Below are 57,671 nucleotides of genomic sequence, written 5' to 3'. Positions count from 1 at the left end.
AAGGTAAATTTAGACATGATACTTTGCAATGTTTTGTATTGAACGGCGCTCTCCATATCAAATCCAACTTTCCTCTTTCTATTTTCCATCCTCTGAAAAATACAGGATTGGTATAGCTCCCAGATCCTTTTTCCGTCAATGCTTGCGTCACCTTCATTGAAAACATCAAATCTTTCTAAAAACTCTAAATCTTCCGTCGAAAAAATAAATTCACCATTTTCAAGATAAATAGGTAGTTCGATGGGCACAAAGACAGATTCATTTTGCTGATCTATGATTTTGAATTCTTTGTCAACTATCTCATAATTGAGCTTCTGGATTCCAGGATTCAAAAAAGAGTTTTGGAAATTATCAGCCCAGCCAGGATTATCATTGAATTTGTCTCGGCGCTCAAAGACCAACTCATATAAGCGTTTAAAATTCTTGTCCTTTAAAATGCTCTCATATTCTTCCTGAGAAATTTTGTCGCGGGTTACTTTGAACCGATCATCATTTTTATAAAGCAATTTTGGATCATCGACTCTAAATAGATAAACCTCACAATCTTTCTTTGATGCGTTGCGATTTACCCGTCCGGCAAGCTGCTCATCGCTGTCCATCAAGGATATATTTTTAAAACCTAAATCCATATCAATATCAACCCCGGCCTCCACTACCTGGGTGGTAATCAATAAGATATTTCGATTTCTATTAACGTCATTCTTTAAGAAAGTTATTATTTTTCTTCTTTGCGGTTCTAAAATTGTTCCAGAAAGCACGAATATCTCATCAAAACTATGATCGATCCGATCAATGATATTTTTAAATTCTGATGCTGACTTTTTATATATAAATTCCACAATGGTATGTATGCCATTGTAGGTCTGGGCATAAAGATCAGATTTGCTCGTTACAAACTGTGCCAGGTCATCCAATTGTAAATCCCTACGTTCGAAGAGTTCAAAATTGAATTTGACTCGCTCTGCAAAATTCGGGTTGGTAATATATGCTCGCGCGTTTGGAAGCAATTCAACAAATTCTGGCTTAGCGATTCCTGGTATAATCAAATCGCTGATTTTAGGCAAGGTTGCGGACATCAGAATGAATCGAATATTGAAAGGCACGGCATATTGACTAATGAAATACAACATTTTATCCCAAATCTTAGGATTATAAGTTTGGAGCTCGTCAATAATGACTATGGAATTGGCTAAGCGATGCAGATGGTAATTTGCCTCCTTCTTGTTGCTTTTAAGTATTTCAAAGAATTTTACATGCGAAAGGACGGTTAAAGGGTAAAGAGCGAAAAGATTATCAATAAAATCTTTTTTGGCCGATCCGTATTCTCCATCCTTCCTCTCTTCTTCGTTAATCCCTTTACTGTGAAGCCCTGCCTTAGAATGAAGCTCGACCAATTCGTTGTCCTCCAGCAACAACGTTTCATTAAGTGCATTATAGGTTTGTGTTATTAGTGTGGCAAAGGGGAATACGTAATAGACTTTGTTCAGTTCCGGATTAGCCTCCATTAATTCAGTAAGGGCAATCATGGAAAGATTGGTTTTACCTCCACCGGTTGGAGCTTCGATGTAAAATAGATACTTATGGGAGCACTTCCGAATTGTTTGAATCAGTTCGACGGCCATTTCCCGCCTCAGTTTGTTCAGGTTCTCTCTGGATTTTTCTCTTAAATTATCCTCGTTGAATTCAAAGTTTTCAATGTTTGAGAATGTACTTCGGTTGTGGCGGTGCGTGCTTCTCAAATTGAGAATAATTTGTTTAACCCGTTCACGATTATTGAAAACACCAAAGTCAGAAGTTTTTTCTTCACTCATGTACTCATGTGTAGCGAGATAATCCGATGCTGTTAATAAAGAAAAATTGAGTTTGATAAGAGCGAAAAGGGAGAAGTGTATAGGCAGGTTTTCACACCTCTCGAAAAAGCTCCTTTTGAATTCCTGAGGCAATTTCTCCTGTAAGCTAGGGTGAATATCAAATTGATATAAATGCAAGTAATTTTTCATTGCATTCACCTCATCCCCAAATCCAATATCTCCATCAATCGGCTTTGATAAGTATGAAGCGTGATGTTTAAAAATGGGATACGACAACAGGATGATAATAAAATGCATTTTCCACCCATCTTTCCCTTTAAGAGACATTGACATCGAATCCTGTAAATGCTTGACAATGAAAAGGTAAGCACCCAGAGCGGAATGTTTTGTTTCAAGCGGATTGTTTATAATTATCTTAAATAATGGATTGTTCATTTTACTGGAACTCGCCTGAAAGTCTTCATTAACTTTCCCAAAGTCATGAAAATGAATTGTTCTTACTACCGCATTCTTGATAAAGGATGCAATCTGATGTTTATTGGCGGTTTCAAAATTAGATTCCTCGACCAATTTGTTAACCAGCTGATCGACCACCGGATCCAATCTGTGGGCCAGTGTAAGTTCTTTGAAGTAGCGATTTACCAAAGTAATGTGCTCTTCGAGAGATTCTGAGACGCGTCCTGGTGATGTGTGCGCAAGATATTTTCCAGCATCTTTCAACCATTCCTTCAAATTTGGAATAGTTGAAAGAATCTCCTTTACTGAATTAAGAGAGCTGGACATAGCAATGAAGATCGGACAGAAAATATAAGTCGTTCAATGGTGTATCCGATTTCAACGGAAAGTTCGAAAGGGCAAAATCACGCATTTCATATTGAAATAATTCAGTATTAATTCCGATAGGCAGACGTTCAAAATACATAAATGTTTCGGGTGAGAAGACAATCTCATAAGGATTGTAATTATTAAAAAAATTGTCCTCAATAACCTTATCCTTCAATACTACATTGCGTTTATTAACCAGCGTATTGACCTCAAATCTACCAGAATCCTCTTTTTTCAACTCAAACTCGTGCTCTTGAAAAGTAGATTCTCCGTTTGCATCAAGCCACCAAGCTTGAAACTCGTTTTTACCCAGATATGGGATATATTCCGCCTTACCACCTTTCAGATTACTAAAAAGCTTTTGATGATCAGCATTCCCCAAATCGAGAAGCAAGTAGCATCGGTAAGTCGGCTTAATAAGCATCATCTCCTCGATCAGCAAATTCCCATCTGCATTTGCATAGCCAACAGTATTGGTGTATTTCACAGTTGTCTTCTGGAAATTACCACGTTCATGTGCCAGCGGTTCGATGCCTACTGGTAAATCTTGAAGCCTTTGATAATATTCTGGAAGCTCGCCCTTACTTTTATACCCTTTTAAACCAATAATTGCGCCAAGGATACCGAGCAGCGCTGGTTTATGAAGCATGTTGTAGGACAGCAATATTCCGTCATTATAATCTGGCTTTTTGAAGAATCCGAAATCAGCCGTGAGGTCAAACGAAATTAGCTTGTTGTCGTTTGCCATAATTAATTCATTTCTAGTTTCTTAGCATCACTCGGAGCGTTTGATACCTTTGTCACAGCATCGTCATAATACAGTTCAATCCTCTCAATTTCAGCAGCAACGCTAGATCGTGAGAGAATTGCGGATACTTTGCCCAAGTCAATTTCACGGTTTTCATTTACTGTTATCAGTTCGACAAATGAGGGAAGTACAAGCTTTGAACCCTCTTTTAGTTGCACCCAAAGTAGCAGTTCGTTTTCAGTTCCAGACTTAGCAGCCGAATCGTAAAAGGTTGCTCCTGAATGTAGGGATTCCTTCAATTTCGGAATATCGTCAGAATTCAAACCGTCGCTTCCAACCTGCTTGGCCATATCTTCTAAATTTCGGGGATTAACCGAAAAATGGTGAACATAATGTCCTTCTTTCAATTTAAACTGTGTACCAAGTGTAGTTTGCATGGAATCGGCACTTTTATCGTTAGAGTTTCGAAAAGGCGATGATATCTGTTCCGAATAGATAATACTTTCCGGAAACCGGTTTACTCCATGTGTTACCTGAACGGTTCCATGAAGTGACAAATTAGCCCCTTCACTGGCAAACGTTCCTCCGAAAAGCCTTACGTCAATACAATCTAACAATTTTTCCAAAATCACCTTCCTTGCCTTTGAGCCGTCCTTTTTGTCGACTTTGGGAAACTCGCCAAAATATTTAACATAAGTCTGGTCAAGGTCACGGGGCTGCATTGCGTCACTTAAACTTTTAAAATAGAATACTTTTTCATTTGGAAAATTTTTAACAATATAATTTCGGACTGAGTATTTTAGAGCTTTATCCGTTGCGTAAACAGTTCCGTCAGGCAAAGTGCGCGGCTGATGTGTAAAATCTGCATTATAATTTGAATTGATCGATTTGATAATCACACAGCCAAATACGCGGTTTTTGAATGAATTGCTCATGGTTATTAAGTTATACTAGGTGAAAGGTTTATTCTTGGCTGGATTTCTCTTGGTCTTCGGTAACGCTTTCATTTGAGTTATCTGCTGACAAAGCATTTTTTGAAAAGATACCGGCCAAGATTGTAGGTATAATATCTCGAACCGCATCAGTTTCATATTCTAAAACCTCAGCAAATGGTATTCTAAAATTATTTGAGAATGTCTTATGCTTGTATGTGTCAAACATTCTTACTATTGCCTTGTTTAGTTCTTTGGAATTTACTTTTTTCAGAAAAGATTCCAAACGTTGGTAGCTGGTATCTGAACTTTGACTTTTCTTCATTAGATAAGCTATTACTTGTCCTACCGTAAAAGCGTATTGGTCATCCGTTTCAATTGAGATTTCTCCTTTTGTGAGTTGCTGTATAAACGCTCTGTGTTCTTTCAGTTTGCTAGCCATTGTTTGAGGTTGGTTATTTTTTAAATCGAATTTTTCGGAAAGACTGAACCAAATATTTAACTTCTGATGAATGGAATGGTACTGAGAATGGGTGTTGTTTTTGAATTCATCCAATCGCATATCTTCCACGATACTAGATTGTAAAATATCGTCAAACATCAATTTGCTCACCGCCTGCCGCTTAGATTTGAAAATAAAATCGTAAAATGCCCGCCGATATTTCATCACCTGCAGATACGTCACATCTGATTTGCAATAGGCCGAATCAATGTCTTCAAAGTATTTATGCTGAAAGTCACCCTTCTTTGTCTTGACAATAAGTGCGTTATTCAGAATATTGACCAAGATAATGTATTGAAAATCAAATACATTACTAACAGTTGGTGAGTATTTGCAACTGAACAAATCATCTACTTTCCAAGGCCTCCCATTTTCATCTGTAAGTTTGTACTCAAATTTTGACACGAAATCAAAATCCTTAATCTCACCCATTTGATAGAAAAGCAGATAGTAATTTCCTAAATCCGATTTGTGTTTGTCATGAAGCTTCTCAATGATCTCCTTGTAACCTATTTTACCACCTTCGCCAGCATTTTCCTTAAAAAGGGCTATTGACTCTTCTATCAGTTCTTCATGATTAATAAAAATAGGAAGCGGGCGTGGAAAAATATTACGCCCCATTAAGTCCTGAAACTCATAAAGCGATCTGGCGTCCTTTGCCGATATACGCCCGGATATGTCAAAGCTTGCGGACTGATGGCTCAAAAATATTTTTTTTGTTGGAAATCCATTGAAAAAGTCACTGGTGCCGTAAGTTTCCTCACAAACCACTTTGTTGTAGTCACTGGTATTGAAAAGCTTATCCGATAAATATTTAGAATTCGCTGCCTGATATTTTTCTAGGGGTTCATCAAGATAAAAAATGACATATTCCGCATCCTTCATTTCGGAAAAAGCCGGAATCTTGTCAAGCCAGGCATGCATTTTCTCTTCACTGTTTAATGTATATTTAAAAACTTCAATCCGCTGTTTATCTGATTCGTTCTCCAATAAATCCTGACCTTTTGAAAAATATGTATTGATGCGATCATAAACCTGTGATTTGCCACTGGAGGCGTTCGTAAGATATTTCTCTCCGTTTACCAGATTTTCACGCTTCATCGCCACGCAATAAGGAGAGCAGCTATGGATCGCCTTTGTCGGTAAGTCGAAACATTTATTTGTATTTACACACCACGACAATTGCGATAGTGCAACAAAGTTGTTCAAAGAATCTAGCTCTTCGGGAAGCAGATTTTTATTCTTGGTATAAACCGACGTAACCAGTGAATCATCATTTAACAAAATGGTGTCTAAATCAGACTGTATACGTAGAAGAATGTGCAATCCATCCTTTGGTTTCAGCCCTAAGGCCTTAAAGTCCGGGCCCAAGGAGTTTACGAATTGGGTGATTTCTTTTATCATGTTTCTGTTTTCTATTTTTTGCTGGGATGGCAAACTGTTTTCAAAGCTGAATTAAATGTTGTACACCACCTCACAACACCCACACCCCAGCGTACTCGAATACTTCCCAATCCCACTCGCCAACGCCACCTCCAATATCTGCCTTGGCGCAGTAAGCTCGAATTCAAAATTGTGAAAACCAATCACTTTGGTCTGTTTGCTTTCCTTACCTTCCTTCACCAGCATGCCGCGTTGCTTGATGTTCTGATCGGGTAATAATTTGAATTTAACCAGTCGCTGCGCAACTTCCGCGTTCATGATCAATCCCCCATTTTCCTGAACACTCCTGTACTTGTCCACCACATTATGGGCCAGCAGCATCGCGAATTTATCATCATCCGGCGCTAAGTATTGATCCATGTTTTCCACTTTCTCGGCAATCACCATGGGCGAAAGTGTCCGAAGTCTGAGTGTGGGCTGATTACCTTCCGGAATGTCAACGGGTAAGGTTTCAACGCGCTCCACAACGAAATCCGCTTGATAATCCCGGTTGTACAGACTAAGCTTTTGACTTTGGAAAAGACCAACAATAAAATCCTCTGCCGCCTGGTCCATATAAAAAGATACGATTAGCGAAATTTCGTCGGAACGTAAACGCATATACGAATCACCTGGTTTGGGTTTTTCGATCTTTGGAATGATTAGGGACGAAAATGTGAAGTGTTTAAAAGATTTATTTCCGTTGGGAACCATGTAGCCCTTTCGATGCAGAAAGGCCGCATACTCCGAATCGGCATCATGTAATAATTTATAGATCCACGCCTGAAGAGGATATTGGTAGTTGAACAACAGTTGTTGTCTATCTCTGAACGGTTTTAAAGCAAGTTTGAAACGCATGATTGGGGGGAGCGGTTACGTTCCGTATGTTATCACTTTTTTGCTAATATATTAAATTATTGGTGGTCTTATTATTTATCGGTAATCGTCTTCATGCGGCATAATTGCAGTATTACAAACAACCTCACAGTCTTCTCAGTGAAATTGAAAGAAGCTAGCTTAGAAAATTATTACCAAATCCAAGGCATCATCTGCCGTTTTGTTAATAAAGTTACTATGAAACCCCATAAGAGTTTAATGTGCGAGTGTCTGTAAAGCCGTTAAAGAATGTTGGCTGGTATGCGATCCGCTAATATCTGAGCAATAGTTGGCGGGCAACATGCAGGGGAAGTAGCTTTGTGAGGTTCATTCTCTCAGCCACATTTTTCAAATAATCGTTAGAGCCTCTAACCCGCGTTTTGGTATCACTTTGCACCTCATATGATTTAGAAGATCGGATATCTTGGCAAGATCAAAGAAGATCAGATCATGAACGTTACTCTTTGAATAGTGCCACAAAATCTCCGCTACCTTGTCCGGCACCTTCAATGATTCCGCTTTAGGTTTTTACCAATTTAGTAATACAAACGGTCATTCTGAAATCCGACCATTTCAATCTAAATACATCCGAAACCCGCATGCCAGCAAAATAAGGAAACAGGTCGGAGGTTTCGCGTATAATTTTCAGCTGTGGGCAACTCTATTTTTTTCGCTCCCCCGCCTCGTCGGCCGTTAGGCCAATTTTCGAACTAGCCTGGAAATTTATAGCAATCTGGCAGTGTACCGCTGCCCTTACCCGTTCCCAAGGACCTTATCCAACGCCTCATCTGCATCCTTATTGATAAATGCAGATTGGTAACCAATTGTTGTCAAGATACTGGAATGCCGATAAAGCTTCTGAAGCATCTGGATATTGACTTTATCGCCCGCTTCGGTGGCGAACGAATGCCTGGCAATATGCATAGTCAGTTTTTTTGTGATTCCTGCAGCTGTTGCCACGTCTTTTTGAAGCCACTTATCAATTGCACTGGTTTTGAAAGCAATTGTTCGCTCTGTGATAAACTGATCAGAAGAATCAACCTCCTTCAGTTCTGGGAAAACGAAATCGTTGTTTTTCTTTTTTAACGGTTTGTACTGTTCAAGTATTCTCTCCGCCCTTTCCGGGATCTTCAGTGAACCGACTTTATCATTTTTGCCCATCACGTACACTAGCCGACCATTTTGGAAGTCACTCCAGCGCAGTCGGAGCAGATCCGATATGCGCATTCCTGCGAAATAATAGGAGACTAACCAAAGGTTCCGGCAATGGTTGGCTCTTTCTGGAAGTTCTATTTCTTCCAGCTTTTTAATCTCTTCTGCATTAAGACCTATTTTCCCGGTCTCAGGGAATTTGATGATCACTTTTCCTTTTCCAAAGGGGGTTTGCTCCGGCTTGATAGCCTCCTCGCGTTTAGCCAAACTAAAGACTGAACGTATCATCGATAAATGATTCACCGCAGAACGCTCGGATAATTTTAGAGAATTCGTTACATGTGCTTTGAAGGACTCCAGTAGATAGACGGTGATCTCCTGAAATGACACATCTTGTTTGAGAAAAGCCCTGAAATGTTTTACCCTTGGCTTATCAGCGGTGTATTGATTGTACTTGCCGGATTCTTTTAACAAAGACAGATACTTTTCGGCATATTCAAAAAACATCGGTGTACGCGCCTTCTTGCTGCTCCTTTTTATGAAACTGGCGGTAACGGCCTCCTTTTCAGATTCGAGTGTTATTGCCTTATCGCTTAACTCAGCTATTTTTTTGGCAATGAGATTATTAAGCCTGGTGGAATTGGGGTGGCTTTTACGGATACGCCCTTTATCCGAATCCCAGAGTTCCTCGGGAACACTGTAGTCCAGTAACATAAAGTACGATTTGCGATCCTTCGTGATCCGAAGCGCAATGGGATATGTCCCGTCCTTCTTTTTGTTGCGTTTGAGTACTGCTTTTATCGTTGCCATGACCTAAAATTACTAAGAAAATTGGACAACAATTGGACAACATTTGCCTTTTTTATATCATTTCATATGATTTCACATGAATACAAAAATAGTGTAACTGACTTATTTTCAATATAATATATATTTTTGACGTATATAGGAAAGCATTAAAAAAGGACTGAAAATCCTTGTGTCGGCGGTTCGGTTCCGTCCATCACCACTGAAAAACATTTTTGTTTTCGCATTTTCAGCCGGTAAATGGCCTGCTCAGCTTTTAATCGATGATTTTAATCGTAGCGGATACCTTCCCCCTAAAATGAAAAGAAGCCTGTCTTGGTAAAAATGATATGTCAAGAACAGGCAATCGGAGAATTTTGCCTGCTTCCCTGAATTGATGTGTCAGTATTTTATCGGCTGGACTGGGTTCCAGATTGGAAGAAGGAGTACTACAACGGCTCCGTTATACGAATAGCTCCTAAGTTTGAATCGCATTGTTTGGTAATGGGAAAAAGGTCGCAGTCTTCTTAAATCATTGGTCAGACGTTTATAAAATACCGTTTCGTTTAACTTTTGTCGAGAGAAGGTCATTCGGCCAAAAGGCGGAGGCGCTAAACCACTAAGCCCTTTCATAAGATTATATGGCAGCCGTTATACAGAGTTTCCTTTTCTTAGTCCGAGTTACCTTTGTGAATCAAACCAGAAAGGTATTGGATGGGTAGTTACCAGGTGCTGACTATTGATTGGCAGGAAAGAAGCTGGTTTGGAAAGGCATAAAGAAACCGCACTTAATTTCTGATAGATCGCCTTAACCATATCTTGTTTACCATGAAAAATTTGAGGAATATGGTTTGGATTGTGTAAATCTGAAAGCCGGGACTACATAGTAGCTTTCAAAGGCCGGGCTAACTTCCGAATATCCTTCTATCTGTTATGCGGTCCCGGTGGTTTTCTAAAAATTCACAAAAGGACCTGATCTGCGCGATCTGGTGGGCAAAATCCAATGAATGGTCGTAGTCTTCCTGATAAACTCCTATAAAATCGGTAATGATATAGCGCAAACTCCTGATCCCTTTTGCGCGTAAGGCTGGCAGGTAAAAATTCTGATGGCTCATCGCGTAGCATCCTGGCACATAATTATTGGTAGTTTTGATATCGACGGCGAGTGTCTTGCCTAAAACGTCTACGTAGCCATATAGCAGAACATCGTCGAGCTGGTATTCGCAATAAACCTGGGTTTTCAGCATAGGTCTGGGCAGCAATGCCCGAACCTTTTCCAATATTTGGTAGTCGTACAATTCTTCATCAATCCCCTTAATGACAGCCTCTTCAAATGACGCGCCTTTGCGCTGAGCTTCCGTTTGCGGGACGGGTACCCGGTTAACCCTGTTAAGCAACTCATCTTCATTAATATATCCTTTTTCAAAACGGTCAAAAACGTTGAGTAACGTGGGATAAAGCTTGTACTTAACGGCGTTAGTTGGCATAGTTAAGGGTGTTAGATTTTACTTTGGTTTCCTAAAACGGAAAGTTAGGAACAAAGAAAGCAAGCTGAACTTATCATTGGGCGTATCGCTGTAAGTCGTACTTTCCTCAGGATTGATCAATCTTTGGCCCGAAGTAGCATCGAGTTTATCTGTCCGTACAAAGTAAAAACGATAGTCGAGGCCGATCTTCCAATGTGGTAACAGCTCATAGTCCAGGGAAGTGCCGAGAGGCAGCACGCCTTCTCTGGTCTTTTTGATTCCGGTTGGCCCTTTTGCAGGTCCCCACCGTAAAAATAACGGGTTTCTTGCACTCAACTGGCTATTTGTAAATCTGACCAGCTGATCATTGTCGATATCGAATGCGTTTGCACTGAACCAGATCTGACCGCAGCCTGCGTAAACATAGAAATTGACAGGCCCTGGTTCAAGGCGGTTGAACTGTTCCGTGAGGTTCCATTTAAAAAGGCATTCAAGCGTATTGTATTCATTAATAAAATAGGAGTTGAAGAAAGAGGTCGCCTGCCCCCCGATCTTACCTGCAGTGTAATCCAGGTTCAAAGAAAAATGTTTACTGAAAGCCCGCCCGATACTTATTCCGGTTGTTCCCCGCATATCCTGCTCATTCAGTTCTCCAAAAAACTGGGTCAACCCACTACGGACGGAGAAAGAGAAGCATAACTTTTCTTTCCTGAGATAGCTCTTTTTTGCGCTGATACCATTGGTTGAGAATTTTCGCCACGATGGCTGAGCATTCAGGCAAATGGGGCCCAGGGAAAAGGCAATGAAGAAGACGACCGCGCGCATAGCAAAGGATTGATTAAAGAATTGTTCAACTGCTATTTAGACGTGCGATTTCGCTCCTGGTAACTCAGGTCCGTCAAATTGGGGGTTTTAGGAACGAGATAACCGTAATTATCTGTTAGTTTTGTTTAGAATTGCATTTATCTGGAGAAAAAAATGAGCGTAGTACCGTATAAAGACAAGGAAGGAAGCAAGAGGGAACAGGTAGCCGAAATGTTTGATAATATTTCGCCAAAATATGATTTGCTCAATCATCTTTTAAGTGGCGGGGTGGATATCTACTGGCGGAAAAGGGCGATTAAACTCCTGAGAAAGCAGCAACCAAAAGTCATTCTCGACATTGCCACAGGCACGGGCGACTTTGCAATCGAAGCGCTTGCTCTTAAGCCTGAAAAAATCATTGGCGTTGATATTTCAGAAGGAATGCTGGCCGTCGGGCGTGAAAAAATAGCCAGGATCGGGAAGCAGGATGTGATCAGCCTGCAAAGCGGCGACTCGGAAAGTTTGTCTTTTGCAAACAATTATTTTGACGCGATCATCGTTTCGTTTGGAGTACGTAATTTCCAGAATTTACTGGCTGGGCTGACCGAGATGAACCGCGTAATGAAGCCAGGAGGAAATTGTGTGGTAGTGGAGTTTTCCAAACCCCGCAGCTTTCCATTTAAACAACTGTATAATTTTTATTTCAAATACATATTACCAGTCATTGGAAATGCCGTCTCAAAGGATAATTCGGCATATACATATCTGCCTGAATCTGTTCAGGCATTTCCCGATGGCGAGGCTTTTCTTGAAATTTATAAAAAAGCAGGTTTCATAAATACCAAATGCATACCACTTACCTTCGGGATCTGTTCAATTTACATCGGTCAAAAGTAATATTTGGCGTTATGCTGTTGCTCACAACAGCCCAGGAATTACAGGCGCAGGGCATCGGATACAGAAGAAAGCACCTCGAATATTACGACGACAAACCTATACATTACGGTATCCTTTTTGCGGTTCCTTTTACAAGGTTCAATATCAAGCATAGCAAAGATTTTATTCCGAAGGATTCGGCTTTCGTGATCCAATCCCCCACGAACGCTGCGTTCAGGATGGGTTTTATTGTAAATGCCTTTCTGACCGACCATTTTGACCTGCGCACGACTCCTTCCGTTTCATTGTACGAACGCAACGTAAAATTCAGCTATCCCAATGGTACTGACAGGATTGAGAAACGCGAATCGACCTGGATCGAGGTGCCCGTTTTACTTAAATACAAGTCTCTGAGAAGGGTAAATTCGCGGATGTATATGCTGGCAGGTGCGACATTCGGGATCGAAACGAATGTTAAAAGAAGCAGGGGAGGAAGCGGCGGTGGCCGATTGGATACCAAGTCAAGCGATGTTTCTATTGATTTCGGCGTTGGTTACGAACAATTCTTCGAGTTCTTCAAATTCGCCCCGGAACTGCGTTTTTCGCAAGGGTTGACCAATATGTTTCAGCCTACCAAGAATTCGGTAGGGGTCGGAATTCAGAAAATGACAACACACACAGTTACGTTGTATTTAAACTTTGAATAATTGGAAGTTGATCCTCAGGACGTTGTAAATTATTTTATTTTTTTTGCCTGAAATGTTTGCAGAGATAAATTTCGTCCCACATATTTGCACTCCCAAACGACGGGAAAGGGGAGTTTAGCTCAGTTGGTTCAGAGCATCTGCCTTACAAGCAGAGGGTCGGGGGTTCGAATCCCTCAACTCCCACAATGAAAATCAAGCACTTACGAGATAAAACTTGTAGGTGCTTTTTTATTTGCACAAATATTAATTGTTGTCCGCTACTTTTTTAAAAGACAACAACATTTATATCGCCCAATCTAATTTTCTGTCATGGAACCGACACCATCCCCGGGTATCCGGCTCTTTGGCAATTAACTTGACTTTGGGATCGTCGTCCCTGTTTATACCCGGAAAAAAGTTGCTTCGCCAAATTGTTTCCAGAAGGAATTCAAGTCGAAGGAATCCCCTTTTCTACATAAGGATTTCTCACACTAGTGCGCCGTTTGATAAATGAAATTTTACGCTCACACAATAGTATTTATGTTTGTGTTGGTTGTACTAATTATTGTCTTATCAGTAATTAGTGTAAAAGTATCTCCGTTCCCACCATTTAAAATACGTATGCAGGTCTTTTGCCTTGCATAATCATCTCCCGAAACGGGGATAAGTTCATCTCACGTTCTTCATAGCTTTTCCTTTTTGGTCATCTGTCCAGCGGGAATTCCGTGCATTTCGCGCGCGGTTGCGGTTGTTTAATTCATTTTTTATTCACCGAGGATCAGAGCGCTCCTGGCCTCTGACCTGCTAACTACCAGTCTATGAAGAAAAACCTACCTTCTCTAATTCTCCCACTTTTGCTGGCCTCAAGTGTCTCGCATGCCCAAAGCAGACATTGGGAAGAAATCAAACCTTCGAAATCATTAAACTCAGAAATTCAATCCAAATTTCAGAGAATCTTAAAGGATACCTCATACAATCTGGGCTCAACGGATATACCCTCGCCCAGGTCAGGGGCCTGCAGCTGGCAGGACGCGACCGGGAACCTACTGGTTTTCTCAGGGATTGGTTACGACGGTAATGGCAACTGGGGTTTGCTGGATGATCTCTGGAAATATGATCCGGGTACGAATGACTGGCAGCGACTAAAAGGAAAAGGTGAAATCTTTTCGCCGGATTTAGACAATCCCGATTCCCCATCCTCCCGCCGCAATGCAGCCTGCTGGCGCGATAAGCAAGGAAATCTCTGGCTGATGGGTGGCAAGCAGCTTAATGATACTGACTATTTCAATGACTTGTGGAAGTACAACCCAGCAAATAATACCTGGAAGCGCATTTCGGGTAAGACCGAAATCAACCTGAATGCAGTTTGGGGCGATAGCAAAGGTGTTGCCAGCGCAGACATTTATCCCGGAAGCCGTGCAGGCGCTTCAACCTGGACAGATCAGGATGGTCATTTATGGCTTTTGGAGGATTTAGCAGGGATTACCGTAGAGGCTCTGAGGATCTATTTAACGATCTATGGATGTATGAGCCGGAAGGGCAAGTCTGGACGTGGGTTGCAGGCAACGACATTGCCAACCATAAGGGGATATTTCCCTCGAAGGAAGGGGGTGCCCGACCCTGTCCCTCGGCCCGTTCGAACGCTGCTGCGTGGTATGATGAAAGGGCTCATAAGCTCTGGCTATACGGAGGAACCGGGATCGACACGACAGGAAAGGATTCCGGCGCACTTTCAGATCTTTGGTTCTTTGACATAGCAACTGCCAAGTGGCAATGGGCAGGTGGCAGTACCAATCTGTTCGGCAGGGCCGATGGAATCAGAGACCATTTATCGTACCCAGGTCACCGCACTCGAGCCATTACCTGGACAGACGAACTGGGCAACTTCTATTTATATGGCGGACAGAACAAGATTACAGACGAAGAGGTAGATATTGATCCGTACATCTGGCAGTTTAACCCAAGGTCGGTCCAATGGCATAGGGTAATTGCTCAAAACGCACCGGACGCCATTAGCGAGGGAAATGCACTCACGGATTTTTCCGGGAATATATTCCTTTTCGGCGGCAGGAAATTCAACCGCGTAACAACGCAAAGCTATCCAACTAATCAAGTCTGGAAAATCAAACTGAACTGAGCCATGAAATCACTGTTAATGGCGTGCATGCTGCTCCTATTGAATGCAGTAACGCTCTTCGCGCAAAAGCCGAACATGATACCTCCGTCTCCCGGTGCGGCAAGCTTTTCAAAGTACGGGGATATCCCTGTGAATTTGAGTACCGGAACTGTGTCCGTAAAAATCCCGATCTATTCGGCAAGGGAAGGTAATCTCGAATGGCCGGTGACTATTGACTATCAGTATAGCGGGTATCGGCCATCCGAGGAATCCAGCTGGGTCGGACGGGGTTGGTCGCTGCCGGTGGGCGTGATCACCCGAACCGTCCATGGCGGCAGGGATGAGGGTGGTTCGGGTTATGATGGCTATTTAATCACCGGTCCAACAGTCAAAACGGCTCTTGAAAACCGGGAGAACGATCTGGCAGTGGATTATAATTTTTTGACCCAAATCGCCAATGGAATTAAAGATGGGGAACCTGATATGTTTAATTTCTCGTTCGGCGGGATTGGTGGAAAATTCTTCTTCGGAACTGACGGAAAAATTTATAACACGACAGGCCAGGCCTTGGATATTCAGTACGAAATGTCTTTTCCGCTTGATCCTGGCTCAGGCCACAATTTCATCGGCAATACTTTCACCAAGTGGATCATCCGAACAGAAGACGGGACTAAATACATTTTTAGAAATGCTGAATACAGTTGGTCACTGGTTTCCGGCGAGGCTTTCGATAAATTCAAAAAAGCGATTTCCGCCTGGCATTTGTCAGAAATCATTGGTACCCACGGAGAAAGCATCCGGTTTACTTACACTGCGCCGACAGACAACTTTAAGAGAATTCAGGCCAGTTTCTCGCAACGGAAAGTTTTGCAGCTTCCGGATTTGGGCTCTCCTCCCAATTTCTTCATCAATGAAGAGAACAATGTTGTTGTTAAAAATTATTCCGAAGAAATAGCTCTCACAAAAATCCAGGGTAGCAATTGGGAGCTGCAATTCAATTCAACGCAGCAAAACAAGCAGGTTGATGGTGAAACCAGTTATTATCAAAGGCTCAGCCAAATTGTACTGAAGGACATCAGTAATCCGGCCAACCCGGTTCAGATCAAGACCTTTGATTTTACTTATGATCCGGTTGATCCGGAAAATCTCGCAAAGTTTCAGGAAAAAAACGGGGCAGCCGAAGCGAAGCCTTATACTTTTGACTATTATGGCAGCGCAAATACAGGGTTAACCAGGAGCATTGACAACTGGGGTTACTACAACGGTGTCGACAATGGCAACAATTTAATTGCCGAGTTTGGGGCGGACAGGCAGCCTTATCTGACCGGAACGCTGATGGGTGCTATGACGGCGATCCACTACCCAACCCAGGGTTACACCACCCTGGAATATGAGTTAAATACCCTCAGTTACGTCCAGTCCCTGGAATACACGACCACAAAGGTGACTTATGATCATTATGGGTTCGTCTGGCGCAAGACGTCCAATGGCCTTGACCTGATCCAGTCGCAACCGTTTTCATTGCCCGAGACCAGGGCTTTCGAATCCACATATAGTTTCGACTATGTGCCTCAAAACGCTCCCTGTAAACCATTGACACAAACGGGCTCCCTTGCCGCCGGGTCTTACACCGCCGCGAACTTCACGCCGCACCCTTGCATTGTTGCTGATATGCCTGTCAACGGCGAGATTGATATCCACATCAAAGTGAAAAAGATTGTGACGTTAATCAAAGGTGATGTGGGCGGCCTCAGGATTAAAAAGGTTTCGAATTACACGGGAGTGGGAGCACTGGCTACTGTCAAGGAGTATTTCTACGATAACTTCGCTGACGGGAGCCGATCGAGCGGGTCACTGGCGGATTCCATCAATACTTCAAGTGTCATTAAGAAGGTTTACCTGGATAATTCTGCATCCTCGGCTCAAATATGGAAGTCCGAACCCATTAACAGTATGAGTCTTACGCCGCTGATCTATTTTAATGTGGAAGAAAGGACGCAGGATAACAGACAACGGCATGCATTCACCTCCTTTGATTCTTATACAGACTATTATGGGATCATGATGGCAGGAGGCGGTTCCAGAATGTTCGGACCTATCGCAAGCTATGAATTCGCAAGAGGACTGCCTTCGGTGACCACTCATTATCGTACCGATCTGTCCAATAAAGCATACGAGTCCTTCAAAACCTATCCGGATATGGCAGAAGTCGTTGTCAATTCTTCACCAGCCATATATGCCGAGCACATTGCTTCTTACAATTCGCCGGGAGGGACTGTTTATGGCAACCCCGACAATAAAGAATATTACGTAAAAGGATACAGGGCCGTCGCCGGATGGGTCAGAAACAAAACCGAAGTGACCAAAGATTACGGAGCAAACGCTTCCTCTTCGCCGGTTATCGTGACAACCCATTTGGAGTATGCCAATCCAGAGCACCGGCAGCTTACCAAACAGCGGATTGGCCAAAGTGACGGCACCATTGAAGAGACAACATTTAAATATCCTATCGATTTTAAGAATACGCCGGGGAAGGCCGCATTCATTCAGTCCATGATCGATTCCAACATGGTTGCCTACCCATTGGAACAGACAACCGTTCTTGAAAAAGCGCCCAATGATAAAAAGGTAATCGAGGCTACTGTCACCACCTATAGATCATTTACAGGTAACCCGCGGAAGGCATTCCTGATCATGCCTTATAAACAATTCGGCTTCAAAGGGCTAAATGGTTCAATCGGGGTTAATTTTCAATATTACGCAGGCACAACCGACGAGACTGCGTCTGCTTCTTACCGGGAAAACATCAGGTACACCCATTACGATACGCAGGGAAACCCGCTGAGCCTGCTTTTTAAAGGGGTTGATAAGCTTTCTTATCTCTGGTCACACAACGGTCAGAAGCCGGTTGCCGAAATACAAAATGCCGACAATGCCGCTGTAAGCTCGGCCCTAGCCGGAACGAGTTTCGCGCAAATGGCAGCATTGACTGATCCTATAGCTATCAAAAACAAACTGGAGGATGTTCGCAACGGGCTTCCGGGTGCTCTGGTTTCCGCCTACGTTTATAACCCTTTGATTGGCGCAACCAGGGCCATTGACCCAGCGGCTAAAAACCTGGTTTACGAATATGATCCCCTTTCCAGGTTAAAGGCCATCAAGGACAACAGCGGTAATGTCCGTGCATCCTATTGCTACAACTACGCTGGACAGATCGTTGCCTGCGACTTGATTTCTGCAACCGGTGCCGTTTCTCCTCCACCGCTCACTCTGATCGGTCAGGTGGCACTCCCGGTTACACTTGTAAATTTTAACGCGATCAAGGAAAATAATTCTGCACTGCTATCCTGGAATACCACCGAGGAAACCAACAGCGAGCGTTTTGACATTGAGCGTAGCATTAACGGCAAGCAATGGGTGCGCATAGGGAGCGTAGATGCAAAGGGCGAAAGTAAAGGCCTGCAATATTATGCATTCCGGGACGGGAGTCCGGTATCGGGTGACAATTTATACCGCCTCAAAATGGTCGACCGCATGGACGGCAATTACGCCTACAGCAGGATCGAAAGCCTGCATTTCGATATGGAAACTTCCTTATTTCCCAACCCCTTGCAGCAAGGCGACAAGTTGAACCTGGAATCTTCGCAGTTCGAAAAAATAAGCCATCTGAAAATTTACGACGTACAGGGAAAAATGGTGCAGAAAGTGGACAGACCTGACCGGCAAATCAATATCGATCTACTTCCGGCAGGGGCTTACATTATTCAGATTACCGGTACCAACGGGGCTGTCACCACCCACCGTATTGTCAAACAATAACCACCCACACTTACCCTGGAAATTATGAAACATCATTTGATCTGCATTTTTTGGCTCGCCAGTGCCGTAGCATCAATTGCCCAGACGGCCAGCGAGAACTTTGTCCTTTCGAGGACTTTCAAGCAAACTGGCGCGTCAGTCAATGATATCAGCAAGGTCGACATTCAGGTCCAATATCTGGACGGGTTGGGGAGGCCTTCACAAACTGTTTCTGTAGGTCAGAGCACCGCAGGGACCGACCTGATTGTGCCTATCGAATATGATGCATACGGGCGTCAACCCAAAAACTATCTGCCCTATGTCGGCGGAGGCAATGGTGCTTTTCAGCAAAATGCCATTTCGACCTCCGCCAGCTGGTACCTTGCCAATACTGCTGGCCTGCAGGCAACGCCAACGCCTGCCGATAACGTGACCAGGCCCTATCATGAAACGGTTTTTGAAGCATCGCCATCAAACCGGATACTCAGCCAGGTGGCGCCAGGCACCAGGAGCAGGTCGGCCAATTTCACCTACAGCGCCAATTCAGATTCGGAAGTAAAGCTGTACAAGTACACCCCCAATGCGGATATATTCCAAACCATTTCATCGGGCGGCAACTACGCTGCCGGTACATTGTTCCGCAAACAAACCCTGGATGATCAGCAGTATGAAAGCATTGAATTCACGGATATCAAAGGCAGGCTGATTTGTAAAAAAGTCATTGCGTCCGGAAGCGAAACCCTGGCCACCTATTATGTATACGACGATTTTGGGCTTTTAAGGGCTGTTTTACAACCCCAATACCAGCAAGATGCCAATGCGGGCAATTACGCGTTTCTTTATGACTACGACGAGTATGGTAGGGTCATTGTCAAATACGTACCCGGAGGCGGTAAAACCGAATTGGTTTATGACATCTTTGACCGGCAGGCGATGTCGCAGGATGCCAACCAATTCGTGAGGGGCATTTGGGGATTTACCAAATATGATGCATTTAACCGTCCTGTCATGGCGGGAGAGATTGCTTCTGCGGCGGGCCGGTCAAGCCATCAATCGGCCTTCAACGCAAGTATGGCGCATCATGAGGATAAATCGGGCTCGGGAATTGGTTACACACTTGCCAATACGCTTCCTTCTGTGGCGGAAAACAATGTCCTGAAAGCGACATATTATGATGATTACACATTCCCGGCCAGCCAGGCGTATGTCAATGTATTGGCGGTGACCAACAACACCTCGGTGAAAGGTCACCAGACAGGCTACGGCGTGCGCATGCTCAATCAGGGCGCATCATGGTTGACAAATACGATTCATTATGACGCAGAATACAGGCCCATTCAAACCACACGGCAATTATATGATTTGGGGGCAACAGCCGCCGAGCGGATTTCCACCAAATACAAATACGATCTGGCCGCGGTGGTTGACCTTGAAAAAACCGAGCATTTGTTGGCAGGGACAGTTACCAACAGCTTGCTGAAAACCTTTACCTATGATCACGCAGACAGATTACTGAGTGTACAGGAAGATGTAACGGTCGGAAATAAGGCCAAGTCGGCCATTACCCTTGCCCAGCGCTACAACATCCTGGGGCAATTAAAATCCAGATACTTTCATGCCTACGCATCCAGCCCCACCCAATTCCGCCGCAGGACAGACTATGTCAACAATATCAGGGGCTGGCTGACCGAAGCCAGGACCTGGTACAAGCAAGGCAATGCCGAAACTCCCTTTTACGCTTTTGCCCTGAACTATGTCAATGTCCTTAATGCCGCCCAATATTCGTCTGGCAATATTTCGTCTATGCTGTGGAGCGGTCCGGATGAAAACACGATGACGAAAGGGCTGTCATTCACTTACGATGCCGCCAACCGGTTAAAAGGTTCTGCCGGGCTCGGCGGATATGCCGACATCGAAAACGGCATCAGCTATGACTTGAACGGCAATATCAAAAGCCTCGTGCGGACCGGTTCGGCTGTAGATAACCTCAGCTATGCTTACGCCGGCAACCGACTTTCGGCAGTCACGGACGGCTCGGGCAGTAATCTTGGCTTGAAGAGCGGGATCAGCAATTATGGCTACGATGCAAATGGCAACGTCACCAGCGACGGTAATAACGGCGCTACGCTTACTTACAATTATCTGAACCTGCCGAGGACAGTAACGATTGGCGCAAAAGCATTTGCGTATGATTATGACGCGGCTGGCACCAAGCACAAATATGCAGGCGATACCCTCACGCTGAAATACGCAGGCCCGTTTGCATACAATCAAGCCAATGCTTTTAAAAGGTTAGCGACCAGCGAAGGGCAAGTAGTTCTGAGCAAAGCAGATTCTTTGTCTTTTAACTACTATGTCAAAGACCATCTTGGCAATGTCAGGCTTGTGTTTGATGAGAGCGGAAAAATAATTCAGAGTACGGATTATTATCCTTTTGGTTTAGAAATTGACAGGAATAATCCGGTACAGACGGCAGCGGCTCGGAATGGGGTGAATCGCTATTTGTATAATGGGAAGGAGTTGCAGGTAGGCAGTGGCTTTCTGGATTACGGTGCAAGGATGTTTATGCCGGAGATTGCAAGGTGGGGTACGGTTGATCCGTTGGCCGAGAAAGGAAGACGTTGGTCACCATATAGTTACGCATTCAGCAACCCTTTGCGCTTCACTGACCCGGATGGTATGTGGCCGTGGGATGGACTTGTCGCATCATTCAAGCAATGGTTCAACACGCCTTTGACCAATGATCAACAACAGATTAGCAGAGCTGCAAGCATTGGCAATAGCCCGTCTAAAACACAAGGAGAGGCTTATAAAAATGCCTTGGTTACCGGATTAGCCCATGCCGTTTCGGGTGTGCACCATGCCGATCCGAAAGTGGGGTATGATCCTGAATCAATTTTTAACTATTTTTGAAATAGGGTCAGGCTTTAAGCGTCGCCCAACCCCGATTGAAAAGTTTACACAGTTAATGCGATAGTCCTTCTACAAAGGAACGCCACTCAACTTCCCCCATTACTTCCTAGTTACTACGAGCATTAAATATGCAAATATTTCATGCCGAAAGTCTGCGTATTTATATCGCTTAAATACACTATGTACCTATGGAATCAAATACGGCTATTACATACGATCATTACTGTTTCGAAGCTTAATTTTTCATTTTAATTGTCAGTTAAATAATAAAAAAACACGATCATGAGAATTCAGTTTACATGCTTGAACCTCGTAACAATTTTTTTGTTACTGTTTATTCAATTAATAACTAGTGCGGAAATTTTCGCCCAAGGCAAACTGGTCAATGGCTATATCATTACCAATCAAAACGATACCGTCCGCGGGTTAGTGAGGGACGAGGGCTGGATGGAAAGTCCCAGAATGATTTCGTTTAAGGCCGCTAATGAGGCAATGGAAATAAGATATTCTGCAAAAGATACCAAAGCATTTAGCTTTGAATCTACCAAGGCAATTTATAAGAGTAAAAAGATAGGCCTGTTAAATATTTCATTGGAACAGGTTTACACCACTGCGCCTTCACTGCAAGCCAAGGATTCCGCCCAGTTATTTTTACAGGAAGTGGTAGCTGGTAAAAAAGCATCATTGTACGAATATGTGGATGCGGCGGAGCAATCGCATTACTTTGTCGAAAAGAACAGTCAGCTGATGGAACTGTATAACTATCCGTTTCATAAAGAGGTCGACAACAGGAAGTATCTCCTGGTTTATGATGAATATAAAAGGCAATTGGCTGAGCTATCCAGCGACGCGGCCAAATTCAGAGTACCTGTTCCGGTCTATCAGGAAAGGCATTTGAAGCAGTATATTGAAAAATACAACCAATCGTTTTCTGATGATAGCCAAGTTTACAAGGCAGAAGACAATGGACTGACCTACGACCTGGATTTGAATGCCGGTTTGGAGAACTGGAATAGTTCACACCTTGATATGAAGAATAAGCTTACCTATGGTTTCGGGTTAAGAGTAAATCTGCCACGTAGATTTCAGAACCGATATTTTAAATTGAGCTTTTTCATGACACCAAACACAATCGTTCGCTATGATCAAAATTACTCCGCAAAAATCTCCCTGAAAACATTCGAGGTCGCATTTGGCAGTTATATGGGCTCGCGGAAACTTCGGCCCTACCTTGGGTTTCATTATAGCGGAGTATACCAGAACCACAGACAAATTTTCCTGGGAATGCAGGGCGGTATAAGTTACAAACGCCGTATCAACCTGGAAATAGGGCACTTTGCTAACTTCTATTCGGTGCTTTCAGAAACCAGCTTCTTTACGCCTCCTCGCATCAGCCTGCATTATATGATCAATCTGGGTTCGAGGAAGTAAGGTCGGCAGGCAATCGGTAGAGGTGCCTGCCTAAAATCTTTTCAGTAAATTTTCCCTGTAAACTTTCCCGATCGGTATTCGCTTATTCCCGACGGACACCTCGTTTCCTTCCACATATTGAATGGCGCTCAGCGCGACTATGAAGGATTTGTGGGTCCGGATGAATCGGGACTCCGGCAGCAGTTGTTCAAATTGGCTGAGCGGCTGCTTTGTGATAATCTTTTCGCCGCCCCGGTAAATGAAGATGTAGTTGCCGTAAGCTTCTACAAAGGAAATTTCATTGAAGAGGACTTTGGTTAGTTTTTTGTCAGATTTTACCATGACGAAGCCTTCGGTCGCCTCTTCCCTGGCCTCGGGCACCTGGACAGTCGCTGTTTTATTGATTTTTTCCGTCGCCTGTACAAACCGTTGAAACGAGAATGGCTTTAACAGATAATCGGTGACCGATAATTCAAACCCTTCCAAGGCATATTCGGGATAGGCGGAGGTGATGATGACAGCAGGATAGGTTTTCAACGACCTCAACATTTCGAACCCGCTGAAACGCGGCATGTTGATGTCCAGGATGATGAGATCAATGTTCCCTTTTTTGATCAGATCCATGGCCTCAAAGGCGTCTTCGCATGATCCAGCGAGGCTCAGATACGGCACTTGTCCGATGTAATGGGCCAGGATATCCCTCGCTATAGGTTCGTCGTCGGCGATAATGCAATGAATCATCTTGAGCTTAAATTAATTTTCAGATCAACTTCGTAGGATCCCGGCTCTCTCTGAATGGTCAGATGGTGCTTTTGAGGGTAAATCAAATTTAATCTTTTCCGCACGTTCGCTAGCCCGATCCCACCTTTGACACCTTTGCTTTTTTTCTCCGTCGGAAGCGATTCGTCCACTGAATTAAGAATTTTCAGATGCAGACTGCTTTCATCCAATGAAAACCGGATCTGAATAAAAGCCTTCTGTCCGCGCGGGGAAGAATAATGCTTAAAGCTGTTCTCGACAAAAACGATCAGCATCAGCGGTGCAACGGAGAGGCCGGTGGGATCGCCATTCAGGTCGAGTAAAATCTGGGTTTTGTCGTTCAGCCGGATCCTTTCCAGTTCGACGTAATTGGTGATGTATTCCAATTCTTTGGCCAGCGGAACGTAGTTCTGATTGGTATCATAAAGCGAGTACCGGAGCAGGTCCGAGAGCTTCAGCATCAGACCGGGCAGCTTTTTGGATTCCGTTACGGATAATCCGTAGAGGTTATTTAAAGTATTAAAAAGAAAATGGGGGTTCAATTGCGCTTTGAGCTGTTTGAGCTCCATTTCTTTTTGCTCTTTGTCCAGGACCACTTTGTCCAAAGCTATTTTGAAAGGGCTTGCGATGAGCGTAAAAGCAATCATGCTGAATGCAATATGCTCCTGCGTCCAGTCCACACGGTTTTCGACCTGAAAGAACAGATCAATGGCCGAGCCTGCCAGGTTCAGGAAATAGGGTAGCAGGAAGATCAGCAACACAACCTGGAACACGTACGCAACAAGTCCCAGAGGCCATTTTCCTCTCTTAAAAAAAGGTAACACGAGGTAATTTTGCGAATAGCAGGGGATAGCCAGTTCCAAAGTCTGCTGCAGCAGGATACAAACCAGCGATGCGCCGGTAAAGTTTTGAGGATATTCTTTTAACGCAATGTAAAGGAAGGTAACAAGTACCCAGAAGGCCAGCTGGGTGTAAATCGTATTCCTTTTATTGAATAATTCGGTCCAGTCTAGTTGGTTCATGGTATGAAGTAATCTCAACTTTCAGGAGAAAACAACTTTTGGGGATCAACATACAGATTCAGGTTACAAACATCTGAAAACAAGGTTATCAACGTGTACAGATCGTTTATCCCCCGGGGTAAGGGGTATAGCACTTTTATTTTCATGTGGTTTTTTCCAAAAATACATTTGAATCTGATCTTGAAAAAATCAATCCCATGAGAGCACAGATAACCTTTACCATCATTACGATCGCGTTGCTGATCAACAGCAATTGTTTTGCACAAAAAACGTCCGACGATACCCTGGAACGTTCGCTGCTTCACCATGTACCAGCCTGGATGGCGGAATATCACGTGCCATGCGTGGGCGTGGGTTTGATCGAGCATGGCAAAATCAAGTGGGTCAGGGTATTCGGGAACCTGCGGAAAGACTTGCCGGCATCATCCAACGCGCTTTTCAATATAGCTTCGCAAACGAAGCCAGTCGTTGCCATGCTGACGTTGCAGCTGGTCCAATCGGGATCATGGAACCTCGACGAACCCTTATCGCACTACTGGATTGACCCTGATATTGCCAACGACCCTTTTTTAGCAAAACTGACGACCCGCTATGTATTAAGCCACCAAACGGGTTTCCCAAACTGGCGGTCCAATGACGGATCCAATAGGCTCAAATTCGATTTCGAACCGGGAACCCGGTTTGGCTACTCCGGGGAGGGTTACGAGTATCTGAGGAGGGCATTGGAAAGCAAGTTTCATCAGCCTCTGGACCAACTACTTGATTCGTTGTTGTTCAAGCCATTGGGCATGGGCGACACGGGTTACTGGAGCGGGCATCTGGATAACGACCGGTTTGCTGTCTGGCATGACGGACAAGGAAAGGAATATGATATTTCCAACGAAACACCGGTAAGCGCGGCAGACGACCTGATTTCCTCGATTGGGGATTACTGCAAACTCGGCGTTTTTGCAATGAATGGTGCGAATCTTCCGCCGACACTTTTTGAAGACATGGTGAAGCCACAGGTGAAAATAAAAGACCAGTATTACCGTGGATTGGGTTGGGGTCTGGTGACGGGGTTGCCGGATGGCGGGTTCGCATTGGAGCATGGCGGGTCAGATGTGGGTGTGCGAACAATGGCTGTCCTGCTGCCAAAATCAAAAAGCGGCATTGTAGTCATGACCAATGGAGACAACGGGATGTTTGTTTACGACCGGATCATCAAGGCCGCACTGCCTTTTGGCCCAGAGATACTGGCGATTATGTCCAAGGCTCAGACTGTTCACGAAAGGGTCACGCTCCCCGATGCATTTATCCAAGGCTATACCGGAATTTATCAGCAAAGCAACGGAAAAGTAATGCGTGTTGAGAAAGAAGGCAATGCAATCAAAGTGTCGGGCGACGGACTGCCGACCGCAGTATTATTTCCGGAGTCAGAGAACAGATTTTTCTTACCTGACTATGACGTTCAACTGGAATTTCCCGACAGCAGTTGTTTGGTTCTTTATGAAGGTGGTAAGCAGGTCATGAAAATCAGTAAAGTGCACCGACTAAATAACGGTGAATAGAAATGGCAAGGAGAAATTATACCGGCTTTCTGTCCCTGGGACGGCCGGTTTTCTTGTTTCCGGCAAAAAGTGTTTGTCAGACCAGCGGTGCGTGCTTTTTTTCTCTTTCTCCGCGAGCCGTTTTTCATCATCGTTCTATTGTGTATCTTGATTGTTTTTTAGGTGATATACCGCCCGGAAGCCGGTAATACACCGCTCAAATCAGGGATAACACCCAAACAGAACATTCCTCTAGTCATGAATAAATATGAGCCCGGAAAATTCACTATGCGTAACCACCGCGGATAGCATCCGTATGTGCCAGACTGGCGCATTAGTTCAGCCTGCTCAGAAAGCGGACCTTTCACAACAGATCACCGGATTTTTTGAAGGAATTTTGAGTACCAAAAACTGGCCGGCGCGTTGGTATTGCGGCGACTGGACGGATTTTCATGGCTGGCTTTACATCATTTCCGACCTGCTGATATGGAGCGCTTACTTTTTGATCCCTGTGTTTCTCATGAAGGTCGCGCTGCAAAGGAGGGATTTCCCTTTTCCGCACACCATCTGGCTTTTTGTTGCATTCATTGTTCTGTGCGGCACCACACACTTTATCGATGCAATGATCTTCTGGATACCGGTTTACCGATTGAGCGCCCTGGTCCGGTTTATGACGGCGGTCGTTTCGGTGACGACCGTGTATTATCTATTCAAAATATTTCCGAGCATTTTGCAGATCAGGTCTGTGAGTGACCTTCAGAAGGAAATTGATGAACGCAATATTGTGGAGGAAAAGCTGGCCGCGAGTGAATTCCTGCTTAATGCCGCAGGCCAGGTGGGAAGGTTGGGCGGCTGGGAGTATGACCTCATTACAGGGCATTTCAACTGGACCCAAACGGCCAGGGATCTCTTTGAGACAAGCGAGAAGGAAATTGTGACCGAAATGGACTTGCTCAGGTTTTTTGGCGAACAGGACCAAATGACCATTAAGCTTGCTCTGCTCAACTCGGCTGAGATAAAAGCTTCGTGGGATTATGAAATGCAGATGTGTACCAGGCACAACGTCAAATGGGTACGCTTTTCCGGAAGCCCGGTATTTGATAAAAATAATGAAGTGACCAAAGTCCGTGGGGTGATCATGGATATCGACAGATATAAGACTTCGGAGCTTAATCTAATCAAATCAATCGATCAGATGGCCCGGCAAAACAGCCAGCTTAAAAACTTTACACACATTTTGTCCCACAACCTCCGAGATCATTCAAGCAACATTTCACACCTGGCTAATTTTGTAGATGAAGCGGTCCTGACCGAAAATAACCTGGATGTTTTTCAAAGGATCAAGATGGTTTCCGGACATCTTAACCATACTCTCGACGACCTTTCGCATGTGATCAAGATCAGGGAACAACGGATGGAAAGTGAGGATCTCAATATATTGGCGGTAACGAATCAAGTGTTGTCTGTACTGGACGACAGCCTCAAGGAAAGCGGCACTACGGTGGAGCTTAAATATGACTTCAAGACCATCATGTTTCCACAGGTTTATTTAGAAAGTATCCTTATGAACCTGATCTCGAATGGTATTAAATACAAAAAAGAGAATGTGCCTGCCCACATTACATTGAAGTTTTATCTCAATGGTAGTGGCGTAAAAGAGCTTAAATACACTGATAATGGAAAGGGCATTGACCTGGAATTACATGCTGAAAAGGTTTTTGGTCTTTACAAAACCTTCCATCAGCATAAAGATGCCCACGGTGTAGGACTGTTTTTAATCAAGAATCAGATTGAAGCGCAAGGGGGGCGGATACAGATTTACAGTAAAGTAAACCAGGGTACTTCGTTCAAAATTACCTTTAACGAGTACGCTTGAAAATGGCCTGAAGTGATCAATTATCGAGATCCTGTTCACGCCGAACCCCGCAGCCTCCCATGAACACGGATGTATTACCGATAGGTTTTCAAGGCAGTTTTGTCCCCTAGTTCTGTCAGTATCTTTTTCAGGCCTTCGATATTCATTTGGAGGCCAACTTCGGCATCTGGTGCGAATTCCTCATTGATAATGCCAATCGGACCTTTGTAGTTGCTGCTTTTAACAATCCTCATCATTTCCAGTTCTGCATCGCCCTGTCCGACGGGGACTACTTTTACAGGATTTCCTCTTATTAATCCGGCGAGATTCAAAGCCATCAGATGCGGGAGTATCTTGGGGAAAAACACGGGGAATGTTTCCAAATGTTCTTCGGCATGATGAAAATTATACACGATGCCAATGTTGGGTTTATTGAGGTACTGGATGATTTCCAGCTGATTATCGGGTTCGCCATACCAACCGCCGTGGTTATAAAGCCCGACGGAACATCCGATTTCGGCAGCTTTGTCTGCAATGTAGTTGACAATCCTGGCCGTCGCATTTACCTTTTCCTGTTGGGTCATCTGATCCAGTCCCGGAATACCGCCAACCATGCACCATATTTGTGTTTTCACCTTATGGCGTTTGAGGACATCCAGGATAGCAGCGAAATTTTTGTCTTTTTCCGGTTCCGGGCCGGAATATAACCAGAATGCCTGAAGCTCAATATGGTGCGATTTCAACGCATCCAGTTCTGCATCAAAAGTCGGGACGTGTTTTTCGCGCCAGTCATAGGCTAGTTTCGTAATGCCCAGCTTATTCAGCATTTCTGCCCGCTCCACAGGACCCCGGTTTTTCACATCGAAGGGCACAATGCACCATGCGATCAGGTTGTTTTTGGCATAAATCTCCTTGGTACCCCTTTTATTTTGAGCCAAAACACAGACCTGAACCAATGATAACAGGACCAGCAAAGTGAATGGTCGACAGGCTTTTTTTGCCACGCCAAATAGAAATCGGATTGCTGGGATCATTGGTTCTGGTCTTTAGGGTTTGAAAAATAGCAGGTCGGTTTATAAATAAACCTGTTGTTTTGTTTCTGCGGACTGGATACCAGCCTCCAATACGCGGATGATCTTTAGGCCGTCGGAAAAATCCGGCTTTATGGGCGTATTGTTCTCAATAGATTCGATGAAATCCACTACCGCGTGCACGAAAGCATGTTCGTAGCCGATGATATGCCCCGCCGGCCACCAGTTATTGGCATAGGGGTGCACAGATTCGGTCGCTAGAATGGTTCGAAAACCCTGATCACCGTCTGCGTCTTCACGTGAAAAATATTGCAGTTCGTTCATTCTTTCCAGGTCAAACGTAAGGCTGCCCTTGCTTCCGTAGATTTCAAATGAAAGCCGGTTTTTCCTGCCGCTGGCAAATCGGGTAGCCTCAAATGAGCCGATCGCCCCGTTTTTGAAATGAACCATCATCAATGCCGCATCTTCGACCGTTACTTCCCCAAATTCGGTTCCTTTGGATGCGGCGGATAAGTTACCCGATGTATTTTCATCGGCGATGGGCCGCTCTTTGACAAAATTGGTGGTAGTGCAGGAAACGCTGGCGATATCCCCGACCAGAAAATGTGCAAGATCAACGGCATGCGAGTTAAGGTCCCACTGGGGGCCGGCCTGGGCGGTTTCTTTTCGCAATTGCCAGGTTAACGGAAAGGATGGATCGACGATCCAATCCTGCTGATAGGCGCACCGCCAATGAAAAATCCGACCGATCTTCCCGTCTTCCAGCATTCTCTTGGCGTGGGCGATCGCGGGCGTTCTCCTGTAATTGTGGTTAAGATAGTGCCTGACGTTATTTTCCTCGCATACTTTTAACATTTCTTCCGCCTGAGCACTGTTCATGGAAAGTGGCTTTTCGCAAAAGATATGTTTGCCGGCCCGGGCGGCTGCAAGGGCAATTTCGTAATGCAGGTTCTGAGGCAATGCAATGTCGACAATATCGATATCGGGCCGCGCGACCAGTTTTTCCCAGTCGGTTTCGGTTTCTTCCCAGCCCCAGTTTCTTGCAAATTCATCAACTGATGCCTTGTTTCTCCCGCATGCTGCTTTCAAAACCGGCGTTGCGGGCATATCAAAAAACAGGGGTGCTTTTTTCCAGGCATTGCTGTGTGCCCTGCCCATAAACTTGTAACCTACGATACCTACGTTGAGCTCTTTCTTCATTAAAAAATGGATAATTAATTGTGTTCCGTGCAAGATTGGAATTTATCGAAAATATTAAAACTTTGTAATTGCGTATACGCCCGTAATTTTTACAATACTATTTACGGTGATCACACACTATCAATATGAAACAGCTCGCGCAACATCTGCGGACCGGAAAAACCGTATTGCAGGAAATCCCAACTCCCATTGTCAAAAAAGGCTGTGTTTTGATCAAAACACGCAAATCACTGGTATCCGCAGGTACTGAAAGAATGCTGGTCGAATTCAGCAAGGCAAATCTATTTGAAAAAATTCGTCAGAATCCTGAGAGATCAAAAATAGTATTGGATAAAATCAGGGCCGAAGGTTTCGTGAAGACGGTTAGGGCGGTAGCAAGTAAGCTGAACCAGCTTATTCCGCTTGGGTACTGTAATGTGGGTGAAGTTGTACAGGTTGGGGATGGGGTAACCTGCTTTAAAAAAGGGGATCGGGTTGTCAGTAATGGTCCGCATGCCGAAGTGGTTTGCGTACCCGTCAATCTGGTTGCAGGGATCCCCGCCAATGTTACGGACGAGGAGGCCGTCTTCACGGTTCTTGCTGCGGTTGCATTGCAGGGGATCCGTTTGCTGGAACCCGCTTTGGGAGAGACGGTTACCGTAATCGGTCTTGGGCTGATTGGATTGCTTACCGCAGAATTGCTCAGGGCGAACGGTTGCAGGGTGATTGGCATTGAACCGGATGCAGATCGTTCTTTGTTCGCCGAAAAAATAGGTATCACCGTCATCAACCCTGAGAAAACGGATATTGAAAAATGGGCGGCTGCATTTACTGCAGGTGCAGGAGTGGACCATGTGATCATTGCCGCTACCTCGAAGTCGGACGAGGTGATTTCATTGAGTGCCCGAATTGCCAGAAAACGCGGAAAAATCGTCTTGATCGGCAATGTCGGCCTCCATTTGGACAGGGCTGATTTTTATCGGAAAGAACTGACATTCCAGGTTTCCTGCTCGTATGGCCCCGGGCGTTATGATCCGGTTTATGAAGAAGATGGCATAGATTATCCCTTGCCTTTTGTCCGCTGGACTGAAAACCGAAATTTTCAGTCAGTCCTTGAAATGCTGTCTTCGGGGTTGCTGAATGTAAAACCAATGATTTCGCGGAGAATAAAACTGGACGATTGCATGTCACTTTACGCAGAAGGAAAGATTTCAGAAGGTATTGCCAATATTATTGAATATCACCCTGCACCCGAAACCGAAAATCTATCCCGGCTTTGCGGCTCCTTATTTCCACCAACAGAAGTGGTGACAGGGATAGTTGGTGCAGGTAACTTCGTACGAATGACAATGATGCCAATCCTGAAAAGAAGAAGTATCAAGTACATCGCCAGCGCCAATGGTCTCAGTGCCGCTGAATTGGCAAAAAAATATAGAATCCCGGCTGCGACCACGAATTACAGGGAAATTCTGGCGGACCGGGAAATAGATCTTGTCATCATAGCAACCCGGCACGACCTGCATGCAGAAATGATAGGCGAATCACTAAGGGCAAAAAAACATGTCTTTGTTGAAAAGCCGCTTGCATTGGGAGATAAAGAATTGGAGGGCCTCATTAAGGTCTGGCAAGAATCAAAAACCTCCCTGACGGTCGGATTTAATCGCCGGTTTTCGCCTTACTCTTTGCAAATGAAAGAGTTGTTGTACAATGGCCCGATGAATGTGTTGGTAACGATTAATGCTGGCGCATTGCCCGAAAACGCCTGGCTGAATAACCCGGCTATCGGCGGTGGGAGGATCGTCGGAGAAGCCTGTCACTTTATCGACCTGGTTACCTTTCTGACAGGAAGCATGATTACGGAGGTTTGCGCCAGTGCGATAACCGCTAACAAACTAAATGATTTGGAAAATGTAAGCATACTGCTGCGTTATGCGAATGGCTCTACGGGCGTAGTTAACTACTTTTCAAATGGGCATCATTCTTATCCCAAGGAGCGCATTGAAGTTTACTCTCTCGGCAGGACCCTCATACTGGACGATTTCTGCTCACTGACCGGTTATGGTTTCAAAGGTTTTTCGAGTTTGAGAAAGGGAAAAGACAAAGGGCACAAGGAGCAGTTCCGAAGACTTTTCGATGCTGTAAAAAATGGAGAAACAATCATCGATTTCAGGGAAATTGTAAACACAACACGGGCAAGTTTCGCAGTGATGGAAAGCCTCAGGAATACATGCTGGGTTCAGATATCATAAGGAATCTGGAAAAGGTCGGGAGTCTTGTTGATTTCTGCCGGAATATGGGCTGGCGCTACACCGTATTTCGTATCTGGTACGAAATACAAATGCAGACAGGCCTGCTGAAGTTGCGGTTTTCATCCAAAGCAACGGGTGAGGGGTTTATTTCGCTGGAAAAATGGCGCAAACTTGCGGTGAGTTTTTTCTTTGAACCCGGTCAAATTAATGTAAAAAGGGATAAGTCTTTGGCCAGCTTGGAAACAAATGCCATCAATATCTCAAAAAACAGATTTCAGTTTTTTAGTCACAAATGGTATGATTTAGCCGACTGGCATACCAACCCCCGGACCGGGTTTACCTATAATCCCAATTTGCATTGGACAGACATTTCAGATTTTTCTCATGAAGCGGGCGATATCAAATTGGTATGGGAAAAGTCCAGGTTTACTTTTCTCTACGACCTGATCCGGTATGATTTTCATTTCGGGCATGATCAGTCGGAGGTTGTTTTTAGCCTGATCAGGGACTGGATCGACAAAAATCCTGTGAATTGTGGACCTAACTGGCGGTGCAGCCAGGAAATCTCTTTAAGGGTTTTTAACTGGCTTTTTGCACTCCATTACTATCAGAATTCTGAAAATCTGAATCAGGAAATCCTGGATCAGATCATCGCTAGTATTTATGATCAGATGCGGCATGTGAGCAAGAATATGCAGTTCTCGCTCACGGTAGTCAGAAATAACCATGCGTTAACAGAATCCCTCGGTCTTTATCTGACGGGCTTGTTGTTACCCTTTTTCCCGGAAAGCGGGGATTGGAAGCAAAAAGGGATGGCATGGTTTGAAAGGGAGATTGCCTATCAAATTGATGATAACGGTACTTTTATCCAATTTTCGATGAATTACCACCGCGTTGCGATCCAGCTACTCACGTGGGCAATCGGTCTGGCAGAACTAAATGGCGAGCGATGGTCTGACGTCCTATATGATCGGGCTAAAAAGTCACTTCATTTTTTGCGCACATGCCAGGATAACAAAACCGGGTATCTTCCCAATTACGGGAATAATGACGGGGCGCTGTTCTTTAGCTTGACATCCTGCTCATTTAGAGATTTTCGCCCTCAGCTTGCGGCTTTGGGGAAGTTATTAGGAATGGACATGGATTATGGCGCTGGAAAGTGGAACGAAGAATCTGAATGGCTGGCGGGCAATATCAATAAGGATGCAATCCGGCAGGCCATCATTGACAGGGTATCTGCGGTGAATTTTGCTGAAGGCGGCTACTATGTTCTTAGGGACTACGGAATAATGACCTTTCTTCGGTGCGGCAGTTATAAAAACAGACCGTTTCAGGCAGATAACCTGCATGTTGACATTTGGGTAAATGGTGAGAATATCCTCCGTGACGCCGGTTCCTATTTGTATAACACAGAGCAAAATGAGACAAATTATTTCAATGGAACGGCCTCACACAATACGGTAATGCTTGGCGATTTGGATCAGATGAATAAATATTCTCGGTTTATCTGGTCACATTGGGTTAAGCTTGCGAAAGGAGCAGCATGGAAAGAAGGTGATCAATTGGTTATTGAAGCTGAATTTGAAGGGTTCTTGCACGTCGGAAAAGGTTTTGTGCATAAACGAAAAGTCACCCGGCAAATCGGACATCTGAACTGGACCATTGAGGATCAAACCAAAAACGCCCCGCCGGGGCTACCTATGCACCAGATCTGGCATCCTTCGGAATCTTTTTTCCAGCATTATGACCTCAAGGCCTGGAATGAATATGGCATTGCAATCACGCCACGGGAAACTACAGGCTGGTACTCTGAATATTATGGAAGTAAAATCCCCTGCCGGAGGTTGGTTTTTTCTTCATCTGGCAGTTTTATCAGGACTGTAATCTGCAAACGCGGATAAAACGATATTATGCATATCCTTTTAGTTCATCAGTATTTTCTGGAAGATCATCAAGGCGGTGGCTCGCGGTGGAACGAAATGGCGCGTATCTGGATCGGTGAAGGCCATAAAATTACTGTATTGGCAGGAACCGCTCATTATATGTCCTCCAATGTAAATAGCGGAGGTAGGCTTTTTGAGATAAAAACGAATGCCGATGGGGTACGGGTAATTCGTTGCCGCGTTTCGGATCGCGGCAGGACCCGTTTTGCCGGCAGGATTTGGGAGTATATGTCTTTTGTTTTTTCCTCGGTCTGGGGTGGTTTAGTTTACGCAAGGGACCCATATGATCTGGTTATTGTCACATCCCCGCCGTTATTTGCCGGGATAACAGCATTGGCCTTGTCATTTTTTAAGAGAATTCCATACGTATTAGAAATCAGGGATTTATGGCCGGAATCTGCCATTGAAACCGGAGCACTTAAGAACCGGCATCTAATCAGGGTATCTTCTATTTTTGAAAATCACCTCTACAAAAGGGCGCGGTTGATCAATGTTGTAACGCCAGCTTTCCGGCATGTTTTGGTTAATCAGAAGAAAATTGCAAAAGAAAAGATCATTGAGATACCTAATGCTGCGGATTTCCATTTATCCGAACGGGCACTCACCGATTTTGATCGCATTGGTTTTCGAAAAGCTTTAGGGCTAAACGAGTACTTCATCGTGATTTATGTGGGTGCGCATGGGATTGCTAATCAACTGATACAGGTAATTGAGGCAGCGGAAATACTTAAAAATACCAACGCTTTTTTCCTTTTCGTCGGCGATGGAACTCAAAAGCGACAGTTAATGCTGGAAACTGAGATTCGAGGCTTGACAAATGTTCGGTTTATAGATACCGTGGCCAAAGAGGATATTTTTGAATATATCGTCGCGTCGGATATCGGTGCGTCTGTCCTGAAAAAGACTGAAATATTTAAGACAGTCTACAGTAATAAAACCTTCGATTATTTTTCCTGTAAAAAGCCTGTTTTGATGGCTATTGACGGTGTTTCAAGGGAACTGGTGGAAAATGCATCCGCCGGGTCATTTGTTGAACCCGAATGTCCTCATGAGCTTGCGTCCAAAGTGGTATATTATATGAACAACCCGGATCTCCTGATTTCGCAGGGAGAAAATGGTTACGAATATTCCAAAGCACATTTTGACCGGAACTTCCTGGCGAAAAAATATCTTAAACATTTATCGCCATTGGTAAAACCAGGCTGAATCGCCAAGGGATTAGGGGCATTGAAATGAAAGTTTACTCTATCTTTGCGATAGGGTAGCCAATTCAGAATATACAGAACGGTTTGTCAGCATATTTTAAAAACATATCGGAGGGGATCAACACCACGATCACAGGCATGAGGCTGACGTTGCGCCATTTTTGGAGCGCACGTAACCGCAGGAAATCGGGCGATATCCGCTCCGGTAATTTCTACGATCAGCAGGATGGAATGGTGACTGTTCAGTATCCTCTGGAGGCCATTCCGATCCCGGATAATGGACGGTACCGTCTCCATAATGAGATGGACGACTGCATTGTTTGTGACAAGTGCGTTAAAGTTTGTCCGGTGGATTGCATAGAAATAGAACCAATCCGCGCGATTGAAGAAGTAGGGCGCGCGTCGGACGGTTCGCCGATACGCTTGTATGCAGCAAAGTTTGATATCGATATGGCGAAGTGCTGCTATTGCGGCCTTTGCACGACAGTTTGCCCAACGGAATGTCTGACGATGACGAAGACATTCGATTATAGTGAGCTGGACGTGAGGGATATGGTTTATAACTATGCCAATCTGACTCCCGAAGAGGCGGACGAAAAACGTCGTTTGCTGGATCAATTCCAAAAAGAAAAGGAAGCGTTAAAAACCGCAGGAAAGCCGGTTTCATCCCCAGAATCAGAAGTTACTCCTGCGCCTTCCCGCCCTGCATTTAAACCTTCTATCAAACCTAGACCACAGGCGGCTGAGGCTAAGACGGATGTAAGCGGAGCGGAAAATGCCGAGGAGATTACAGGCGCAATTTCCAAGCCTGCGTTCAAACCGGCCATGAAGCCAAGGCCGATTGTGACGGAAGAGCGAGCAGAAAAGCAAATTACGGAGGAGCCTGCATCTCCAAAACCAGCTTTTCGCCCAACGTTAAAGCCGAAGGCTGCGCCTGAGCAAGTCATCGAAAAGCAAGTTTCTGATCGGGATGTGAAGCCGGCATTTCGTCCGACGATGAAGCCCAAGGAAGTTTCTGATACAAATGCAGAAATTCCGAAGGAGGAAGCAACCCATGAACCAGCTACCCCAAAGCCGGCATTTCGCCCGACAATGAAGCCCAAGGCAGTTTCTGAGACAAATGCAGAAATTCCAGAGGCGGAAGCGGCCCGTGAACCGGCCGAACCTAAGCCGGCATTTCGTCCGAAGATGAAGCCCAAGGCAGTTTCTGATACAAATGCAGAAATTCCGAAGGAGGAAGCAACCCATGAACCAGCTACCCCAAAGCCGGCATTTCGCCCGACAATGAAGCCCAAAGCCGAGTCCGATGGAAATGGCGAAAACACGTCTGTAGAGAAATCTGAGGAGAATTCAGGTTCAAATCCGGAAATTGAAAATAAGACTGACGAAGTAAAACCTAAACCGGCGTTTCGTCCCACTATGAAACCCAAACAGCCCAAAGATTAGCAGGGGCCATATTTTGTAATCAGGAAGGCTAATCACTAAAATTATGGAAGCAGCAGCATTTTATGGTTTCTCGGCCCTTGCGGTAGCGGCTGCGCTTTTTATTCTTTTTTCAAAAAACCTTATCCATGCTGCATTTGCGCTTTTTCTGGCATTTTTAGGGGTAGCGGCCTTGTTTGTTTTGGCTGGAGCGGACTTCCTTGGCATATCTCAAATTATGATTTATGTGGGTGGAATCCTCGTTTTACTGATCTTCGGTATTATGCTCACTCAAAAAATCACCAAAAACGACGATTCATCCAGGTATAACCGGATCGAGGTACTGTTAAAAAGGACGGTTTGGGGAGGGTTGATCGGAACTGGATTGTTTCTCGTAATGGTCAGGATTATTGTTTCATCCGATTTCAAAATGAAAGGTGAAGCAATGATGAGCAAATCGACTATTAAAACAATCGGAGTGGAACTGATGACCGGACACTTATTTCCGTTTGAAATTGCTGCTATTTTATTGTTGGTTGCTTTGATAGGGGCCGCATACCTCGCATTAAACCGTAATCCCACGCCATGACAGCCATCCCGATATATCATTATCTGATTGTGGCTGCCGCATTGTTTTGCATTGGACTTGCCATAGCCATTACCAAACGACATTTTATTGGAATGCTGCTCGGCATTGAGTTGATGCTGAATGCGGTGAATATTAACTTGGTTGCTTTCGGACGACATGACCCGGACAAACTGACCGGGCAGCTTTTTGCGCTTTTTGTAATTGTGGTCGCAGCTGCGGAAACCACCGTAGCGCTTGCTATTATTTTGCGGGTATATGGCCGGTTTAAGACGGTCGATCCGGATGAAATCAGTGAATTAAAGAAGTAGAAAAGTCTCGGACGATTCCATATCTTCGGTGTCAAACCATCTTTTGCTGCATGAATTGGCTTTTCTTATTTTTCGCTTTTTTAATAGGAATCAGTAATGCCGTACAATCTGGCGTAAACGTGCAGTTGCGGGAATCGCTTAACAATCCGATCCTTGCTGCGATATCTTCTTTTTTCGTCGGACTGGTAATCCTGCTGATCGCATTTGCGTGCTTCAATCAAAACCCTGTGCCGTCGCTTAGCGAGATTCGGCAGATTTCCTGGACGCGGTTTATGGGAGGTGTGCTCGGGGCCTTTTATGTTCTGACTGTCATATTTATTGTTCGCAAAATCGGCCCTGCAAATATGATCTGCCTGGTTGTGGCCGGGCAGATGATTGCTGCTATGACGATCGACCATTTTGGTTTTCAGGGTTTTGCAGCACATCAGATTACCTTGCCCAGAATCGCAGGGGCCGTTTTACTAGTGGCCGGAGTTTATCTGATCCTAAAAAACTAGAAATAAAAAAGCAGCAGATCTGTGAAGAAATGCTGCTTCTCTCTGTTTAAGTGAGCAAGTTAAGGAATCCGGTTAAAGACAAATAGATCAGCAAAGACCCATTTGTTATCTTCCATTTTGCCTCGCTGTATCACCAGCTGATTTTGCGAGCGCCTTTCATAAATGATCCTTACCGAAATGTCGTCCTTTTCGAACAAGGCCTGGTTTTTCTTGGCTTCTATAAAGTTATAAGTATCTGAAACGGCTTTTTCTTCCAGGGCAATCAGTCCCGGTTTGAAATGTTTAACCCTTGCAACAGGGCCTTTTTCAGTTTGCTCAAAAGCAAATACTTCATAAAGAGCAGGCTTGTCGTCTTTGATCATTCGGATATATCCCATGATATTGCCTCCTGCAGGTGCAGTCCAGGAAGCTTCGATAGGGCCACCGTTGTAGGTGCCAAGCCAGTGACCCTCCAGAAAACTGATATCGTTCAATGTCCCTGTGGCAGTTTGCGCATGCAGCGTTTGTGCCAGCAGGAAAATAGCCAGAAAAGTGGAGTAAACTTTTGTTAGATGCATTTTGTTAAAATGGGCCATATGGGGAGTAGGTTAATGGAGAAGCAATTTAGTGGAAATAGGTATTGCGTTCGAAGAATCAGAAGAACTATGAAGAAATAAATTCAAGGTAATTGCCTTGATGTATTAATTGAAAAGTAACTTCTGGATAAGTGGTTTTTATTGAATGGGCCGGAAATTTAATCTGAACCAAAAAATAAAGCCGTCCTCGAAAAGGGCGGCTTATTTTTGGGGTTCTATTTTTATCAGTAAGCCCTTTCTAATTTTCCTTCGTGAGAATTGGAAAATGCTTTATTAACGACCTTGTTTCCACCCTGCGTTGGATAGTTACCTGTAAAATACCAATCGCCTAAATGATCAGGGCATGCCTTGTGTAAATTTTCAACGGTTTGAAAAACGACAGACAATTCTGCATTCAGATCCTTAGGACGGATTATTTCGGCTATCTTTCTCGAAATCTCTTCATCTGTGAAAGGATCATACAGCGCCTTTACATAATTAGTGTGATATGGATTTTTCGTAGCGATGGAAGTAACAGCCTGCATGTATACGTCTTCCAGCAGATATTCCAGATCCCGTTCCTCCAATAACTTCAGAACAGCACGGAATGCCACAAAATCCTTCATTCTGGACATGTCGATACCGTAACAATCGGGGAACCGGATTTGCGGTGCAGAAGATGCTACCACAATTTTCTTCGGTTTCAGACGATCCAACATTGTCAAAATACTCTTTTCCAGCGTAGTACCTCTTACGATCGAATCGTCGATGATCACTACAGTATCCACGTTTTTACGAACCACTTCGAAGGTAGTGTCATAAACGCTGGACACCATATCGTCACGCAAAGCATCTGCGGTTATAAATGTCCTGGATTTAACATCTTTGGTGACCAGTTTTTCAATTCTCGGACGGAAGGATAACACTCTTTCCAAATCCGCTTCGAATAAGATACCTTCCATAATCGCCTGCTTGCGTTTTTTGGACAGATATTCTTCCAATCCTTCAATCATACCAAGGAATGCAGTTTCGGCAGTATTGGGTATGTAAGAAAAGATGGTATTTTCAAGATCGTAATTGACTTCTTTAAGTATTTGCGGAATCAGCAGTTTTCCAAGTTGCTTGCGCTCATTGTAAATATCGGGATCAGTACCTCGAGAGAAGTAGATTCTTTCAAAGCTGCACGAACGTTTTTCTAGTCTTGGAAGGATCGGGAACTCGTTGTATTCACCATTTTTATCGATGATCAGTGCCGAACCCGGCGTGATTTCAACGATTTGGTTATAATCGACATTGAATGCCGCTTTAATTGCCTGTTTTTCAGATGCGACCACAACTACTTCATCGTCAGCATAATAGAAAGCAGGGCGAATGCCAGCCGGATCACGGATCACAAAAGAAGCGCCGTATCCTGTCAGTCCGCACATGGCATAACCACCATCGAAATCTCTGCAGGATCTGTAAAGCAGGCGCTGAAGGTCAATGTTGTCTTCAATGACATCCGACAGCGTTGGATTTTCATAAATTCCTTTGAATCTTTCGAACACCCTCTGGTTTTCTTCATCCAGGAAATGTCCAATTTTTTCCATTACCGTTACGGTGTCCACTTTTTCCTTCGGATGCTGCCCCAGTGAGACCAATTTTCCGAAAAGCTCGTCCACATTGGTCATATTAAAGTTGCCCGCCATGACCAGGTTACGGCTCCTCCAGTTACTCTGGCGAAGCATTGGGTGACAGTTTTCAACTTCATTGGAGCCATGTGTGCCGTACCTTAAATGACCAAGCCAAACTTCGCCGGTAAATGCGAGGTTTTCCTGAAGCCATTTACCGTCAGTGGAGCGGTCCCTGTGGTTCTTTAACCCTTTACGGAATTTCTTGTGTATTTTGGAAAAAATATCCGTAAGAGGTTGAGGTTCTACGGATCTGTATCTGCTGATGTATCGTTTCCCAGGCGGGACATCTATTTTGATATTGGCTACTCCGGCTCCATCCTGTCCCCGGTTAACCTGTTTTTCCATCATCACCGAAAGCTTATGCACGGCGTATAGCGGTGTTTCGTACTTGTCGATGTAGTATTGATAAGGCTTTCTAAGACGGATAAGTGCTATGCCGCACTCATGCTTAATGGCGTCGCTCATAAGAAGAGTAATGCGTTAGAAATATTTTTTGTTCGCCTGGTATGCAAAGCGTATTCCTGAATATTAGGCTAACGAATTTATGTTCTTGTTTAGTTCGTTAATCTTACAAAGGTACAAATCCCCGGGCTTTAAAAATTTCAAATTCTCCTGATTTTTTAAACTTGCCTGCGAAGTGGAGAATCTCAAAGGATCCCTACCTAACAGAAAGATAAGTAATTTTGATCAAAAGGCTTAAAAAATAAATATGCTTCATAAAACCCGTGGAATTGCCTTGAGTTACATTCGCTACCGGGAATCGTCTATCATCGCAAAAATCTATACCGAAGCTTTTGGAATACAGACTTATATCGTCAACGGGGTTAGAAGCAGCAAGTCCCGGAATAACCGGATCGCGTTGTTTCAGCCGCTGACTTTGCTGGATATGGTCGTGTACCACAAAAACAGAGAAGATACAGTGCACAGAATTTCTGAGATCAAATGCTATGCTCCGTTCTACAGCATCCCCTATGAAGTCTTGAAGTCGAGCCTGGCACTTTTTGTGACCGAAATACTGGGTAAGACTCTTAAAGAAGAAGAAAGCAATGAGCCTCTTTTTCAATTCATTGAAGAATCGATTTTGTACTTGGATACCGCTGACAAGGATTTCGAGAATTTTCATATCCAGTTTCTTATTCAATTGGCCTACTATCTGGGATTTGGGGTTGAAACCATCGAGGATATGGACAATGAACTTAAAGAAAACCATTATCCACAACAATCAGATACCGCAGAACAGAATGCCACCGGAGCGTTTTTAACCAAAGGCTATGGCATACGTGTCAATCTTGACCGAAGCAGGCGCATCAGGATACTTGAGAAGCTGATATTCTTTTACAAAATACATATGGACTCGTTGTCTGAAATCAGGTCACTGGAAGTATTGCGTGAAGTCTTAAAGTGAACATTGAATTGCTAGGGTATACCTGGCATAATTTTGATAACGTATAGTGAGAAAATAAAACCGATGACCATGAAACATATTCTTACATTTCCCCTTTTGTTTTTTTCTTTTTTAACCGTAAGTCAGGTACCCAAGGGCGCTTGGAAATCTCAGGAGCCGACGGGCAGTACCTCAAGCCTGATTGTTGCGGACAGTTATCTGGTAATTGCTTCCTACAGCATCGGCAACAAATATTTCGAACGTTCAGAGGGTGGGCCGTTTACCATGAGCGGGAATCAGATGACCTACACTCCGGAATTCAATTCAGCTGATACGAACAAGATTGGTATCCCGGTTGTGTTTACTGTAACAGTAAAAGACGATATTCTCACACTCAAATATGAGGAGGCGATGGTCTGGATGCGAGTCGATGATGCCAGTTCAGTTCCAATGGCCGGTGCCTGGCACATTACTGAAAAAGCGAATGACGGACAGGGCGAATTGGTGAAGATACATCAGGAAGGTACCCGGAAAACGCTCAAACTTTTATCTAGAACACGATTTCAATGGTTTGCCATTGACCCGGCCGTTAAAGGGTTTTATGCTACGGGCGGAGGTACCTACACTATACAGAATGGTAAGTATACAGAAAAAATCCAGTTTTTTTCGAAAGACAACAACCGCGTTGGATCATCCTTGACATTCGACTACAAGCTTGAAAATAGTCGTTGGGATCATAGCGGAAAAAGCAGTGACGGAAAGCCGGTTCATGAGATCTGGGAAAGGATCCAGTAAATTGCAGAGCAATTATTTAGATTTATTCAAAATAAATAGGTTTAAACTTTTGAATGATTCTAAATAGCTCTTACATTTGTTTAAGTTTTAACAGCAACTGCGGGGATGAGTGCTTTTACAGTGAATGAATACACAATTGTGTCTGAAGAGAGTAATTTCTGGATAAGATCGTTTGCAGATAGCGGCGAGTGTGTGTTTAAAAAGTGTTGCAAAAATTATAAGAAGAGTGGAAAGCACTGTAAAAAGTGTCCCAAAAAATAGTGCTGTTAACTTTTAACAAGTAATACAGTTCATGGTGAATAATTGTAAGAAAGGGAGTGCCTTGAAGCATTCCCTTTTCTGTGCGGCAGGGTGGTGACTATACTTTTCTTTTTAACTCAAAGTTCTGGCCGAGATAAACCCTCCGTACTACCTCATCTTCCGCCAATTCCTCGGCTGTCCCCTGTTTCAGGATTTTTCCCTCAAATAAAAGATATGCACGGTCAGTAATAGAAAGCGTCTCGTTCACATTGTGATCGGTGATCAGGATCCCAATGTTTTTATGTTTGAGTTTGGCGACAATGCTCTGAATATCCTCTACTGCGATCGGATCTACCCCCGCAAAGGGTTCATCCAGTAAGATAAATTTAGGGTCGACAGCTAGGGAGCGGGCGATTTCCGTCCGCCGACGTTCACCCCCGGATAGTACCATTCCTTTACTTTTCCGGACATGTGCGAGGTGAAATTCTTCTAATAGCTCCTCGACTTTCAGCTTTTGGTCTTGTCTGGATAAATCAGTCATTTCCAGTACAGCTTTGATATTTTCTTCGACGGTCAGAGAACGAAAAACGGAAGCTTCCTGAGCCAGATAGCCTAATCCAAGACGTGCCCGTTTGTACATAGGCAGGCTTGTAATATCCTTGTCGTCCAGATAAACTTTGCCGCTATTGGGTTTCACCAGACCAACGGCCATATAAAAGGAGGTCGTCTTGCCGGCTCCGTTGGGTCCTAGTAACCCCACGATCTCGCCCTGCTCAACCTGGTAGCTTACATTATTATTTACAAGACGTACCCCGTATTTTTTTACAAGGTTTTCTGTTCTCAGTATCATGGTTTGTTTATAATCAGGGCAGTTAAGCTGGGATCAGTGCAACTTGATATCCTTTAATGCCAGTTGTAACGTTTTTTTATCCCGAAAGTTATTTTCCTCAATAGTATAGCATATGGAAAAAGGTCTTCCATTGACGATATCCGGATAAAAATGGGCCAGCCCGAAACCGACCGCCGTAAACACTTCCGAAGCATTCTGTTTCACGTCAAATTTGATGTGTTTTTCTTTCATAATCGAAGGCCTGCCCTTCAAGGTAACATACTCCGATTCGAAAACCGGAGTCATATTTCCCGGACCGAAAGGGCCCATCTGACGCAAAATATTATAAAACTTAGGCGTAATGGCCTCCATTTTCAGCCTCATATCAACATTGATCATTGGAACAAGCTGATCTGGCAGGATACGACTGCTTACAATGCTGTCAAACCGGGACCGAAAAGCTTCGATATTTTGCAGGGGCAAAGTCAAACCTGCAGCGAAAGTATGTCCTCCGTACTGTTCCAATAAATCTGCGCATTCTTCTATGGCCTGATATACATCGAAGCCTGGGATCGAACGGGCGGACCCGGCGGCTTTACCGTGAGATTGGGTGAGAATGATGGTTGGCCTGTGGTATTTTTCAATACATCTGCTCGCTACGATCCCAATGACACCTTTATGCCAATCCTCCTTATACAATACGGTGCTCTTGGCATTTGAAAACCACGCGTCATTTTCGATCATTGCGAGGGCCTGTTCAGTGATGCTGCTATCGAAAGAACGCCTTTCCGCATTGTGCTTATTAATTTCCTGTGCAAATTCAAAAGCCTCTTCCTCCAATTCGGAAAGTAATAGCCTTACAGCCTCTTTCGCATGCTTGATCCGTCCTGCGGCATTAATTCGAGGTCCTAATCCGAACACAATATTGGTTATGTCAAGGACCCCACTGATGCCTGCGATATCTATTAATGCTTTGACTCCCGGTCTGGGAGAAGAATTAAGTCTTTTTAAGCCATAATAAGCTAATACACGGTTCTCTCCGGTAATAGGAACGATGTCCGACGCAATGCTGATAACCAGCAAATCAAGGAAATCAAAAAGTACCGAGGGGTCAAGGCCTTCGCGCATGCAAAACCCTTGCAACAGTTTGAAGCCAACTCCACATCCGGTCAGCTCTTTGTAAGGGTAGAGACAATCCTCACGTTTGGGGTCCAACACGGCGATTGCCTGGGGTAATTCTTTATCAGGGCGGTGGTGGTCACAAATGATAAAATCGATCCCTCTTTCTGAGGCTGCGCTTACCTTATCGCTTGATTTGATTCCACAATCCAGGGTTATAATGAGGGTAAATCCGTTTTCAGAGGCCCAGTCAATGCTTTTCGAAGACACTCCGTAACCTTCCTCATAACGATCGGGAATGTAATAGTCGAGATTGGTATACAAATTTTTCAGAAAACCATAGAACAATGCTACGGAAGTGGTACCATCTACATCGTAATCACCGTATACCAGGATTTTTTCTCCGGATGCGATTGCTTTGCGGATTCTTTCCACGGCAAAATCCATATCCATCATCAGGAATGGGTCGTGTAGTTGACCGATTTCGGGGCGAAAAAAGTTTCGGGATTGTTCAAAATCAAGGATGCCGCGCTGGACCAGAAGGGTTGCCAGTGCAGGACTTACTTTCAAAGATTCAGCGAGTTGATTGGCAACCTGCTGTTGATCAGGAGTAAATTCAGGGTGGTGTATCCAGCGCTTTTCATTCATGGTGGCAAAGATAATCGGATTCTGTCATGCGTCACCAAAATCTGATTATCGGTCTGCGCAATCAGGAAAAGCTAATTGAAAGGTCTTATCTTTGCAAATTATTAACATACTTTAAGATACATGCCACGCTTACTGGCGATCGATTATGGTGCAAAGCGCAGCGGGATAGCGGTTACTGATCCTCTTCAGATCATTGCCACGGCTTTGGACACAATAAGGACGCACGATCTTTTAGAATTCATCAAAAAGTATGTTGTGCAGGAAAAAGTGGAGGCAATTATTGTCGGGATGCCCAAGAAACTGGATAACACGGCCAGCGAAAATGCGGAAAGAGTTGTCGCTTTTATCAAGTCACTGGCGAAAGTACTTCCGGAAATTCCGGTTTACACCCACGATGAAAGATTCACATCGTCAATGGCTCTTCAGTCCATGATTACAGCCGGCTCTAAAAAAAGTGACAGGCGGGAGAAAGGCAATATTGACAAAATAAGTGCGACCATCATTCTCCAGTCTTATATGGAAAGCAAAAGGTAGCCTCCAAGAATAGTTGATTATACAAAAACGAATAAAGTCTCATTAAAAATGATTTATCCCATAGTTGCATACGGTGATCCGATACTCAGAAAGCCCACCAAGTTTATCGAGAAAGATGAGCTGGACCTTAAAAAGCTTTCAGAGGATATGTTTGAAACCATGCATGCTGCCAATGGTGTGGGCCTCGCCGCACCGCAAATAGGAATGAATATCAGGATATTTGTGGTGGACGGAACACCATTTAGTGAAAAGGACGATGACGACGATGACGAACCGGACATGTCTTTGGTCGATTTCAAGAAAATGTTTGTCAATCCCGAAATATTGGAGGAAACGGGCGAGGAATGGGCATTTGAGGAAGGTTGCCTGAGTATTCCCGGCATCAGGGGGGATGTGTACAGGCCGGCAACATTAAAAATCCGTTACAGGGATGCGGAATGGAATGAGCATGAGGAAGCATATTCCGGAATGGCGGCAAGGATTATTCAGCATGAATATGATCATCTGCTGGGTAAGCTGTTTGTTGATTATTTGCCGACTTTGAAAAAGCAATTGATCAAGAAAAAGCTGACAGATATTTCCAAAGGGAATGTAGATGCCGATTATAGGATGCGGTTTCCCAACCGAAAATAGAGCTGGCGTTAACCGAAGTTTTTTAGACGCACCAAACCCATGGACATCTTAACAGTTACCCTGGTTCAGACTGACCTGTTTTGGGAGGATGTGACCGCTAATCTTTCTTCCCTTGAAGAGAAAATAGCCTCAATTTCTGAGCAGACCGACGTGATTGTACTTCCCGAAATGTTCAACTCGGGATTTACCATGAATACGGCAATTGCTGAACCTATGAACCTGACTACCACCAGGTGGATGAGGCAGATTGCTGCCCAAACAGGATCAATGGTTATTGGCAGCTTTGCCGTAAAGGAGGGAAGGGATTTTTACAACAGGCTGCTTTGTATCCAACCAGACGGTCTATTGGTACATAGTGATAAGCGCCATCTTTTCAGTATTGGCAACGAACATCATACCTATTCTCCTGGCAAAGGTCGGTTAAAGCTGCACTGGAAGGGTTGGGAAATCTGCCCACTGATTTGCTACGACCTCAGATTTCCGGTTTGGAGCCGCAATTCTATCGCCGACCCCTACGACATGCTTATATATGTCGCCAATTGGCCCGCAAAACGTACACATGCATGGAACACTTTGCTTAAAGCAAGGGCAATTGAAAATCAGGCATATGTAGTGGGTGTTAATAGGGTTGGGAAAGATGGCAACGGCTTGGAATATCATGGAGACTCTGTCGCACTTGACTATTTAGGCGAACCTTTGACCATGCTTGCCGCAGCCGAAACGATCAAGACCATCAGCTTTTCAAAAGGTAAGCTGATGCATTATCGTGAAGTTTTCCCCGCATTGTCTGACGCCGATGCTTTCACGCTGGATTAGCTGATGATGAATGGGGCATACTGTCCCAACCTTACTCAATCACTTTGGGTACCATTATATAAGTTTGATTTTTGGAGGGCGCATTGGATATAGCCTCCTCCCTGCTCAAGGTATTTATTCCCTGATCTTCCCGCCAATGATTGACCTCTCCAGTAATGTGAGTAAGCGGCTCAATATTTTCAGTGTCGATTTCATTCAGTTGATCCATCCAGGTAAGAACGGAATCCATGCTTTTCAGGAGTGCCTGCTCTTCCTCAGGTTTGATTTCCAGCCGAGCCAGATGGGCAATCTTTTTAAGGGATTCCTTGTCAATTTTCATTTTAAGAATTTGTTAAGTTAGTACTCAGGGTATCCGTAGAGCCACAAAATTACCGGATTTTTGCCAAACCGCTTATTCTCGAAAGTCGAATTGGCCCACAGCATGTGATTTTGTATTGCAAATTTGACTTCAGCTGTTGGTGGTTTTAGACAAAAGGATTGTCCCTGGCAGTATATAGCTAGTTTCGATTTTAAAATTGTTGTTTGGACACATAGTAGGAGAAAAATAATATTTGCTTTTCTGGCAGAATCTTGAAATTTTTTCAAATACAATAATACCCTTTTAAAAACATGTATACTGGCTTTGACGTAAAGAGTACAATTATCTATAAATTTACATGACTCTGATATTTGCTTCTGAATGAGTACTAAACCCAGATTTACCAAGAAAATGTGGAGTGGCTTAATCTTCAGAATATACAATTATCAAGCTGAATGTTAAAAAATTCGGGAAAAAATCTGAGGAAAAGCTTGCTTTTTTTTAAAAGGAAAACTCATACTTTTGTAGAAGTCGATAATTCAAAAAAGCAATCGAAATTTTATTTTACCAAAACCAGTTTTAACCAAAAGTTTTATTTAATTCACAACCAAAATCTCAATTTAACCTTTAAAAGTAAGTCTGATGGAAAAGAAAGCTACAAGTCCGGCACCAGCTCCAAAGCCTGCAGCGGCAGCAACAAAAGGCAAAGGCGGTTTGAACCCGGCATTGGTAATCCCTCTACTATTTGCGATTGCATTATGTGTTTACATTTTCGTGCTGGGAGCCCCCGAGCACTTTAAGGATGGCGATCATGCAAAAGGCCCAATCGATGGAGATTACTACGGAATTGTCTACAAAGGAGGTCCTATCGTGCCAATTTTGATGACTTGTTTCCTGATCGTGTTAACATTCACAATCGAACGTTTAATCACTTTGAACAAAGCATCGGGTTCAGGAAGCATCGATTCGTTTGTACGTAAGTTAAGAAGCCTTCTTGATAAAAATCAAATTGAAGAAGCTATAAAAGAATGTGACAGACAAAAAGGATCTGTTGGTAATGTTGTAAAAGCAGGCCTTCTGAAATATAAGCAGTTAACTACCGAAACTGCGCTTGATAAAGAACAAAAACTGGCGGCTCTTCAGAAAGAAATCGAGGAAGCTACTACGCTTGAACTTCCAATGCTTCAAAAGAACCTTACCATTATTGCGACACTCGCTGGTGCTTCTACTCTTTTGGCACTTCTTGGAACAGTAATCGGGATGATTAAGGCGTTCGCTGCGCTAGGTACCTCAGGTTCTCCTGACTCTGCTGCACTTGCGACTGGTATTTCTGAGGCCCTTATCAATACCGCGCTTGGTATCGGTACATCGGCTATCGCAACCATCTCATATGCATACCTTAACAGCCGTGTTGACGATCTTACTTACAGCATTGATGAAATTGGCATGAGCCTTCAATCAAATTTTGCTGCACATTATTGATAGTTTTTGAACTAATTGATAGTGAAGTTTCGTTAATATACAAAAAACTTATATATTTGCTATGGGAAAGGTAAGACCTAAGAAGCACGCCCCGCATACTGATATGACAGCGATGACTGACGTAGCGTTCTTACTGTTGACATTCTTCATTATGACGGCGACTTTTAAGTCGAATGAGGCAGAGATTACAACTCCTTCTTCGATTTCGCAGATCAAGGTTCCGGACGATGATATTATGATCATTAGTATTGACAAAACAGGCAAAGTTTTCTTCGGGGTAGATGCAAAACCGGTTAGAGCGGCAATGCTTGATAACATTGGACAGGCCAAAGGGATTACTTTTACTGATACTGAAAAAGCGAAATTCGCTCTTCAGACTAGTTTTGGATTTCCATTGAATCAGTTGAAGCCTTGGTTGAACATGCCGAAAGAGCAGATGCCAAACGTGAAGCAGCCTGGTATTCCGGTCGACTCGACAGGAGCTAGTGAATTGGCGGACTGGGTTTATGCAGCGCGTAAGGCTAACAATCAGTTGAGAATAGCCTTGAAAGGAGACAACCTAGCGAAGTTTCCGGTTTTCAAAGATGTACTGGCCAATTTGCAGTCGCAGAACATCAACAAGTTTAACCTGATCACCGGTAGCGAACAAGCACCTGCAGGTTACACGAACGAGTAACGTTTCAAAAGGTATCATTTTAATTAATAAGAAAAAATGGCAGCAATTGAAGAATCGGGTGGTGGGCATGGTAAAGGTGATGGTAAAGTTCGGGCCAAGAAAATGTCCACTCGCGTGGACATGACCCCAATGGTGGACTTAGGATTTTTGCTTATTACCTTCTTTATGCTTGCGACTACTATGTCTAAACCGACATCTATGACGTTGGCGGTGCCCGACAAAACGGACGAGGAGGATCAGGAGAAGACGGAGCCATTGAAAGCATCCAAAGTTTTAACTCTTTTTATGGGAGCAAACGACGATGTTTATTATCTGGACGGTGTTGCCGCTGATGATGACAAGGCTAAGGAATCTTTGAAAACTACTCGGTACGGATTTGATCTTAGAAGCGTAATTTTCTCTTCTGCAAAGAGAATCAATGCGGCAAATCCCAAAGATGAGAAAGGAAATGATCCTTTTGTGGTAGTGATTAAGCCCACTCCGGTATCGACTTATAAGAATATGGTTGATGTGCTGGATGAAATGGCGATTACCAAATCTAAAAGGTACGCTCTCGTAGAAACTCTTACGGATTCCGAGAAGGCTCTTTTAGGTGACAAGATCATTCCAAAAAATTAATTTTTTAATCAAAACTATCAAAGCGCCATGGCAGAAATAGGCCCGAATGCAACACTTGATGACATAGTGTTTGCCGATCGTAACAAGGCGTACGGTGCATTTGAACTTCGTAGAGGCTATCGAGCAGATGTTACGAAGGCTACTTTGATCGGAGCTGCTCTTTTTGTGCTTGCCATGTTTACGCCGTCAATTATTAATAAGTTGACAGCTGGCAATGAAAAAGAAGACGTGATGGTTGAAGTGGATTTAATGAAAATACCACCGCCGCCAATTGACCCGCTTGAACCACCTCCACCACCTCCACCACCTGTGGAACAACCTAAGGTGAACACGGTGAAGTTCTTGCCACCAGAGGTTAAAAAGGATGAAGAGGTTCCGGAAGAGGTACCGCCTCCAACGGTTGAAGAGATTAAGGAAGCTGTTGTTGCTGACAAGACTGTAGAAGGCGACCCTAATGCGAATGAGATCATCGTTGCTCCGGAAGCTGTAGCAGCTCCAAGTAAGGGTACAGTTGTTGAAGCTGCTCCAGAGCCTGAAAAGGTGTTTACAGTTGTAGAACAACAACCTGAATTTCCGGGCGGTACTGCTGAGATGTATAAATATTTGGGTAAAAATATCAAGTACCCAAGTGCTGCATCACGTGCAAACGTTTCTGGAAGGGTGTTTATGTCTTTCGTTGTAAATACGGATGGCAGTATTCAGGATGTAGCTGTTTTAAAAGGATTGGGTTTTGGTTGTGACGAAGAAGCTATCCGTGTTGTGAAAGCAATGCCGAAGTGGAAACCAGGAAAGCAGTCTGGACGTGCAGTCCGGGTTAAATATAACCTGCCTATCAATTTCCAGCTGGAGTAACTCATGAGGGAAAAACCATTGCATGAGAAGATCGGTGATCTAACCTCTGTGTTAATGGCTCTGACATACATAGGAGGAGGGGTCTTTTTGATCCTCTCCTCCTTGTCTTTTAGATTGTTGCCTATCGGAAGTATACCCCGGTACGCATTCGCTGGCACACTTATTTTGTATGGGGCCTACAGAGGTTATCGGGTTTGGAAAAGAAGAAATCACGACGAATTATGAACATTAGGCTGACGGAATGGTTCCCGTGTATATTGTTAGTAATAACCTTATTAGGGTGTTCCTCGTCAGATGGAAACCTGGATAATCCAAGACAAGGGACTATTACTATTGCATCCGATGAATCGTTTAAACCGCTGGTGAATGCACTGACCAATGCTTACGAGGGTATCTACCCGAATACGCATTTTAAGATTGATTACAAGCCAGAACAGGAAGCTATTAGGCAACTGCTGAATGACAGTGCTAGGATTATATTCTCTACTAGGCAGTTGAATAATCGTGAACTTGAAATTATTAAGCAGCAGAAAGGTAGTCAGAAGTACCAGCATATAGCTACCGACGGGTTAGCACTGGTTACAAGTAAAGCTAATACTGACAGTCTTATCACGATGGCTGAAGTGAGAGCAATTCTGGAGGGAAAAATCAAGGACTGGTCTGAATTAAAGGGCGGTAATCAGAAAGGGTTGATCACTTTGGTTTTTGACAACGCTAATGCGAGTAATCTCAACTTTGTATTGCATAAGTTTAGTATCGCTGATATTAGCGGCTTACGAATAGTTTCAGCCGGTTCCAATGAGAAAGTGATAGAAGATGTTAGAAAGGATCCATTGCATCTTGGTTTTATTGGAGTCAACTGGATAAGTGATGGTCATTCCTTGTCTTCTGAAGAACTATCTAAGGGGATCAATGTGATGGGGGTTGCTTCCAAGGTTAATCCAGACTCTTTGACAGACTATATTCAGCCTTTTCAGAGTGGCTTGGAATTCAAAAGATATCCTCTTTTCAGAGATCTGTACATCATAAGCCGGGAAGGTTATTCCGGACTGGGTGGTGGATTAATGACTTATATCGCAAGGGATGTTGGTGGGTTAATTATTCAAAAAATGGGTTTATTGCCAACAGTGCCATACCCGAGGGAAATTGAGATTACCACCGGGAAGGACTTTTAACTTAAACAATTTTATAGATTTGGAATTTGTTATTGAAAAGCCAAATTTTTTATCATTATTTTAACCGGGTAAAAAATGAACAGAAACATGAGAATGAAATTAGTAGCACTGGTGATTGGTTTAATAGCGTTTGTTAATGTACACGCACAAACGGCGCAGGATGGCCTTGCATTGATACATGGAGAACGTTACAATGAGGCAGGGGAACTATTCAAAAAATTAGCAGAAGGTACTCCTTCTGCAGATAACCAGTATTATCTTGGTTATTACTATATAAAGACTAATCAGCTAGAGGAAGCTCAGAAGGCTTTTGAAAAAGGTGTCCAATTGGATGACAAATCTTATTTAAACCAGGTTGGGTTGGGTACGGTTGCGCTTGGAAAAGGTGATAGGGCTAAGGCAAAGGAGCTTTTTGACGCCGCCGAAAAAAAGAAGGGAAAGGATGCTGAAGTACTTTTCAGAATTGGTGAGGCATATACACTCTTTGAAAAAACCAATGATCCAGCGGAAGCAATCAGGTTATTGGATTTAGCGATTAAGCGCGACAAAAATCTTGCCGATGCCTACCTCGCAAAAGGTGATGCTCTTATGCTTCGCAATGAGGGTGGTAATGCAGTTACTGCATATGAATATGCTCTGACTGCCAAGCCTAATTATGCTGCGGCTCATAATGCGATCGGACAAATTTATCTCCGTGGTAAGAACTATAACCTTGCATTGGAGAATTATAAAAAGGCAATTGAAGCCGATCCTAATTTTGCACCTGCTTACAAAGACCTGGCCGAGCTTTATTTCTTTGCTCAGAAATATAAGCAAGCAGCTGAAAATTTCGACCTATATATTCAGAAAAGCGGCACTACTGATCCAGAGATGAAGTTAAGAGCTGCTCAGTTCGCTTTTACCGCAGATGACTATGCGAAGTCTTTACAATTACTGGAAGAGATCAAAGGAAAAATCAACAACCCGATTACCCTAAGAATGTACGGCTGGTCATATTTCAAGCAGAACGACCCGGACAAAGCTATTCAGAGCCTGAATGAATTTATGAAAGTTGCGCCTGATAAGGTAATTGCTGATGATTATAAGTACCTGGGACGTGCCTACAATCAGAAAGCTACTGACGGAAAGGGTTATGACTCTACCGGGGTAATTTATATGATGAAAGGTGCTGATATGGATACTAGCAAAACAGAGGCTTCGACGACTTATAAGGAAGTAGCTGCACTTTATTACGCTGCGAAAGATTTCCCGAATGCCGCAAATGCCTATTCAAAAGGTATTGCCTTGGATACTGCGAAGGCTAGCGCCAATGACTATTACTATACAGGTCTTGCTAATTTCCAGATGGCGTCGAGCATCGTCGTACCTACATCTGCGGACGCTAATTATGCGGATAGTGCCAAAATTGCGTCCACTAAGAAAGCGTTGTATTTGAAAGCAGACTCCATTTTCGCAACTGTGACACAAAAGCTTCCGGATTGGCCTTATGGTTATTATTGGAGGGCCAGCACACTTTACAATGCTTATGACAGACAGGAAAATGTCGACAAAGGAATTTCCGCGCCTTATTACCAGAAATTGACGGAACTTGCTGAGAAAGATCCTGATCCAAGTAAGTACAAATCGTATTTAAGACTTGCATATAGTTACTTGGCTTTCTACGCACAGTCTACACTAAAGGATCAGGCAAAAGCGAAGGAATACTGGGAAAAGCTTTTAAAGGTTGATCCTGATAATGCTGCTGCTAAGGAAGCACTAGGACTTGCTGTTGCGCCAGCTACTCAGCCTGCGACGACAGCCGGTAAACCAAAAGCACCTGCGACTGCCGCTCCCAAAAAGAAATAGAATAAATTACAAGATAAAGCAAAACAGGCCGTCGGTAATTCCGGCGGCCTGTTTTGCTTTATAAAAAGAAAACTTTTAGTAGGAAGATAAGCGCTCAAAGCAAGTATTTAATACTGGCAAATGCACTGTTGCGTAATGGTCGTAACACCACTGCCTTAAACGTTTTACCTCGGCTGGCATCAACATACGAATCGCTTTCCTCAACTCTTTTTCGAACAGCCTGCGATCGAAGCTCACTTTTTGCAGAATAATTTTAATGTATTCAAGCATTGAGGCCATAGTAATTATGTAGTTTTGTGGTTTAGGGACGTTAATGTTGAATATAACAAAATAAAACGCGCAAGATTATACTAAATTCTAATAAAGTTAACGAAAATAATCAATGAAATTATGTGCGTTATTGAATATTATTTTGTGTTTTTCGGGTACACTCGGAGCTCAGGTAATGAATGACGCAGCTACAATCGAATTTGGTTCTAAAAATCTTACGATTGATCAGCCTTTGTTGATCTCGGTCGTTTTACGAGATGTAGAGAACCGTCCGTCTATTGTTTTCCCGGAGATTAAGGACCTTGAGAAACGGAGTAAATCAGCTACAAGTTCGATCAGTACTGTAGACGGCAAAAAGGTTGTAATACAAACCATCACCCAAGAGTATTACGCATCAAAGCCAGGCAATTATCTTGTTCAGGAATTTTTTATAAACGTTAACGGTCAACGCCTGAGGGCAGAGGAAACCAATGTTTTGTTTTCGGAAGGGAGAATATCAGATAATGGAGTAATTGCAACAAAGGCGCCTTCTGTTGAAGCCGACCTAGTTGATGTGAATGAAGGTGTTTTTTTATCTGTGCAGACAGATAAAAAATCGGTCTACATCCGTGAGGGTTTTGCATTGAGAATTTCACTATACATTGCTGAAAATGCACCTGTCCAAATGGAATTTTATCGTTTCAATGAACAGTTGCAGGCTATCTTAAAAGCTGTTCGGCCTATTAACTGCTGGGAAGAAAATGTAGGCATTGAAGAAATCGTCAAGCGAAAAGTTGCTATTCAGGGAAGGCAATATACCGAATATAACATGTACCAGGCCAGACTTTTCCCTATTACAACAGAAGACATTGTCTTTCCTTCTGTTAAACTGGATATGCTTGTTACGGATAATGCTGGGGCAGTGAATGTGGACAAGAAAATTATCAAGGCTTTTCGATCCAAGGCAGTGAGAGTCTTGGTGAAGCAATTACCTGATCACCCATTGCGAGACCAGGTCGCAGTAGGTCAGTATAATTTAAAGGAGAAATTGTCTGCGAACCTTGTTTACCCTGGCGAAAGCATCCGATACATGTTTAAGGTTGAGGGTATGGGTAATATCACATCCATTCAGGCACCAATCATTCAAACGAACTCCTATTTAGACATTTATCCTCCGGAAATAAGTCAGGTGGTCAAGAGAAGTTACCAGGGAGTGATCGGGGAGAAGACTTTTGACTATTTTGTAGTGCCGAGGAAGGACGGCTCTTTTCCGTTAGGCAGGTATTTCCAATGGATCTATTTTAATTTGGCAACAGCACGATATGATACTTTAAGATCTTCCAAATCGCTAAAAGTGGAGGGAGAAGATTACAAGCTAGCCAATTTATCGTTGGCCGGTTCAGCGGGCCTGTATGATAACCTTGAAAGTATCGACAGTGGGCGTGAATCATTTGATTATAAAAAGATTTTGAAGAATGCGACAAATGCAGTAGTGGTTATACTCTTGTTAACCATGTTTTGGGTTTTTAGAAAATAATAATTGATGGGAAGTACTTACGGGAAAATATTCAAGGTAGCGACTTTTGGCGAATCACATGGAGCGGGGATTGGTGTGGTAATAGACGGATGTCCGGCAGGGGTAATTTTTGATGGTGATTTTATTCAGAGCGAGCTAACCCGGCGGAAGCCCGGCCAATCCAGAATTACTACGCAACGAAGAGAAGCCGATGAATTTGAGGTTTTGTCGGGTGTTTTCGAAGGCAGGACTACCGGCACCCCAATAGCATTGCTCATACGGAATGAAGATCAGCGCAGCAAGGATTATTCGCATATAGCAACCCAGTACCGCCCTTCGCATGCCGACTACACATATCAGGCGAAGTACGGTATCCGTGATTATCGGGGAGGCGGAAGAAGTTCCGCAAGGGAAACTGCTGCCAGGGTTGCCGCGGGGGCTTTGGCTAAAACGCTTTTAAGAGAACTTGGTGTGAGCGTGCAAGCCTACGTTTCTCAGGTAGGTAGCCTGAAACTCCAATATGAGTACAATGAATTAGATCTTTCACAGACAGAATCCAATGACGTACGCTGCCCTGATCCAGTGATGGCACAGCAAATGTTCGATTACATCGACAGTATCCGAAAACGAGGTGATTCAGTGGGGGGGGTGGTAACTGCTGTCGTTAAAGGAACGCCGGCAGGATGGGGGGAACCGGTTTTTGATAAGCTGCACGCGGAGTTGGGAAAAGCGATGCTAAGTATCAACGCTGTGAAAGGTTTCGAATATGGAAGTGGATTTGATGGAGTCGCTTTATTGGGCTCTCAGCACAACGATGCTTTTTATACAGACGAAGTTGGCAATGTTCATACAAGGACGAATCATTCTGGCGGTATTCAAGGTGGTATTTCAAATGGCGAAGATATTTACTTTCGGGTGGCTTTTAAGCCGGTTGCAACCATCATGCAGGATCAGGAGAGTGTGGATCAGGACGGAAACGTAGCCATTGTTCAAGGGAAAGGTCGACATGATCCCTGCGTAGTAC

At 43.9% G+C, this 57,671-nt stretch carries 47 protein-coding genes and 1 tRNA gene (2 of these 48 cut by a window edge); 29 read left to right on the top strand and 19 right to left on the bottom strand.

Features of this window, described 5'->3' with window-relative positions; genetic code table 11:
- From cas3 to AC1XUF_RS25385, 9 genes are all read right to left on the bottom strand, one after another.
- Positions 1 to 2,594, bottom strand: the 5' portion of a protein-coding gene (gene cas3, locus AC1XUF_RS25425) for a CRISPR-associated helicase Cas3' (protein ID WP_483344668.1). Its footprint begins 178 nt before the window's first position; only the first 2,594 of its 2,772 coding nucleotides appear in the window; it begins with the start codon at positions 2,592 to 2,594; the stop codon falls past the left edge of the window.
- Complete coding sequence (gene cas5 / locus AC1XUF_RS25420) at positions 2,578 to 3,384, bottom strand: CRISPR-associated protein Cas5 (protein WP_483344667.1); 807 nt, start codon at positions 3,382 to 3,384, stop codon at positions 2,578 to 2,580. Before cas5 ends, cas3 begins: the two co-directional genes overlap by 17 nt.
- A 2-nt stretch (positions 3,385 to 3,386) precedes the next feature.
- Positions 3,387 to 4,319 (bottom strand): type I CRISPR-associated protein Cas7, encoded by a 933-nt coding sequence (locus AC1XUF_RS25415; RefSeq protein WP_483344666.1) that lies wholly within the window; start codon positions 4,317 to 4,319, stop codon positions 3,387 to 3,389.
- A 28-nt stretch (positions 4,320 to 4,347) separates the two neighbouring features.
- Positions 4,348 to 6,222, bottom strand: coding sequence for a hypothetical protein (locus AC1XUF_RS25410; protein WP_483344665.1), 1,875 nt, complete (start codon positions 6,220 to 6,222; stop codon positions 4,348 to 4,350).
- A gap of 51 nt (positions 6,223 to 6,273) precedes the next feature.
- Positions 6,274 to 7,098: a CRISPR-associated endoribonuclease Cas6 gene (cas6, locus tag AC1XUF_RS25405; protein ID WP_483344664.1), complete on the bottom strand. Its 825-nt coding sequence runs from the start codon at positions 7,096 to 7,098 to the stop codon at positions 6,274 to 6,276.
- A gap of 771 nt (positions 7,099 to 7,869) precedes the next feature.
- Entirely contained in the window at positions 7,870 to 9,078 is a 1,209-nt protein-coding gene (locus tag AC1XUF_RS25400) for a phage integrase SAM-like domain-containing protein (RefSeq protein ID WP_483344663.1), read from the bottom strand.
- A gap of 253 nt (positions 9,079 to 9,331) precedes the next feature.
- Entirely contained in the window at positions 9,332 to 9,487 is a 156-nt protein-coding gene (locus AC1XUF_RS25395) for a hypothetical protein (RefSeq protein WP_483344676.1), read from the bottom strand.
- 472 nt (positions 9,488 to 9,959) lie between these two features.
- Positions 9,960 to 10,541: a hypothetical protein gene (locus AC1XUF_RS25390; protein WP_483344662.1), complete on the bottom strand. Its 582-nt coding sequence runs from the start codon at positions 10,539 to 10,541 to the stop codon at positions 9,960 to 9,962.
- A gap of 18 nt (positions 10,542 to 10,559) precedes the next feature.
- A complete protein-coding gene (locus AC1XUF_RS25385; RefSeq protein ID WP_483344661.1) occupies positions 10,560 to 11,345 on the bottom strand; it encodes a hypothetical protein in 786 nt (261 codons plus the stop codon).
- Positions 11,346 to 11,498: 153 nt separating this feature from the next.
- On the opposite strand from AC1XUF_RS25385, the gene ubiE reads away from it, so the two are divergent.
- The 7 genes from ubiE to AC1XUF_RS25350 all read left to right on the top strand — a co-directional run bounded on the left by ubiE (position 11,499) and on the right by AC1XUF_RS25350 (position 23,144).
- On the top strand, positions 11,499 to 12,221 hold the full coding sequence (ubiE, locus tag AC1XUF_RS25380) for a bifunctional demethylmenaquinone methyltransferase/2-methoxy-6-polyprenyl-1,4-benzoquinol methylase UbiE (RefSeq protein ID WP_483344660.1): 723 nt from the start codon (positions 11,499 to 11,501) through the stop codon (positions 12,219 to 12,221).
- A gap of 11 nt (positions 12,222 to 12,232) precedes the next feature.
- On the top strand, positions 12,233 to 12,907 hold the full coding sequence (porT, locus tag AC1XUF_RS25375) for a type IX secretion/gliding motility protein PorT/SprT (RefSeq protein ID WP_483344659.1): 675 nt from the start codon (positions 12,233 to 12,235) through the stop codon (positions 12,905 to 12,907).
- Between the two features lie 108 nt (positions 12,908 to 13,015).
- Positions 13,016 to 13,090 (top strand) — tRNA-Val (locus AC1XUF_RS25370).
- Positions 13,091 to 13,704: 614 nt separating this feature from the next.
- Complete coding sequence (locus tag AC1XUF_RS25365) at positions 13,705 to 14,643, top strand: Kelch repeat-containing protein (RefSeq protein WP_483344658.1); 939 nt, start codon at positions 13,705 to 13,707, stop codon at positions 14,641 to 14,643.
- A 383-nt stretch (positions 14,644 to 15,026) separates the two neighbouring features.
- The gene (locus AC1XUF_RS25360; protein ID WP_483344657.1) at positions 15,027 to 18,821 is read left to right on the top strand and encodes a T9SS type A sorting domain-containing protein; all 3,795 of its coding nucleotides are present in this window, start codon (positions 15,027 to 15,029) and stop codon (positions 18,819 to 18,821) included.
- Positions 18,822 to 18,845: 24 nt separating this feature from the next.
- On the top strand, positions 18,846 to 21,713 hold the full coding sequence (locus AC1XUF_RS25355) for a DUF6443 domain-containing protein (protein WP_483344656.1): 2,868 nt from the start codon (positions 18,846 to 18,848) through the stop codon (positions 21,711 to 21,713).
- 282 nt (positions 21,714 to 21,995) lie between these two features.
- Positions 21,996 to 23,144, top strand: coding sequence for a hypothetical protein (locus AC1XUF_RS25350; protein ID WP_483344655.1), 1,149 nt, complete (start codon positions 21,996 to 21,998; stop codon positions 23,142 to 23,144).
- Positions 23,145 to 23,174: 30 nt separating this feature from the next.
- Here the strand turns inward: AC1XUF_RS25350 and AC1XUF_RS25345 are convergent, their stop codons facing one another.
- A complete protein-coding gene (locus AC1XUF_RS25345) occupies positions 23,175 to 23,864 on the bottom strand; it encodes a LytR/AlgR family response regulator transcription factor (RefSeq protein WP_483344654.1) in 690 nt (229 codons plus the stop codon).
- Positions 23,861 to 24,904 carry a sensor histidine kinase gene (locus AC1XUF_RS25340; RefSeq protein WP_483344653.1) on the bottom strand — a complete coding sequence of 348 codons (1,044 nt, stop codon included), beginning with the start codon at positions 24,902 to 24,904 and terminating at the stop codon, positions 23,861 to 23,863. Before AC1XUF_RS25340 ends, AC1XUF_RS25345 begins: the two co-directional genes overlap by 4 nt.
- Positions 24,905 to 25,101: 197 nt before the next feature.
- Between AC1XUF_RS25340 and AC1XUF_RS25335 the strand changes: the two genes are divergently transcribed.
- Positions 25,102 to 26,454 carry a serine hydrolase domain-containing protein gene (locus AC1XUF_RS25335; protein WP_483344652.1) on the top strand — a complete coding sequence of 451 codons (1,353 nt, stop codon included), beginning with the start codon at positions 25,102 to 25,104 and terminating at the stop codon, positions 26,452 to 26,454.
- A gap of 247 nt (positions 26,455 to 26,701) precedes the next feature.
- Complete coding sequence (locus tag AC1XUF_RS25330) at positions 26,702 to 28,309, top strand: sensor histidine kinase (RefSeq protein ID WP_483344651.1); 1,608 nt, start codon at positions 26,702 to 26,704, stop codon at positions 28,307 to 28,309.
- A 74-nt stretch (positions 28,310 to 28,383) separates the two neighbouring features.
- Here the strand turns inward: AC1XUF_RS25330 and AC1XUF_RS25325 are convergent, their stop codons facing one another.
- Together AC1XUF_RS25325 and AC1XUF_RS25320 are read right to left on the bottom strand one after the other, a co-directional pair.
- Positions 28,384 to 29,322, bottom strand: coding sequence for a sugar phosphate isomerase/epimerase family protein (locus tag AC1XUF_RS25325; RefSeq protein WP_483344650.1), 939 nt, complete (start codon positions 29,320 to 29,322; stop codon positions 28,384 to 28,386).
- A gap of 39 nt (positions 29,323 to 29,361) precedes the next feature.
- Positions 29,362 to 30,519 carry a Gfo/Idh/MocA family protein gene (locus tag AC1XUF_RS25320; RefSeq protein WP_483344649.1) on the bottom strand — a complete coding sequence of 386 codons (1,158 nt, stop codon included), beginning with the start codon at positions 30,517 to 30,519 and terminating at the stop codon, positions 29,362 to 29,364.
- Between the two features lie 125 nt (positions 30,520 to 30,644).
- On the opposite strand from AC1XUF_RS25320, the gene AC1XUF_RS25315 reads away from it, so the two are divergent.
- From AC1XUF_RS25315 to AC1XUF_RS25285, 7 genes are all read left to right on the top strand, one after another.
- Positions 30,645 to 32,747 carry a bi-domain-containing oxidoreductase gene (locus AC1XUF_RS25315; RefSeq protein ID WP_483344648.1) on the top strand — a complete coding sequence of 701 codons (2,103 nt, stop codon included), beginning with the start codon at positions 30,645 to 30,647 and terminating at the stop codon, positions 32,745 to 32,747.
- Positions 32,726 to 34,648 carry a heparinase II/III domain-containing protein gene (locus AC1XUF_RS25310; RefSeq protein WP_483344647.1) on the top strand — a complete coding sequence of 641 codons (1,923 nt, stop codon included), beginning with the start codon at positions 32,726 to 32,728 and terminating at the stop codon, positions 34,646 to 34,648. Before AC1XUF_RS25315 ends, AC1XUF_RS25310 begins: the two co-directional genes overlap by 22 nt.
- 9 nt (positions 34,649 to 34,657) lie before the next feature.
- The gene (locus AC1XUF_RS25305; RefSeq protein WP_483344646.1) at positions 34,658 to 35,896 is read left to right on the top strand and encodes a glycosyltransferase family 4 protein; all 1,239 of its coding nucleotides are present in this window, start codon (positions 34,658 to 34,660) and stop codon (positions 35,894 to 35,896) included.
- Positions 35,897 to 35,979: 83 nt separating this feature from the next.
- On the top strand, positions 35,980 to 37,341 hold the full coding sequence (locus AC1XUF_RS25300; protein ID WP_483344645.1) for a 4Fe-4S binding protein: 1,362 nt from the start codon (positions 35,980 to 35,982) through the stop codon (positions 37,339 to 37,341).
- Between the two features lie 43 nt (positions 37,342 to 37,384).
- Positions 37,385 to 37,906 (top strand): NADH-quinone oxidoreductase subunit J family protein, encoded by a 522-nt coding sequence (locus AC1XUF_RS25295; RefSeq protein ID WP_483344644.1) that lies wholly within the window; start codon positions 37,385 to 37,387, stop codon positions 37,904 to 37,906.
- A complete protein-coding gene (nuoK, locus tag AC1XUF_RS25290) occupies positions 37,903 to 38,214 on the top strand; it encodes an NADH-quinone oxidoreductase subunit NuoK (protein WP_483344643.1) in 312 nt (103 codons plus the stop codon). Before AC1XUF_RS25295 ends, nuoK begins: the two co-directional genes overlap by 4 nt.
- Positions 38,215 to 38,264: 50 nt before the next feature.
- A complete protein-coding gene (locus AC1XUF_RS25285; protein WP_483344642.1) occupies positions 38,265 to 38,711 on the top strand; it encodes a DMT family transporter in 447 nt (148 codons plus the stop codon).
- 59 nt (positions 38,712 to 38,770) lie between these two features.
- Here AC1XUF_RS25285 and AC1XUF_RS25280 read toward each other — a convergent pair whose 3' ends face one another.
- Both AC1XUF_RS25280 and AC1XUF_RS25275 read right to left on the bottom strand, forming a co-directional pair.
- Positions 38,771 to 39,268 carry a DUF6265 family protein gene (locus AC1XUF_RS25280; RefSeq protein WP_483344641.1) on the bottom strand — a complete coding sequence of 166 codons (498 nt, stop codon included), beginning with the start codon at positions 39,266 to 39,268 and terminating at the stop codon, positions 38,771 to 38,773.
- A gap of 242 nt (positions 39,269 to 39,510) precedes the next feature.
- Positions 39,511 to 41,403, bottom strand: coding sequence for an amidophosphoribosyltransferase (locus AC1XUF_RS25275; protein ID WP_483344640.1), 1,893 nt, complete (start codon positions 41,401 to 41,403; stop codon positions 39,511 to 39,513).
- A gap of 244 nt (positions 41,404 to 41,647) precedes the next feature.
- Here AC1XUF_RS25275 and recO point away from each other — a divergent pair, with 244 nt between their 5' ends.
- Both recO and AC1XUF_RS25265 read left to right on the top strand, forming a co-directional pair.
- Positions 41,648 to 42,343 (top strand): DNA repair protein RecO, encoded by a 696-nt coding sequence (gene recO, locus AC1XUF_RS25270; protein ID WP_483344639.1) that lies wholly within the window; start codon positions 41,648 to 41,650, stop codon positions 42,341 to 42,343.
- Positions 42,344 to 42,412: 69 nt separating this feature from the next.
- Positions 42,413 to 43,117 (top strand): hypothetical protein, encoded by a 705-nt coding sequence (locus tag AC1XUF_RS25265; protein ID WP_483344638.1) that lies wholly within the window; start codon positions 42,413 to 42,415, stop codon positions 43,115 to 43,117.
- Between the two features lie 358 nt (positions 43,118 to 43,475).
- Here the strand turns inward: AC1XUF_RS25265 and lptB are convergent, their stop codons facing one another.
- Positions 43,476 to 44,207 carry an LPS export ABC transporter ATP-binding protein gene (lptB, locus tag AC1XUF_RS25260; RefSeq protein WP_483344637.1) on the bottom strand — a complete coding sequence of 244 codons (732 nt, stop codon included), beginning with the start codon at positions 44,205 to 44,207 and terminating at the stop codon, positions 43,476 to 43,478.
- Between the two features lie 33 nt (positions 44,208 to 44,240).
- The gene (gene recJ, locus AC1XUF_RS25255; RefSeq protein WP_483344636.1) at positions 44,241 to 45,953 is read right to left on the bottom strand and encodes a single-stranded-DNA-specific exonuclease RecJ; all 1,713 of its coding nucleotides are present in this window, start codon (positions 45,951 to 45,953) and stop codon (positions 44,241 to 44,243) included.
- A 120-nt stretch (positions 45,954 to 46,073) separates the two neighbouring features.
- Between recJ and ruvX the strand changes: the two genes are divergently transcribed.
- Genes ruvX through AC1XUF_RS25240 form a run of 3 tightly spaced genes read left to right on the top strand, consistent with a single transcriptional unit; the run spans position 46,074 to position 47,936 of the window.
- Complete coding sequence (ruvX, locus tag AC1XUF_RS25250; protein WP_483344635.1) at positions 46,074 to 46,487, top strand: Holliday junction resolvase RuvX; 414 nt, start codon at positions 46,074 to 46,076, stop codon at positions 46,485 to 46,487.
- 48 nt (positions 46,488 to 46,535) lie between these two features.
- Positions 46,536 to 47,120, top strand: a complete 585-nt coding sequence (gene def / locus AC1XUF_RS25245; protein WP_483344634.1) for a peptide deformylase — start codon at positions 46,536 to 46,538, stop codon at positions 47,118 to 47,120.
- A gap of 39 nt (positions 47,121 to 47,159) precedes the next feature.
- Positions 47,160 to 47,936: an amidohydrolase gene (locus AC1XUF_RS25240; RefSeq protein ID WP_483344633.1), complete on the top strand. Its 777-nt coding sequence runs from the start codon at positions 47,160 to 47,162 to the stop codon at positions 47,934 to 47,936.
- A gap of 31 nt (positions 47,937 to 47,967) precedes the next feature.
- Here AC1XUF_RS25240 and gatC read toward each other — a convergent pair whose 3' ends face one another.
- Positions 47,968 to 48,255, bottom strand: coding sequence for an Asp-tRNA(Asn)/Glu-tRNA(Gln) amidotransferase subunit GatC (gene gatC / locus AC1XUF_RS25235; RefSeq protein WP_483344632.1), 288 nt, complete (start codon positions 48,253 to 48,255; stop codon positions 47,968 to 47,970).
- 621 nt (positions 48,256 to 48,876) lie between these two features.
- Between gatC and AC1XUF_RS25230 the strand changes: the two genes are divergently transcribed.
- From AC1XUF_RS25230 to AC1XUF_RS25205, 6 genes are all read left to right on the top strand, one after another.
- Complete coding sequence (locus AC1XUF_RS25230) at positions 48,877 to 49,716, top strand: MotA/TolQ/ExbB proton channel family protein (protein WP_483344631.1); 840 nt, start codon at positions 48,877 to 48,879, stop codon at positions 49,714 to 49,716.
- A gap of 61 nt (positions 49,717 to 49,777) precedes the next feature.
- The gene (locus AC1XUF_RS25225; protein ID WP_483344630.1) at positions 49,778 to 50,392 is read left to right on the top strand and encodes an ExbD/TolR family protein; all 615 of its coding nucleotides are present in this window, start codon (positions 49,778 to 49,780) and stop codon (positions 50,390 to 50,392) included.
- A 36-nt stretch (positions 50,393 to 50,428) separates the two neighbouring features.
- Entirely contained in the window at positions 50,429 to 51,010 is a 582-nt protein-coding gene (locus tag AC1XUF_RS25220) for an ExbD/TolR family protein (RefSeq protein WP_483344629.1), read from the top strand.
- A 27-nt stretch (positions 51,011 to 51,037) separates the two neighbouring features.
- Positions 51,038 to 51,862 (top strand): energy transducer TonB, encoded by an 825-nt coding sequence (locus AC1XUF_RS25215; protein WP_483344628.1) that lies wholly within the window; start codon positions 51,038 to 51,040, stop codon positions 51,860 to 51,862.
- 221 nt (positions 51,863 to 52,083) lie between these two features.
- Positions 52,084 to 53,037, top strand: coding sequence for a substrate-binding domain-containing protein (locus AC1XUF_RS25210; RefSeq protein ID WP_483344627.1), 954 nt, complete (start codon positions 52,084 to 52,086; stop codon positions 53,035 to 53,037).
- Between the two features lie 75 nt (positions 53,038 to 53,112).
- Positions 53,113 to 54,882: a tetratricopeptide repeat protein gene (locus tag AC1XUF_RS25205; RefSeq protein ID WP_483344626.1), complete on the top strand. Its 1,770-nt coding sequence runs from the start codon at positions 53,113 to 53,115 to the stop codon at positions 54,880 to 54,882.
- 75 nt (positions 54,883 to 54,957) lie between these two features.
- Here AC1XUF_RS25205 and AC1XUF_RS25200 read toward each other — a convergent pair whose 3' ends face one another.
- Entirely contained in the window at positions 54,958 to 55,161 is a 204-nt protein-coding gene (locus AC1XUF_RS25200) for a hypothetical protein (RefSeq protein ID WP_483344625.1), read from the bottom strand.
- A gap of 103 nt (positions 55,162 to 55,264) precedes the next feature.
- Between AC1XUF_RS25200 and AC1XUF_RS25195 the strand changes: the two genes are divergently transcribed.
- The gene (locus tag AC1XUF_RS25195; protein WP_483344624.1) at positions 55,265 to 56,668 is read left to right on the top strand and encodes a BatD family protein; all 1,404 of its coding nucleotides are present in this window, start codon (positions 55,265 to 55,267) and stop codon (positions 56,666 to 56,668) included.
- Positions 56,669 to 56,674: 6 nt separating this feature from the next.
- Positions 56,675 to 57,671: the 5' portion of a chorismate synthase gene (aroC, locus tag AC1XUF_RS25190; protein ID WP_483344623.1), read on the top strand. Its footprint extends 83 nt past the window's final position; only the first 997 of its 1,080 coding nucleotides appear in the window; its start codon is at positions 56,675 to 56,677; the stop codon falls past the right edge of the window.

This window comes from Dyadobacter sp. HNCC25DJ185 (assembly GCF_056895195.1).
Note: the sequence above shows the minus strand (reverse complement) of the source record. Positions and strands in the feature narration are given on the sequence as shown.

What these genes read in the sequence shown, in the direction of transcription:
- cas5 (WP_483344667.1), bottom strand. Translation starts at nt 3,384, where the DNA reads ATGGCAAACGACAACAAGCTAATTTCGTTTGACCTCACGGCTGATTTC.
- AC1XUF_RS25415 (WP_483344666.1), bottom strand. Translation starts at nt 4,319, where the DNA reads ATGAGCAATTCATTCAAAAACCGCGTATTTGGCTGTGTGATTATCAAA.
- AC1XUF_RS25410 (WP_483344665.1), bottom strand. Translation starts at nt 6,222, where the DNA reads ATGATAAAAGAAATCACCCAATTCGTAAACTCCTTGGGCCCGGACTTT.
- cas6 (WP_483344664.1), bottom strand. Translation starts at nt 7,098, where the DNA reads ATGCGTTTCAAACTTGCTTTAAAACCGTTCAGAGATAGACAACAACTG.
- AC1XUF_RS25400 (WP_483344663.1), bottom strand. Translation starts at nt 9,078, where the DNA reads ATGGCAACGATAAAAGCAGTACTCAAACGCAACAAAAAGAAGGACGGG.
- AC1XUF_RS25390 (WP_483344662.1), bottom strand. Translation starts at nt 10,541, where the DNA reads ATGCCAACTAACGCCGTTAAGTACAAGCTTTATCCCACGTTACTCAAC.
- AC1XUF_RS25385 (WP_483344661.1), bottom strand. Translation starts at nt 11,345, where the DNA reads ATGCGCGCGGTCGTCTTCTTCATTGCCTTTTCCCTGGGCCCCATTTGC.
- ubiE (WP_483344660.1), top strand. Translation starts at nt 11,499, where the DNA reads ATGAGCGTAGTACCGTATAAAGACAAGGAAGGAAGCAAGAGGGAACAG.
- porT (WP_483344659.1), top strand. Translation starts at nt 12,233, where the DNA reads ATGCTGTTGCTCACAACAGCCCAGGAATTACAGGCGCAGGGCATCGGA.
- AC1XUF_RS25365 (WP_483344658.1), top strand. Translation starts at nt 13,705, where the DNA reads ATGAAGAAAAACCTACCTTCTCTAATTCTCCCACTTTTGCTGGCCTCA.
- AC1XUF_RS25360 (WP_483344657.1), top strand. Translation starts at nt 15,027, where the DNA reads ATGAAATCACTGTTAATGGCGTGCATGCTGCTCCTATTGAATGCAGTA.
- AC1XUF_RS25355 (WP_483344656.1), top strand. Translation starts at nt 18,846, where the DNA reads ATGAAACATCATTTGATCTGCATTTTTTGGCTCGCCAGTGCCGTAGCA.
- AC1XUF_RS25350 (WP_483344655.1), top strand. Translation starts at nt 21,996, where the DNA reads ATGAGAATTCAGTTTACATGCTTGAACCTCGTAACAATTTTTTTGTTA.
- AC1XUF_RS25345 (WP_483344654.1), bottom strand. Translation starts at nt 23,864, where the DNA reads ATGATTCATTGCATTATCGCCGACGACGAACCTATAGCGAGGGATATC.
- AC1XUF_RS25340 (WP_483344653.1), bottom strand. Translation starts at nt 24,904, where the DNA reads ATGAACCAACTAGACTGGACCGAATTATTCAATAAAAGGAATACGATT.
- AC1XUF_RS25335 (WP_483344652.1), top strand. Translation starts at nt 25,102, where the DNA reads ATGAGAGCACAGATAACCTTTACCATCATTACGATCGCGTTGCTGATC.
- AC1XUF_RS25330 (WP_483344651.1), top strand. Translation starts at nt 26,702, where the DNA reads ATGAGCCCGGAAAATTCACTATGCGTAACCACCGCGGATAGCATCCGT.
- AC1XUF_RS25325 (WP_483344650.1), bottom strand. Translation starts at nt 29,322, where the DNA reads ATGATCCCAGCAATCCGATTTCTATTTGGCGTGGCAAAAAAAGCCTGT.
- AC1XUF_RS25320 (WP_483344649.1), bottom strand. Translation starts at nt 30,519, where the DNA reads ATGAAGAAAGAGCTCAACGTAGGTATCGTAGGTTACAAGTTTATGGGC.
- AC1XUF_RS25315 (WP_483344648.1), top strand. Translation starts at nt 30,645, where the DNA reads ATGAAACAGCTCGCGCAACATCTGCGGACCGGAAAAACCGTATTGCAG.
- AC1XUF_RS25310 (WP_483344647.1), top strand. Translation starts at nt 32,726, where the DNA reads ATGCTGGGTTCAGATATCATAAGGAATCTGGAAAAGGTCGGGAGTCTT.
- AC1XUF_RS25305 (WP_483344646.1), top strand. Translation starts at nt 34,658, where the DNA reads ATGCATATCCTTTTAGTTCATCAGTATTTTCTGGAAGATCATCAAGGC.
- AC1XUF_RS25295 (WP_483344644.1), top strand. Translation starts at nt 37,385, where the DNA reads ATGGAAGCAGCAGCATTTTATGGTTTCTCGGCCCTTGCGGTAGCGGCT.
- nuoK (WP_483344643.1), top strand. Translation starts at nt 37,903, where the DNA reads ATGACAGCCATCCCGATATATCATTATCTGATTGTGGCTGCCGCATTG.
- AC1XUF_RS25285 (WP_483344642.1), top strand. Translation starts at nt 38,265, where the DNA reads ATGAATTGGCTTTTCTTATTTTTCGCTTTTTTAATAGGAATCAGTAAT.
- AC1XUF_RS25280 (WP_483344641.1), bottom strand. Translation starts at nt 39,268, where the DNA reads ATGCATCTAACAAAAGTTTACTCCACTTTTCTGGCTATTTTCCTGCTG.
- AC1XUF_RS25275 (WP_483344640.1), bottom strand. Translation starts at nt 41,403, where the DNA reads ATGAGCGACGCCATTAAGCATGAGTGCGGCATAGCACTTATCCGTCTT.
- recO (WP_483344639.1), top strand. Translation starts at nt 41,648, where the DNA reads ATGCTTCATAAAACCCGTGGAATTGCCTTGAGTTACATTCGCTACCGG.
- AC1XUF_RS25265 (WP_483344638.1), top strand. Translation starts at nt 42,413, where the DNA reads ATGAAACATATTCTTACATTTCCCCTTTTGTTTTTTTCTTTTTTAACC.
- lptB (WP_483344637.1), bottom strand. Translation starts at nt 44,207, where the DNA reads ATGATACTGAGAACAGAAAACCTTGTAAAAAAATACGGGGTACGTCTT.
- recJ (WP_483344636.1), bottom strand. Translation starts at nt 45,953, where the DNA reads ATGAATGAAAAGCGCTGGATACACCACCCTGAATTTACTCCTGATCAA.
- ruvX (WP_483344635.1), top strand. Translation starts at nt 46,074, where the DNA reads ATGCCACGCTTACTGGCGATCGATTATGGTGCAAAGCGCAGCGGGATA.
- def (WP_483344634.1), top strand. Translation starts at nt 46,536, where the DNA reads ATGATTTATCCCATAGTTGCATACGGTGATCCGATACTCAGAAAGCCC.
- AC1XUF_RS25240 (WP_483344633.1), top strand. Translation starts at nt 47,160, where the DNA reads ATGGACATCTTAACAGTTACCCTGGTTCAGACTGACCTGTTTTGGGAG.
- gatC (WP_483344632.1), bottom strand. Translation starts at nt 48,255, where the DNA reads ATGAAAATTGACAAGGAATCCCTTAAAAAGATTGCCCATCTGGCTCGG.
- AC1XUF_RS25230 (WP_483344631.1), top strand. Translation starts at nt 48,877, where the DNA reads ATGGAAAAGAAAGCTACAAGTCCGGCACCAGCTCCAAAGCCTGCAGCG.
- AC1XUF_RS25225 (WP_483344630.1), top strand. Translation starts at nt 49,778, where the DNA reads ATGGGAAAGGTAAGACCTAAGAAGCACGCCCCGCATACTGATATGACA.
- AC1XUF_RS25220 (WP_483344629.1), top strand. Translation starts at nt 50,429, where the DNA reads ATGGCAGCAATTGAAGAATCGGGTGGTGGGCATGGTAAAGGTGATGGT.
- AC1XUF_RS25215 (WP_483344628.1), top strand. Translation starts at nt 51,038, where the DNA reads ATGGCAGAAATAGGCCCGAATGCAACACTTGATGACATAGTGTTTGCC.
- AC1XUF_RS25210 (WP_483344627.1), top strand. Translation starts at nt 52,084, where the DNA reads ATGAACATTAGGCTGACGGAATGGTTCCCGTGTATATTGTTAGTAATA.
- AC1XUF_RS25205 (WP_483344626.1), top strand. Translation starts at nt 53,113, where the DNA reads ATGAACAGAAACATGAGAATGAAATTAGTAGCACTGGTGATTGGTTTA.
- AC1XUF_RS25200 (WP_483344625.1), bottom strand. Translation starts at nt 55,161, where the DNA reads ATGGCCTCAATGCTTGAATACATTAAAATTATTCTGCAAAAAGTGAGC.
- AC1XUF_RS25195 (WP_483344624.1), top strand. Translation starts at nt 55,265, where the DNA reads ATGAAATTATGTGCGTTATTGAATATTATTTTGTGTTTTTCGGGTACA.